The organism is Lysobacter capsici, assembly GCF_018732085.1.
GTDB lineage: Bacteria > Pseudomonadota > Gammaproteobacteria > Xanthomonadales > Xanthomonadaceae > Lysobacter > Lysobacter capsici_A.
In genome coordinates this window covers 4705356-4763026 of record NZ_CP076103.1, presented here as the reverse complement: position 1 = coordinate 4763026, position 57671 = coordinate 4705356, and the positions used below count along the sequence as shown (strand labels likewise).

Below are 57671 nucleotides of genomic sequence, written 5' to 3'. Positions count from 1 at the left end.
TGCAGGCCGGCTGTCCGCCGTGGCAGGGCGCGGCCGAGGTCGGGCTGATCGCCGGCCGCAGCCCGCATGGCCTGGGCCGCTATTTCGGCCGTTTCGACGGCGACAGCGACGGCACCGTGGCGGTGTCGGAGACCCGCCTGCCCGGTTTGACCGCGCACGAGGTGATCGAGGCCAGCCACAGTGGATTGCTATTTTCGGCCCAGGCCGCGCGCATGGCCGAGGCGTTCTTTCGCCGCGGCCGCTTCGGCGACTGAGGCGGGGCGGGCCTGCGCGGCCGGTCGTTCAGTTACGGACCGCGGATACGGGCGCTCGCGCAATGGTCGTTTTTTGCCCCGGGCGGACGCGTTTGGGCGCGGCGGTCAGGGCAATCCGACGCCGGTCGAGCGAAAACCGCATTCCATGCCCCGGCGGACAGGCCCGATCGAGTAAAATCGCCGGCTTGTTCACACGACACGTCCGGTCACGCCATGGGTAGAGGTCCTTCGATCGAAGCACGCAAGAACGCCGAAGACGCGCGTCGCGGCAAGATCTTCACCAAGATCATCCGCGAAATCAGCGTCGCGGCGCGTTCGGGCGGCGGCGATCCCAACAGCAACCCGCGGCTGCGCAGCGCCATCGACAAGGGCCTGTCGGCGAACATGACCAAGGACGTGATCGAGCGCGCGGTCAAGAAAGCCACCGGCGCGCTGGAAGGCGTGGAATACGAGGAAATCCGCTACGAGGGCTACGCCCCGGGCGGCGTGGCGGTGATCGTCGACTGCCTGACCGACAACAAGGTCCGCACCGTCGCCGACGTGCGCCATGCGTTCGGCAAGTTCGGCGGCAACCTCGGCACCGACGGCTCGGTCTCCTTCATGTTCGCCAAGCGCGGCGTGTTGTGGTTCGACGCCGGTTCGGACGAGGAAAAGATCACCGAAGTGGCGATCGAGGCCGGCGCCGACGACGTGGTGGTCTATCCCGAGGACGGTTCGATCGACGTGCTGACCGCGCCCGACGCGTTCGAGGCGGTCAAGGCGGCGATGGAAGCGGCCGGGCTGAGCCCGGGCGAGGCCCAGGTCACCCTGCGCGCCGACAACAACATCGCCGTCGCCGGCGAAACCGGCCAGCAAGTGGTCAAGCTGCTGAACTGGCTGGAAGACATCGACGACGTGCAGAACGTGTATTCGAACGCGGATCTGGCTGAAGACGCATATGTGTGAGGCCGGGAATCGGGAATCTGGAATCGGGAATCGGGTAGGGCAAGAGCCAGTGCCTTCGCTCGTGGATGCCCGACCGATTGCCAGGGTTTCCTGAAGTCTGGCGATGTCGATTCCCGATTCCCCATTCCCGATTCCCGCCGGCGCCACCCGCATCCTCGGCATCGACCCGGGCTCGCAGCGCACCGGCCTGGGCGTGATCGACGTGGGCGGCGACGGGCGCTGCACCTTCGTGCATGCGCGCGCGCTCAAGCTGCTCGACGCCGATGATTTTCCGTCGCGGCTGGGTCTGCTGTGCGAAGGACTGGAAGCGGCGCTGGACGAATTCCAGCCGCAGCAGGTCGCGATCGAAACCGTGTTCATGGACAAGTCCGCCACCTCGGCGCTCAAGCTCGGCCATGCCCGCGGCGCGGCGCTGGCGACGGTGGTGCGGCGGCGGATTCCGATCAGCGAGTACGCGCCGCGGGTGATCAAGCAGTCGCTGGTCGGGCGCGGCGCGGCCGACAAGCAACAGGTCCAGCACATGGTGCGGCTGTTGCTGAATATTCCCGAAGTGAAGCTGCAGGCCGACGCCGCCGACGCGCTTGCGGTCGCGCTGACCCATGCCCACATGAGTGCTACCGCGCGGCGTACCGGCATTTCCACCCTCGACCTGCGCAGGCGCGGGACCTGAGTGAGCGCCGCCTTGCGCCAGCTCGCCGCCGTTGCCGTAACCGTCGCCGCCCAACGCGGCGCGATGGCGTCGTCGCGGCGGGTAGGGACTCGCGGCCGCGGTCGCGTTGTGGCGGATACGGCCGGGCATTTCGCCGCCGGGTATTTCATTTCTTGCGTGCGACGCGCCGACCTGCGGGCCGGCGGGTCGCCGATCCTATTGGGAGTTCGCGCGTGATCGGTCGTCTCAAAGGCATCATCGTGCACAAGCAGCCGCCGTGGCTGGTGGTCGACGTCCATGGCGTGGGCTACGAGCTGGAAGCGCCGATGAGCACGTTCTACGACCTGCCCGAACTCGGCCGCGAGGTGGCCTTGTTCACGCACTACGCGCAGAAGGAAGACAGCGTGTCGCTGTACGGCTTCCTGCGCGAGGCCGAGCGGCGCCTGTTCCGCGATGTGCAGAAGGTCAGCGGCATCGGCGCGAAGATCGCGCTGGCGGTGCTGTCGGGCGTGCCGGTCGAGGAATTCGCGCGCCTGGTCCAGGCCGGCGATGTGACCGCATTGACCCGCATCCCCGGCATCGGCAAGAAGACCGCCGAACGCATGGTGGTCGAACTGCGCGACCGCGCCGCCGATCTGGCCGGCTCCGGCGCCACCTTCACCAGTAGCGGTGTGCCGGCCGATCCGCAGAGCGAAGCCACCGTCGCCTTGCAGCAACTGGGCTACAAACCGGTCGAAGCCGCGCGCATGGCGCGCGAAGCGACCGCCGCCGGCGACGATGCTGCCGCCATCATCCGCAAAGCGCTAAAGTCCGCGCTTCGTTGAGCCAAGGCGGGTCTCCGCCCCGGAACCACGCGAAATGTCTTCTACCGTTCCTTCCAGTGCGAAAAACGCTCACGGCCACAAGGCCGCGAACGGACACGACTCAGGCCATCACGGCTCCAAGAAGGGCCTTCCCGGGCTGGTCGTGGGCGCGATCGGCGTCGTCTTCGGCGACATCGGCACCAGCCCGCTGTACACGCTGAAGGAAGCGTTCTCGCCGCATTTCGGCCTGACCGGCAACCACGACACCGTGCTCGGCATCCTGTCGCTGGTGTTCTGGGCGCTGATGATCGTGGTCACGCTCAAGTACGTGACCATCATCATGCGCGCCGACAACGACGGCGAAGGCGGGATCATGGCGCTGATGACCCTGGCCCAGCGCACCCTGGCCAAGGGCGGGCGCTCGGCCTACGTGGTCGGCATCCTCGGCATCTTCGGCGCGTCGCTGTTCTTCGGCGACAGCGTGATCACCCCGGCGATCTCGGTGCTCGGCGCGGTCGAGGGCCTGGAAGTCGCCGCGCCCGGGCTGCACCGGTTCATCGTGCCGATCACCGTGGTGATCCTGGTGATGGTGTTCCTCGCCCAGCGCTTCGGCACGGAGAAAGTCGGCAAGGTGTTCGGGCCGATCACCATGGTCTGGTTCGTGTCGCTGGCCGCGATCGGCATCCACAACATCATCCAGGGCCCGGAAGTGTTCAAGGCGCTGAACCCGTGGTGGGCGCTGCGCTTCTTCATGGAACACGGCTGGCATTCGGTGCTGATCCTGGGCGCGGTGGTGCTGGCGGTGACCGGCGGCGAAGCGCTGTACGCCGACATGGGCCACTTCGGCGCCAAGCCCATCCGCTACGCTTGGTACACCATGGTGCTGCCGTGCCTGATGCTCAATTACCTGGGCCAGGGCGCGTTCGTGCTGCATCACCCCGAGGCGGTCAAGAACCCGTTCTTCGAAGCGGTGCCGTCGTGGGCACTGTACCCGATGATCGTGCTGGCGACCATGGCCGCGGTGATCGCGTCCCAGGCGGTCATCACCGGCGCGTATTCGGTCGCGCGCCAGGCCATGCAGCTGGGCTACATCCCGCGCATGCAGATCAAGCACACCTCCAGCGACACCATCGGCCAGATCTATGTGCCCTACATCAACTGGGTGCTGGCGATCACGGTGATCGGCGTGGTCCTGGCGTTCCGCAGTTCGACCGCGCTGGCTACCGCGTACGGCATCTCGGTTGCGACCACGATGCTGATCGATACCTTGCTGCTCGCCCTGGTCGCGCGCGCGCTGTGGCCGCGCTGGCGCAAGTGGGTGCTGCCGCTGTGCGTGGTGTTCTTCGTCGTCGACGTGGGTTTCGTGATCGCCAACGGCGCCAAGTTCTTCCAGGGCGCGTGGTTCCCGGTGGTGCTCGGCTTGGTGGTGTTCACCCTGCTGCGCACCTGGCGCCGCGGCCGCGAGCTGCTGCACGAGGAAGTGCGCAAGGAAGGCATCCAGCTCGACAGCTTCCTGCCTGGCCTGATGCTGGCGCCGCCGGCGCGGGTGCCCGGCACCGCGGTGTTCATGACCGCCGACAAGGGCGTGGTGCCGCATGCCTTGCTGCACAACCTCAAGCACAACAAGGTCCTGCACGAACGCAACGTGTTCCTGACCGTGGAAACCCTCGGCGTGCCGTACGCGCCCAAGGACAAGCGGCTCAAGATCGAGGCGATCGGCAACGATTTCTATCGCGTGCTGATCCGCTTCGGCTTCATGGAAGTGCCCGACGTGCCGCTGGCGCTCATGCGCTCGTGCGACGCCGGCGGCATCTATTTCGACCCGATGGACACGACCTATTTCGCCAGCCGCGAAACCGTGGTCGCCAGCCGCCACCGCGGCATGCCGATCTGGCGCGATCGCCTGTTCGCCTTCATGCACCGCAATGCCGCGCCGGCGACCGGGTTCTTCCGGATTCCCGGCAACCGGCTGGTCGAGCTGGGCGCGCAGGTCGAGATCTGAGCGCAGCGCGCAGTCCTCCGGGCGCCGGCTGAAAAGCGGGCGCCCGGGGTCGACCTGCGCCGCATCGGCGTCACCGGCAAACCGCTAAAGTCCCTCCTTCGCCCGCCGGTCCGCCGCGCGGGCCCCTGCCGCCCTACCTCCAGGAAGGCGCATGTCCGCGAACGAGCCGTCCCACCCGCAGGCCGATCACGCTTCCGGCCACGCCAAGACCGGCATGGCCGGCCTGGTCGCCGGCGCGATCGGCGTGGTCTTCGGCGACATCGGCACCAGCCCGCTGTACACGCTGAAAGAAGCGTTCTCGCCGCACTACGGCCTGATCCCCAACGAACACACCGTGCTCGGCATCCTGTCGCTGGTGTTCTGGTCGCTGATGATCGTGGTGACGTTCAAATACGTCGCGGTGATCATGCGCGCCGACAACGACGGCGAGGGCGGGATCATGGCCCTGACCGCGCTGACCCAGCGCACGCTCAAGCACCACCCGCGCGGGGTCTACATCGTCGGCATTCTCGGCATCTTCGGCGCCTCGCTGTTTTTCGGCGACGGCGTGATCACCCCGGCGATCTCGGTGCTGTCGGCGGTCGAAGGCCTGCAGGTGGCGGCGCCGCATCTGGACCATTTCGTCGTGCCGATCACCGTGGCCGTGCTGGTGCTGGTGTTCCTGGCCCAGCGCTTCGGCACCGCGAACGTCGGCAGGGCGTTCGGCCCGGTGATGATCGTGTGGTTCCTGGTGCTCGGCGCGATCGGTGTCTACAACATCGTCGAGGCGCCGCAGGTGATCAAGGCGCTGAACCCGATCTGGGGCGTGCGCTTCTTCATGGAACACAACTGGCATGCGGTGTTCGTGCTCGGCGCGGTGGTACTGGCGGTGACCGGCGGCGAGGCGCTGTACGCCGACATGGGGCATTTCGGCAAATGGCCGATCCGCCTGGCCTGGACCTATTTCGCGCTGCCCGCATTGACCTTGAACTACCTCGGCCAGGGCGCGCTGATGCTCAACAGGCCCAGCGCGGTCGGCAATCCGTTCTTCGAAGCGGTGCCGCAATGGGCGCTGTTTCCGATGATCGGCCTGGCCACGGCGGCGACCGTGATCGCCTCGCAGGCGGTCATAACCGGCGCGTACTCGGTCGCGCGTCAGGCCATGCAACTGGGTTACATCCCGCGCATGCAGATCAAGCACACCTCGCGCGACACCATCGGCCAGATCTATATCCCGGCGGTCAACTGGATGCTGCTGGCGCTGGTGATCGTGTCGGTGGTCGGCTTCGGCAGTTCGACCGCGCTGGCCACCGCCTACGGCGTGTCGGTGACCGGCACCATGCTGATCACCAGCGTGCTGATGATCATCTACCTGCGGGCCAACACCAAGGTGCCGGCGCCGTTGTTCTGGCTGCTCGCGGCGATGTTCGTGCTGGTCGATGTCGCGTTCTTCTACGCCAACATCATCAAGTTCCTGGACGGGGCCTGGTTCCCGCTGCTGCTCGGGGTGATCTTGTTCACGATGATGCGCACCTGGCGCCGTGGCCGCGCGCTGCTGCACGAAGAAGTGCGCAAGGAAGGCATCGCGCTCGACAGCTTCCTGCCCGGCCTGATGCTCGCGCCGCCGGTGCGGGTGCCGGGCACGGCGATCTTCATGACCGCCGACAAGGACGTGGTGCCGCACGGGCTGATGCACAACCTCAAGCACAACAAGGTGCTGCACCAGCGCAACGTGTTCCTGACCGTGCATACGCTCGGCGTGCCGTACGCGCCGCCGGAAAAACGCCTGAAGATCGAGGCGATCGGCAACGATTTCTATCGCGTGCTGATCCGTTTCGGCTTCATGGAAGTGCACGACGTGCCGCTGGCGCTGATGCGTTCGTGCGATGCCGGCGGGGTGTATTTCGACCCGATGGACACGACGTATTTCGCCAGCCGCGAGACCGTCGTCGCCGGCCGCCATCGCGGCATGCCGATCTGGCGCGATCGCCTGTTCGCCTTCATGCATCGCAATGCCGCGCCGGCGACCGGGTTCTTCCATATTCCCGGCAACCGGCTGGTCGAACTGGGCGCGCAGGTGGAGATCTGAGATGAGCGGTGCGTCGTCGTTGCAGTGGATGGTGTACGGCCGCGCGCCGACGCTGGACACCTTCTGGGACGAGGAACTCAACCTGGGTCGGGTGGCGGCCACCGCCGAGGCCATCGCTGAAACGGAAACGCGGCTGGACATCGTCGTGCCGGCCTGGCTGCGCACGCTGTATGCGCGCTACGACGGCGGCGCGGTACGAATGGCGCGGGCCGACTCGATCGAACAACTGGGCCAGTGGCTCAAGGCCGAATGGCTGATTCCGCGCGCGCGCCTGCTGCCGCTGGGCGAGTGGTTTTCCTTCGCGCAATTGCGCGCCCGCGAAGGCTATCGCGACGATGCCTATGCCGCCGTGGTCGCGGACGACCGTCGTTTGATCGCCATCGCGATCGACGAGCGCAACAAGACCCTGTGCCTGGACTATTCGGTCGGCAGCGAGCCGATCATCGTGTTGACCGATCAGCAACGGCGCCTGCGCGAATACGCCGATGCGGCGGCCTGGCTCGCCGATCTGATCGATCTGCAGTACTGGAGCCCGGCGCTGCAGGCGCGGCACGACCCGGCCCAGATCCTGGACTGGCGGCCCGAGCCGCCGAGCCTGGACACGTTCTGGAGCGGCCCGGGCTTTTGGGATGACGCCAGCGGCGCGCCGGCGTCGGAGGACGCGATCGCCGCCGCCGAGCTCCGCCTAGGCGTGCGCCTGCCGGCCTTGCTGCGCGCGCTGTACCGGCGCCAGGACGGCGGCTATACCCGTTTCGAGTGGGCGCCGCTGGGACGCCATCCTTCGCGGCATTTCTACGACTGGGAAAGCGTCGTTCCCGACCGCTACCTCAGCTCGCTCGGCCATCTGCGCACCCTGGCCGATGTGGCGAGCGACTTTCAGGACGGCACCGAACTGTCGAGCTTCGCGCGCATGCACGCGCGCTGCGAGCGCATCGTCGTGCTGGCGATGCACGGCATCCACTGGATGCTGTGCCTGGACTACCGCGAACGCGGGCCGGAGCGCGAACCCGACGTGGTCTACTTCGAATACTTCGACGAGCTGATCCCGCGTTACCGCGCGCGCGATTTCGACCGCTTCTTCGCCGATCTGCGCCAGGGCGAGCTGGACTGAGCCGGGGTTCCGGCGTCGCCGTCGTTCTTTCGAAACGGGGCAGGGAAGGCCGTGCTTCCGCCTTGAACCGGTCCTGCACCGCCGTCCCGCCTTATTCCGCCACGCCCGCGGCGCCATCGGCCCCGCTTCAAAGAGGGCGAATTTCCGACGGCCATGCGAACATAGGGCCATGAACGATCCGCGCATCATCGCCCCAGGCGCCACCCGCGAGGACGACGCCATCGAGGCGTCGATCCGGCCCAAGCGCCTGGACGAATACCTCGGCCAGCAACCGGTGCGCGAGCAGCTCAAGATCTACATCGAAGCGGCCAAGCAGCGCGGCGAGGCGATGGATCACGTGCTGATCTTCGGCCCGCCCGGCCTGGGCAAGACCACGCTGAGCCACGTCATCGCCAACGAACTGGGCGTCAACCTGCGCCAGACCTCCGGCCCGGTGATCGAGAAGGCCGGCGACCTGGCCGCGCTGCTGACCAACCTGCAGCCGCACGACGTGCTGTTCGTCGACGAAATCCACCGCCTCTCGCCAGTGGTCGAGGAAATCCTCTATCCGGCGATGGAGGACTACCAGATCGACATCATGATCGGCGAGGGCCCCGCCGCGCGCTCGATCAAGCTCGACCTGCCGCCGTTCACCCTGATCGGCGCGACCACCCGCGCCGGCCTGCTGACCGCGCCGCTGCGCGACCGGTTCGGCATCACCCAGCGGCTGGAGTTCTACAACGCCGAGGAACTGACCCGGATCGTGCGCCGCTCCTCGCAGATCCTCGGCATCGCCTGCGCGCCCGAAGGCGCGGCGGAAATCGCCCGGCGTTCGCGCGGCACCCCGCGCATCGCCAACCGCCTGCTGCGGCGGGTGCGCGATTACGCCCAGGTCCGCGCCGGCGGTTTCATCGACCGCGACGTCGCCGATGCGGCGATGCTGATGCTCAAGATCGATCCGGAGGGGTTCGACGACCTCGACCGGCGCCTGCTGCGGACCATCATCGAATCCTTCGACGGCGGCCCGGTCGGGGTGGAATCGCTGGCCGCCGCGCTCAGCGAGGAACGCGGCACGCTCGAAGACGTGATCGAGCCGTTCCTGATCCAGCAGGGCTATCTGATCCGCACCGCGCGCGGCCGCATGGCCACGCCCAAGGCCTACCGCCTGATGGGCCTGAAACCGCGCGTGGAAAACGTCAGCCTGTTCGACCAGGAGCCCGAATGACGAGCATTCTGAGGTTGTGGCAAGGAGCAGGCTCTTGACCTGCGATTCCCAATTCCCGATTCCCGATTCCCGGCCCAACACCCAGCTATTCAGTTGGCCGACACGCGTGTATTGGGAAGATACCGACGCGGGCGGTCTGGTCTATCACGCCCAGTACCTGGCGTTCCTGGAGCGCGCGCGGACCGAATGGGTGCGCGCGCTCGGATACGGTCAGGACGGTCTGCGCCGCGATCACGGGCTGTTGTTCGTGGTCGCCGGCATGCAGATCGGCTTCCTCAAGCCGGCGCGACTGGACGATGCGCTGGAGGTCACGGTGGAACTGCGGCGTTGCCGCCGCGCCAGCCTGATCTTCGCGCAGAGCGTGATGCGCGGGCTGGATCGGCTGATCGACGCGGAGGTCCGGGTCGCCGCGGTGGACGCGCAGCATCAGCGCCCCTGCGCGATCCCGCCGGAGCTTTACGCGCAGTTGCTCGCGCGGCAGGTTCCCGGCAGCGGCGCCTGATCGCGCCAGGGTGCGTCGCAGGCGGCTGATGCCGCATTCGCACCGCCCGCACCGCGCATCGGCTTCGCAACCGGCATTTCACGAACATCGCTGTAAATAGACTCACCCGCTGCAACCCCACCACCTCCCGCGGCTCGTTACTCCCCACGGACCGCGCAGCCCCACCACAGGCCCGCGCATCGGGCTACGGAGAACCAAGCATGACGTCATCGCTGATCGCGCTTCTGGCCACCACGGTACAAGCCCTGCCGGAGGAAGCCGTGCAGGCGGTGACCGATGGCGCGCAGGCCGCCGGCCAGGCCTCCACCGAATTCAGCCTGTGGCCGCTGATCACCAACGCCAGCATCCCGGTCAAGTTCATCATGGCCTTGCTGGTGATCGCCTCGATCACCTCGTGGGTGATCATCTTCCGCAAGTGGCGGGTGATCCGGCGCGCGCGCATCGAAGCCGATCATTTCGAAGAGCGCTTCTGGTCCGGCGCCGAGCTGTCCAAGCTGTACGCCGGCACCACCGAGCGCAGCCGCAGCGTCGGCGGGCTGGAAGCGATCTTCGAAGCCGGTTTCCGCGAATTCAACCGCATCCGCCAGCGGCGCGGCGTCGACGCGCGCGCCCAGCTCGAAGGCGCCCAGCGGGCGATGCGCGCGACCGGTTCGCGCGAACTCGACGGCCTGGAACACAACCTCGAACTGCTGGCCAACATCGGCTCGACCTCGCCCTACATCGGCCTGGTCGGCACCGTGTTCGGCATCATGGTGACCATGCATTCGCTGGTGTCGGCGTCCAAGCAGGTCGGCATCGCCGACGTCGCGCCGGGCATTTCCGAGGCGCTGCTGGCGACCGCGATGGGCCTGTTCGTGGCGATCCCGGCGGTGTGGGCCTACAACCGCTACGCCACCAGCGTGGAGCGCCTGGCGGTGCGTTACGACGCGTTCTCCGAAGAGTTCTCCTCGATCCTGCAGCGCCAGACCCATCTGGACGAGTGATGCGGCCCGCGCCGATTCACCCGCGGTGCCGCCCGCACTGCCGCCTGCACCACCCGCGCCCAGCGCGACCGCTGCGTTCCGCTCCGTGCGAACGCAACGCGTAACCGAGGAATTCCGCCATGTCCGGCACCGTCGTCCGCCGCCGCAAACGCAAGCTCAAGTCCGAGATCAACGTCGTTCCGTACATCGACGTGATGCTCGTGCTGTTGATCATCTTCATGGTGACCGCGCCGCTGCTCACCCTGGGCATCGACGTCGATCTGCCCAAGTCCAACGCCAAGTCGATCGAGACCAAGAACGACCCGGTGGTTGTGCAGATCGACGACAAGGGCAACTTCTTCCTCGCGGTCAAGGCCGGCAGCAACGAAGCGGTCAGCCAGGAAACGCTGGCGACCAAGGTCGGCGCGCTGGTCAAGCAGAACGGCAAGGATAAGTTGCAGGTCTACATCGCCGGCGACGGCCGTTCGAACTACCAGCCGATCATGGATGCGATGAACATCCTCAAGGATGCCGGCGTGGAGAAGGTCGGCCTGATGAGCCAGCCCGAGAAGGGCGCGAAGAAATGAGGGAAACCCCCGCCGACACCGTGCAGGCGATCGGGCTGGCCTTGCTGCTGCACGGCCTGCTGATCGCCGCCATTTTCCTGAGCATGCTCTGGAACTGGAACAGCAAGCCGGTGTCCGCGGCGGGCTCGCCGATGTCCTCGGAGCTCACCGAAGTCAGCGACTTGTCGGCGGCGATGCAGCGCACCTTGCGCAATCGCCCCAAGCCGGTCGATCCGCTGCCGCAGCCCGAGCCCGAAGACTCCGCGCCGTTGCCGCAGCCGATCCCCGAACCCAAGCCGCAGGACGCGCCCGCGCCGCAGCAGCAATCGCCGCAGGATTTCATTCCGGTGCCGGATGAAACCAGCCAGGAGGCGGTGGTCGACACGCCCACGCCGAAGGTCAGCGACGAACAGAAACTCCAGGAAGCCAAGGCCAAGCAGGAACAGGTCGATCTGACCGAGCAGAAGCGCCAGGAAGAGGCGCAGCAGCAAAAGCGCCTGGCCGAGCAGCAAGAACGCGACAAGGCGCTGGAGAAGATCCGCGCCGAACGCGCCAAGCTGCAGAAGCAGAGCGAACTGGCCGAACAGAAGCTGCAGCAGCTCGCCGACGCGCGCGCCACCCGCGCCAGCCAGAACGTCGCCGCCGCCACGCCGACGCCGGCGCCGGCCGGCAATCAGGGCGTCGATGCCGGCCTGATGGCGCGTTACCAAGCCGCGATCCAGGAAGCGGTGCTGTCGAAATGGTCGCGCCCCGATACCGTGCCGCTGGGCGCGCGCTGTCGCCTGATCATTCGCCAGTTGCCGGGCGGCCGGGTCAATTCGGCCGAAGTGGTCGAACCGTGCGCCTATGACGAACAAGGCCGGCGTTCGATCGAAGCGGCGGTGCTCAAGGCGCAGCCCTTGCCGTATGCCGGGTTCGAGACGGTGTTCAGCCGCCAGCTCAACATCAACTTCACCGCGCAGGATCGCTGAGCATGCGTTTGTCCGTCGCGGCACGACTTGCAACTGCGTTCGCCTCCCGGGGCCCGCGTCGATCGCTGGCCTTGGGCCTGATCGCGCTGTCGCTTTCGGCGCAGGCCGCCAGCCCGGCGAAGCACTCGTCGGTCGATCAGGCCGCGCGCGATCGGCAAGGGCAGGCGAGCCAAAGCGCGCAGTGGTGCCAGGATCACCCCGAACGCTGCGTCGCACAGAACAACCTGCGTTACGCCGAAGTGCTGCGCGACGCGATCATGGCGAAGTGGAACCCGCCGGCCGGCGTGAGCGCGGACGCGAGTTGCATCCTCGACCTGCGTCAGGCTTCGGGCGGGCGGGTGACCTCGGTGCAGGCGGTCGAGCCCTGCGGCTTCGACGAGCAGGGCCGGCGTTCGATCGAGACGGCGGCCCTCAAGGCGCAGCCCTTGCCCTACGAAGGCTACGAGCAGGTGTTCCGCCCGCAGTTGCGCCTGCAGATCAGCGCGCCGGACCCGGACGACGACGCCAAGCCCAGCCGCTGGCGCCGGCTCCGCGACAAGGTCGACGCGATCCGCGACCGTTGAGCGCGATCGGCCCTGCGCGCCGGAAGTGGATTCAAAACGTCTTTTTAGGCCCGATTTCGTCACCTGATCCAAACATTTACGACCGTTTGGCCGAATGTTCGCGTCCGATACGCAAATTGACCCCGGGTTTTGAGCCCACGTTCACCCTCCAGCGTTAACAATGCCGAACCTGAACAAACCCCCGTTGAACCCCACGGAGTGCCGATGAAACGACCCCTGCGCTGGCTGGCTTGTCTGCTGGCAGTCCTGCTTCCCTTCGCCGCCGCGGCCCAGCAGCAAGGGTTGGAGATCGATGTCGTCGGCGGCAACGCCTCGGCCCTGCCGATCGCCGTCGTACCGATGCCCTACCAGGGCGGCGGCGCCGCGCCGCCCACCGACATCGCCGAAGTGGTGCGCAACGACCTCAACCGGTCCGGCCAGTTCCGCGGCCTGCCGGTCGAGCAGATGACCGCCAAGCCGACCAAGGGCAGCGAGATCAGCTATCCGGATTGGCGCGCGCTCAACCAGGACTATCTGGTGGTCGGCCGCGTGGCCGATGCCGGCGCCGGTACCTATCGGGTCGAGTACGAGCTGTTCGACGTGGCCAAGCAGCAGCGCCTGCTCGGGTTCGCGCTGACCGCGCGGTCCAACGCGATGCGCGACGTGGCCCACCAGATCGCCGATGCGGTCTACGAAAAGATCACCGGCGTGCGCGGCGCGTTCTTCACCCGCATCGCTTACGTCACCGCGACCGGCCTGGGCCGTGGCAGCAATTACGCGCTCATGGTCGCCGACTCCGACGGCTACAACCCGCAGACCGTGGTGCGCTCGCCCGAACCGCTTCTGTCGCCGTCGTGGAGCCCGGACGGCAATCGCCTGGCCTATGTCAGCTTCGAAGGCGGCAATTCGTCGATCTACATCCAGAACATCGGCACCGGCAGCCGCGAGCTGATCGCCAAGTTCCGCGGCATCAACGGCGCCCCGGCGTTCTCGCCGGACGGCCGTCGCCTGGCCCTGACCCTGTCGCGCAGCGGCAATCCGGAGATCTACGTGATGGATCTGGGCAGCAAGGCGCTGACCCAGCTGACCAACCACTTTGGCATCGACACCGAGCCGACCTGGTCGGCCGACGCCAGCAAGATCTACTTCACCTCCGATCGCGGCGGCAAGCCGCAGATCTACCAGGTCTCGGCCAGCGGCGGCGGCGCCACCCGGGTCACCTTCCAGGGCAGCTACAACGCCAGCGCCAGCGTGTCGTTCGACGGCAAGAAGATCGCCACCGCGCAGGGCGCCGGAAACAACTACCGGATCGCGATGATGGACTCCAGCCTGGGTTCGCCGCGCTGGAGCACCTTGTCGCCCGGTTCGCTGGACGAGTCGCCGAGCTTTGCCCCGAATGCCTCCATGATCATTTATGCTGCGCGCGAAGGACGCCGTGGCGTGCTCTATGCCGTTTCCGCCGATGCCCGGGTGCGCCAGCGCCTGGTGCTGGCCGACGGCGACGTGCGCGAACCGGCCTGGGGGCCGTACAGGCTGCCGCGCTAAGGCGCCGGCCACACCCCAACGCGCAGATTCGCGCCACCCAACGCGCCAAACCCCCGAACAACTCCTGCCCCACCTGACGAGGAATACCCCATGAACAACGCTGCCCGCATCCTGCTCGTCGCCGTGCTCTGCACCGCGGCCGTCGCCTGCTCGAAGAAGGTCAAGGAAACCCTCCCGACCGACAACGGCACCGGCCCCACCACCACCCAGCCCGGCGGTGACACCGGTCCGGTCGCTTCCGGCGCCTACGGCCCGAACGATCTGGACACCGACGCCTGCCTGCGTCAGCGCGTGGTCTACTTCGACCTCGATCAGGATTCGCTTAAGCCCGAGTTCCAGGCCATCGTCGGCTGCCACGCCAAGTACCTGCGCGACCGTCCGTCCTCGCGCATGACCCTGGAAGGCAACGCCGACGAACGCGGCAGCCGCGAGTACAACCTCGGCCTGGGCGAGCGCCGCGGCAATGCGGTGTCCTCGGCGGTCCAGGCCAACGGCGGTTCGGGCAGCCAGATCACCGTGACCTCCTACGGCGAAGAGCGTCCGGTCTGCACCGAGTCCAACGAAGATTGCTGGGCCAAGAACCGTCGCGTCGAAATCGTCTACACCGCCAAGTAATACTGGCGCGATGAAGTGACCGCGGCGATGCGAATCGCCGCGGCACGACGAGCCGGGCCACGGTCCGGCAAGCCCGCATGACCGATAGAACAACGAAGGCTGACCCAGCGATGCGTAAATTCGCACTAGCCTTGGCGATCGTGGCGGCCACAACGGCCGCCACGCCCGCATTTGCCCAGCGCGCCAGCCTCGCCGACCGCGTCGCGGTCCTCGAACAACGCGCCTCGGACAACCAGGCCAATCTCGATCTGCTCAATCAGGTCAACCAGCTCAAGAGCGAGCTACAGTCCCTGCGCGCCCAGGTCGAGGAACTGCAGCAACAGCACAAGCAACTGCAAGACAGCAGCAAAGCCGAATATCTGGACACCGACAACCGCTTGAACCGCCTCGAAGGCGGTGCCGGCGCACCGGTGCCCGCGGCCGCGCCGCAACCGCAGGCGTCCGTTCCCGCGCCGCCGCCGCCGGCGGTTCGCGACAGCGCGCCGGTGGTCCACGGCGATGCAGGCCTGATCGCCCAGGGCGGCGACGAACGCGCCGCCTACGACGCCGCGTTCAACGTGCTCAAGTCCGGTCAGTACGCCGAATCGGCGCGATTGTTCCAGGAATTCCTGAGCGTCCATCCGAGCGGCACGTATGCGCCGAATGCGCTGTACTGGCTCGGCGAAAGTTATTACGTCACCCAGAACTACCAGCTCGCGCAGGAACAGTTCCAGACCCTGCTCGATCGCTATCCGACCCACGACAAGGCCGCCGGCGCCCTGCTCAAGGTCGGCCTGGCCCAGTTCGGCCTGAAGCAGGTCGACGCCGCCGAGCGCACGCTGGCCAATGTCGCCAACCGCTATCCCGGCACCGACGCCGCCCGCACAGCCGTCGATCGCCTCAACGCGATCCAGCTGAGCCGGCTGCGCAACTAAGGCACCCCATGAACGCCGTTGTCACCCAGACGGCCGATGCGCCGTCCGAGCGCCTGCGGCTGACCGAAATCTTCCTGTCGCTGCAGGGCGAGTCCAACAGCATCGGCTGGCCGACCGTGTTCGTGCGCCTGACCGGCTGCCCGCTGCGCTGCCAGTACTGCGACACCGCCTACGCCTTCCACGGCGGGCAATGGTGGGACTTCGACGCGATCCTGGCCGAAGTCGCCCAGCACGGCGCGCGCCACGTCTGCGTGACCGGCGGCGAGCCGCTGTCGCAAAAACGCTGCATCCAGTTGCTGGAAAAGCTCTGCGACGCCGGCTACGAGGTATCGCTGGAAACCTCCGGCGCGATCGACATCGGCCCGGTCGACTCGCGCGTATCGCGCATCGTCGACATCAAGACCCCCGATTCCAGGGAAGTCCACCGCAACCTGTGGAGCAACCTGCCGCTGCTGACCGCGCACGACCAGATCAAGTTCGTGATCTGCAGCCGCGAGGACTACGAGTGGTCGAAGGCCATCGTCGCCGAGCACGGCCTGACCGCGATCTGCGACGTGCTGTTCTCGCCGAGCTTCACCCAGATCAAGCCCAGCGACCTGGCCGACTGGATCGTCGCCGATCGGTTGCCGGTGCGGTTCCAGTTGCAATTGCACAAGATTCTTTGGAATGACGAGCCGGGTAGGTGAGGGTAAGGCTGGGAATGGGGAGCGGGAATCGGGAATGGGGAGTCGGGAATCGTAAAAGCGGTTTCGATGCGATTTGATCGAACGCTCTGATTCGTAGCCCGTCCTAACGCCATGTCTTACCTGCCCTAATCTCGTCCCCAGTGACGCGCCACTTCGCCAGTCCCGCGCCACCGCGCTCGTCATTCCCGCGAAGGCGGGAATCCAGTGACTTTAGCGCCATGTGTCGAAAAGACCCCGATATCCCGGTGGTGCCGAACATTCGCCGCTTCCGGGTGAGACCACTGAAGTCTCTGGATTCCCGCCTTCGCGGGAATGACGGTCTGGATGGAACGCGCTGAAGTATTTGGATGTCGGGCTTAGCCGAAGCAGGGCAGAACCCGTTTTCGCCGGAATAACGAGCAAAAACGTCAGCCACCTGGTTTAGCCTTACCCGATTCCCGATTCCCGATTCCCGATTCCCGATTCCCGATTCCCGATTCCCGATTCCCGATTCCCCAATCCCCAATCCCCAATCCCCAATCCCCAATCCAGTGCCCCCGATCCAGAGCCCCACACCCATGAAAAAAGCCGTCGTCCTGGTCTCCGGAGGCATGGACTCCGCTGTCGTCATCGCCATCGCGCGCGAGCAGGGCTTCGCCGTGCATGCGCTGAGCGTGCGCTACGGCCAGCGCCACACCTCCGAGCTCGACGCCGCCGCGCTGGTGGCGCAGTCGCTCGGCGCGGTCGCGCACAAGACCGTCAGCGTCGATCTGCGCAGCATCGGCGGCTCGGCCCTGACCGACGAAACCATCTCGGTGCCGCTCGACAACGACGGCCACGCGATCGGCACCGCCGCGGCCAAGGACGACATCCCGGTCACCTACGTGCCGGCGCGCAACACCATCATGCTGTCGATCGCGCTGGGCTGGGCCGAAGTGCTCGGCGCCAACGACATCTTCTGCGGCGTCAACGCGGTCGACTATTCCGGCTACCCCGACTGCCGCCCCGAATTCGTCGAAGCCTTCGAGCGCCTGGCCAACCTGGCGACCAAGGCTGGCGTGGAAGGCGCCGGCCTGCGCGTGCAGGCCCCGCTGCAATTCATGAGCAAGGCCGACATCGTCCGCGAAGGCGAGCGCCTGGGCGTGGATTTCAGCCAGACCGTCTCGTGCTACCAGGCCGACGCCGCCGGCCGCGCCTGCGGCCACTGCGACGCCTGCCGCTTGCGCGCCGAAGGCTTCAACGCCGCCGGCATCGCCGACCCGACCCGCTACGTCTGATCGGCGCGCATCGGGCCATCTGAACGAGCCCGGTCACCCGGGGCATGACGCCGCGGCGCAGGCTTTGTTAGAATGCCCGACCCCGGCGGAGGTCGGGGCCGAATCATCCAGCATTCGGGCCGTTAGCTCAGTCGGTAGAGCAGAAGACTTTTAATCTTTTGGTCGTAGGTTCGAATCCTACACGGCCCACCAAACAGCAAAGGGGCTTGGCGTTCGCGCCGAGCCCCTTTTCTTTGCCCGACCGTAAATCGCGGAACCGCTGCGATTTGGCCGCTCGAGTCGCTTGTCTGGCGATCGCGATGCGCGATGGCGCCTGCTGTGCCCGTCGCTTCGATCTGGTGTTCTTCGAAGCCATGCTCAAGCCGAACGCCGCGCCATCGGTGCCGCGTTCGACCTCGCCTGCGCGGATCGCCGAACGCGTTCGCGCGCTGATCGACCGCCGATCGCGCGCCGCATCGACGGGCTGGTCCGGCCAGTGTCGGTATCGTGCAAGCAGCCCACGCAAAGGCTTCGGTATAGTGCTCGGCCGCGTCCACCGTCGCTGAAACTGCCGCCTTGCGGCCCGCGCGCCGGACGCTCACTGCAATTCAAGGAACGATATGGCTTCGATTATAGGAATGGCGATCTTTGGCGCCTTTTGCGGACTGGTGCTTCTCAATGTCATGGCGCTGATCGCCAAGAACGGGAAGAGCCAGTTCGACTACGTGGAATTCGCATCGGACAAGGACGTTTACGCGATGGTCGATGCGTGGGCGGCCAGCAACGGTTACGTGCTCAAGCGCAGCGAAGGCGATGCGCGCAAGTATCAGAAGGGTTCGGGTTTCCTGACCGCGCCGATGTTCCTGGAACTCAACCGGGTCGGCGCGAAGTACTCGATCAAGAGTTACGTGCGCATCAACGGTTTCGTCCTGCATGGCGACGTCGGTCTGGCGGGCGATGGTTTCCTGGTGAAGCTGCCGCGCTCGATCGCCAAGAAGGCGCAGAACCAGTTGTTCCAGTCGCTGGAGCTGCAGCCGCTGCAGTGAGCGACGCTTCGATTCGACGGCCGGCGTGAATTGCCGGTGGCGACGCAAACATTAGGCCGGGTGCTCAGCGCCCGGCCTTTGTTTTTTCCGGGCCGGTGTTTAGCGCGTTGTGCACGAAGCGGGTTCACAACCCCATCGCAGCCGCGTCTAAGACAAGCGAAGGACCGGCAACCGTTGCCGGTCGGATGTTTGCGACGGAGGCGAAGGCGATGTTGATCAGAGTCGGGTTGGATCAGTGGATCATGGTCAACGGTGAGCACCGCGACGGCCCTGGCCAACCGGCGCAACTGGTGGGTCTCAACACCGCGGGATTGTCGGGCTGCGTGGCGATCGGCATGGGCTGGGGCCACATGATGTCGCTCGCGCACGTTTACTCCGATTGCACGGCCGCGACCTGGACTCCCGCGGACGGTTCGGCCGGATACCTGCAGGCGCTCGACCAGGCCTTCGCCGGCTCGCATGCGTTGGTGCCGCAAGCCAAACCTCAAGCCGTGCTGTATTGGTCGGAAGGCACGCCGCGCTGGCTGCCGAGGCAGTTGTACAACTGGCTGGACGCGCGCGATATCGAGGTCTACGAGGAAGAGGCGCCGACCTGCCGGATCTGGATCGACGACGGCCGTTTGAAGTGGTCGAAAGACCTCGCCGCGTTACCGGCCGATGTCAACAACTACACCACCTCCGACAACGCGGCCACCACGATTCAGTTCTATAAGGCGTTGTCGGCCAATGCGGCGGCGGCCGCTCCGCCGCAGGGCGAATGACAGCAGGCGACCGGGCCGCAGTCGTGCTTGGCTGATCTCATGACGGCGTGGCGACTGAAGTGTATCGGTTCCATGATCCTGCCGCGGAACCGGTCGCCTATCGCCGCAGCTAGGGATACATCCGCCGCTCCACGACGCGGAAGCTGTCCTTGGCGATGAGGTATCCGTAGCCGCCGCCACGATAGCCGCGCTGCGAAGGAGCGAACTCCACCTGGTAGTGATCGGCGTTCTGGGTGATCGCGATATCGAAGTCGTCGGCTTGCCGCATGGCCGCGTCGTCGGCCGAGTCCGGGCCGGCTTCCAGCGCTAGGCGCTTGACGAATTCGGCGCGCGCCACCGCCAGGGCCCGCACCGTGCCGGGTTCGGCCGAGCGCAACGAGAACGGCGATTCGCCCAGTTCGGTGGCGTGAGCGCCGGCGATCGACATCGCCAAAGCGAATGCGATGAATAGCCGTGGACGCGACATGATTTCCCCTGATCGAAGCGCCGGATGGGAGGGATGGCGGCAATCGCTAATCTACATCGCCGCCGCCGCGCCGCAATCGGCGCTGGCGCCGGGTGTCAGCGCGAAGCCGCGGTAACCTCGCTCGGCGGCGGTGTCAGATGCTCCACCCAGTCGCGCAGAAACCGCCGTTTCTTCACTTCGTCCAGGTACACCAGAAAACCCAGCCCCAGCGAAGTGCGGCGCAAGGCGGCGCTGCGTTGCGACAGGTCGCCGTACAGGCGCGGCGGATCGCGCAGGTCGTCGCGCGCGGGGATCAGCTTGGCTTCGCGCGCGAGCAGCACCTGACCGCGCGGCGACAGCAGGTAATCGAGAAAACGCCGTGCCTCGGCCGGGTTGGATGCAAAGCGTGGGATCAGCGCGGTGCGCGCGACCAGCAGCAGATGATCGCGCGGCAGCACGATCCGCAGCGGCGCGCCGCGTTCGATGCGTTGCAGCGCGTAAGAGCCGAACACGCCGTAAGCGAAACTGATCTCGCCGTCGGAGAGCCGATCGAGCAGGTTGTCCATGCGCTTGAACAGATGCGCGTCGTTCTCGCCCAACGTGGTCAGCATCGGGCCGGCATCGTTGCCGAGCAGCTTGGCCTCCTGGGTGGCGATGAAATAAGCCACGGCGCTGTCGCGCGGGTCCTGCAGGCCGATCCGGCCGCGCAGCGGGCCGTGCTTGTCGCGCAGCAGGCGCTGCAATTGCTCGCGGGTCTGCGGCGCGCGCAGCGGGTCGAGCCGTTCGCGGTTGTAGACCATCACCACCGGCTCGTAGCCGTAGGCGAAGACTTCGTCGCGCCAACGCGCGCTCGCGGGCAGCGCCTGGGCCTGCGGCGAGCGATGCGGCAGCGCGTAGCCGTCGTTGACCAGTTTGACCTGAAGATCGGTGCTGCTGCTGAGCAGCAGGTCGGGGCGTTCCTGCGCCGCGCCGGCGCGCGCGCCGCGCGCGTAGATCTGCGCGGTATCCAGATGCGAATAGCGGACCTCGACCGCGGGATGCAGTCGTTGGTAGTCCTCGATCAAGGCGCGGACCAGGCCGACATTGCTTGAACCGTGCAGTACCAACCGGCCTTGCCGCGCGATGCTCGCGTCGAACACGGTGATGCGTTCGTTCTGCGGCGGCCGCGCCTGGGCCTGGCCCAGGTACAGCGTGCCGATCGCGGCGACCAGATACAGCAGCAGCGAGAAGGCGTAACGCAACAGCTTCATGCGGCGTCCCTTGGCAAATGCAGGCGCACGCTCAGGCCGCCGCTCGCGGACGTGTCCAGGACCACGCGGCCGCCATGGCTCTCGACCACGCGCTTGACGATCGCCAGGCCCAGGCCGGCGCCCTGCGCGCTGGCGTGTTCGCCGCGATCGAAGCGATCGAACGCGCGCTCGCGCTGTTCGAGGTTCATGCCCGGGCCGGCATCGTCGACGCTGAGCACCAGGTCCGCGCCGTCGGCCTGCAGACGCACCAGGATCGGCGCGTGCTCGCCGATGCCGTGCTTGATCGCGTTGTCGATGAGGTTCTTGATCGCTTCGCGCAGCATCAGCGCATCGCCGTGCAGCCGGGTGTCGTCGGCGTCGCAATCGAACCGCACCCGCGGCCGCGGTTCGGCCTGCGGCACCGATTCGCGCAGCGCCTGCCGCGCGATGGTCTGCAGGTCCAGCGGCTTGAAATGATGCAGTTCGGCGCGGTGGGTCACGCTGGCGTGGCTGAGCAACTGATTGAGCAGGCGGCCGAGCTTGTCGGAATGGCGTTCGACCGCGACCAGGCCCTGCCGCCACTGCTGCGGATTGTTCTGATCCAGCGCCAGCTGCGCCTGCGCGCGCAACGAGGCCAGCGGATTGCGCATCTGGTGCGCGGCTTCGGCGATGTAGGCGCGCAGGGCGTCGATATTGGTCGACAGGCGCGACATGAAATGGTTCTGCGCGGCGACCACGTGCGACAGCTCGGTCGGCACCGCGCGGGTGATCGGACGCAGGTCGAACGGGGTGCGCACGCTGAAATCCTGTTCGATCCGCGCCAGCGGTTGCAGCGCGCGATCGATCGCGAGCCGGGCCAGCAGCAGGATCGCCACGGTGAACAAGGCGATCCAGCCGGTTACGTGCCAGACGATGTCGCGCGCGACTTCGTTGCGCGCGCGCCGGGTCTGGCCGATCTGGATCAAGGCCGCTTCCGGTCCGTCGGCGCTGCTCGCGGCGCGGCGCAGCACCGCGAAACGCACCGCTTCGCCGCGGTAGTGCGCATCGAAGAATACGGTCCGATCGGCCGCCAGACTCGGCGGGCGCGGCAGGTCGTCGTAACCGGTCAGGGTGCGCCCGCCGGCCAGAAACACGCGGTAGAACGCGCGGTCGTCCGGCGCGGCCGACAGCAGTTCCAATGCGGCGCACGGGATGTTGGCTTCCCATCGTCCCTCGACCAGGGTGATGCTGTCGGCGATGGTCAGCGCCGAGGCGTTGAGCAAGCGGTCGTAGGACAGATCGGCCGCGCGCCGGCCGTACTGGCGCGCGCCGAAGAACAACAACAGCATGCCGACCAGCGACAGCAGCCCGATCGACAGCAGCAAGGTGCGTCGTATCGACGGGCGTGCGTGTTCGAGCTCAGTCATGCGCCATGCCGCTGCCGTGCGTGGTTTCGGCGAGGTAGCCGGTGCCGCGCACGGTCACGATGCGCAGGAAATCGTGCGGCAGCTTCTTGCGCAGCCGCGCGACGTACAGTTCGACGGTGTTGGAGCCGGCTTCCTCGCTGAGCGCGAACAAGCGGTTGGTGATCTCGTTCTTGCTGACCACCTGGCCGAGCCGGCCGACCAGGATCTCCAGCAAGCTGTACTCGCGATTGGGCAGGTCGATGGTGCGGTTGTGAAAGCGCAGCCGGCGCGCGGCGTTGTCCATGGTCATCGGGCCGATCTGCACCAGCGCCGAGGTCTGCGCCTGCCGGCGCCGGGTCAGGGCGCGGCAGCGCGCGCTGAGTTCGCGGAAATCGAAAGGCTTGCCGATGTAGTCGTCGGCGCCGACATCGAGCGCGCTGATGCGGTCTTCGATATCGGACCGTTCGGTCAGCATCAGCACCGGTGTCGCGTCGCCGCGGCGGCGCAGTTCGGCGAGCAGGCTCAGGCCGTCCATGCGCGGCAGGCCGATGTCGAGCAGCACCAGGTCGTAGCGTTCGTGTTCGAGGAAACGGCAGGCCGACAGGCCGTCGGCTTCATGATCCACCGCATTGCCGGTGCGGCGCAGATGCTGCACCACCGCGTGGGCCAGATCGAGATTGTCCTCGACCAGCAAGATGCGCATGAACGAACTCCTGATGAGTGGCTGGGTGAACGCAAGCGGCGCCGCGCGCGAACGCGCGGACGACGAGCTTGGGCGGCAAGCCGATGCGGCGTGTGCGACGCGCGGCGCGCGGCGTGGACGCGCGCGACAGGTCGGCGACAGGCTATCGGCCTAGACTGGAACGCATGCTCTGGAGGGAGTGTTCGGCAGCGGTTTGATCGGCTTGTCTGATCGGGCTGAGGTCGAAGTCGAAGGCGGCATGCTCCGGGGAGTGAGCATGCCGCCACGACTAACATGCGATTTACAGGCTGTCGATGCGGTGCCGGCGCGGATGTTCGAAAGTGTGAGGCGCTTGGAAGAGCGGCCTGGATTTCGAGGTCATTTTGGCCGTCGTCGGCATCGGCGAACAAAGCAAAGCTGATGGCAGTCGTAAGCAAAACTAAGTAGCGCGCGAAACCTTCGCGTCGCCATCGGCGGTATCCATCCCCGCGTCACTTGCAGGAAGAGACATGCGTCAAACAATCTCGGTCCGTTCGGTTGTGCTCGCTTCGCAAACGCGTCGGGTGTTCGCGACGCTCGTGCTGGCCGCGGCGTTGGCGCCGGCCTGCGCGGTCGCGGCCAACCAGAACAGCGGCTTCTACGTCGATCCCGATTCCAACCCGGCGCTGTGGGTGCGCAATCATCCAGCCGACACCCGCGCGAACGCGATCCGCAGTTCGATCGCGACCCGACCGATGGCGCGCTGGTTCGGCAATTGGAGCGGCAACATCGGCACCGCGGTGACGACCTTCGTCGACGCCGCGCGCGCGGCCGACAAGCTGCCGATCCTGGTCGCCTACAACATTCCCGGGCGCGACTGCGGCAGTCACTCCGGTGGCGGCGCCGGCAGCCCGCAGGCGTATCGCACCTGGATATCGAGTTTCGCCTCGGGCATCGGCAACCGCCGCGCGGTGGTGGTGATCGAACCCGACGCGCTGGCGCAACTCGATTGCCTCGCGGCGGATCAGCGTTCGGTGCGCATCGGCCTGCTGCAGCACGCCGCGCGCGAGTTCAAGGCGCGCGCGCCCAATGCGCTGGTCTATCACGACGGCGGCAACGCCAGCTGGATCGCCGCGGACGAAATGGCGCGGCGCCTGAATTCGGCCGGCGCGCGCGATCTGCGCGGCTTCGCCTTGAACGTGTCGAACTATCACACCACCGCCGATTCCAATGCCTACGGCAAGGCGGTGGCGGCGTCGTTGCAGCGCCAGTTCGGCTACAGCAAAACCTTCGTGGTCGATACCAGCCGCAACGGCAACGGCTCTAACGGCGAGTGGTGCAATCCGGGCGGGCGCAAGCTCGGGGCTGTTTCGCAGAACAGGGGCAGCGGCGCGGAGATGCTGTTGTGGGTCAAGGTGCCCGGCGATTCGGACGGCAAGTGCGGGATCGCGCCGAATACGCCGGCGGGCGAGTTTTCGCCCGATATCGCCACGCGGCTGATCGAGGGGCGTTGAGCCGCGGTTCGCCTCGGACCCATGTTCGATCGGATCGCCTTTTTCGGCGTCGATAGGCTCGTTCGCGTGATGCGCCGGCGCGGACCGTAGTCGCGGCATTGTTGTTTTCTATCGGCCATCGCCATCGGCGCGCTGGTCCGGGCGTTGTTTGCCCAGCGTTTGCCCGGGCCGCGCGATGTTCGATTGCCGGTTTGGTTGTTCGTTCGTTGTCCAGGAGTGATGTCGCATGCGTTCGTTCCCACGCCGCCCGGTCGTGCATCGGCTGTGGCTGGCGATTGTTTGCCAGACCGTGTTCTTCAGCAGCGTCGCCTTGTCGGTCGATCGTGGCGCCTCGCGCGCGACGCACGATGCCGCGCCGGCGATGCACGAGCGCGAGGTCCGATCCGCGCGCCGTTGATCGTTCCCGATGCATCCGCCGCGGCGGCGTCAGCCGCGCTGGCCGCATCCGTGTTTCTCCGCTACGCAGCAGGGTCCGACGCCCCCTCCGACTCACGCCGGTCGCGCGCTCCAGGCGCCGGCGGCTGCGATTCGCGGAGCGTCGCGCAATGCGCTGCATTCGTGGATGCAGCGTGTTGTGCGGCGATTTATTGCTGCCGCCGTGGCCGCGGCGCCGGCCAGCACGGCAACCGCTGTGCGCGGGCGCAGCGGCTTGGCGAGTACAGCCGCCATCGCGGCGGCGTCAATCGGCCTGAAGCCACTGTCGGCGGCGTCGGCAATCGGTACGATCCGGGCTCATGACCCTGCGCCGCTACCTGCAACTGGACGTGTTCGCCCATCGCATCGGCGCGGGCAATCCGCTGGCGGTGGTGTTCGACGCGCAGGACCTCGACACCGCGGCGATGCAGTCGTTCGCAGCCTGGATGCATCTGCCCGAGACGATCTTCCTGCTGCCGCCGCAGGCCGGCGCCGACTATCGCGTGCGCATCTTCACGCCGCGGCAGGAACTCGCGTTCGCCGGCCATCCGAGTCTCGGCGCGGCGTGGGCGGCGATCGATGCGCGGCGGGTGCCGGCCGACAGCGAGTCGCTGCTGCAGGAGTGCGCGGCCGGTCTGCTGCCGGTGCGGATCGTCCACGACGCCACCGGCATGCGGGTCAGCGTGCGCGCGCCGCATGCGCGGCGTTGCGATCACGATCGCGCCACCGCGCAGCGCCTGGACGCGGCGCTCGCCGGTTGGCCGCGCGGCGCGCTGGCGCCTGGCTTGTGGGACAACGGTCCGCGCTGGTGGGTGGTCGAACTGGACGCCGCGCCCGACCAACCCGATCGGCCCGACCCGGTACGCAGCCTGCAGCCCGACCTCAACGCCGTCCTCGCCCTGGCCGGCGACGACGCGCTGGGGCTGGCGGTGTTCGCGCGCAGCCGCGATCCGGGTTACGACTACGTGGTGCGCGCGTTCTGCCCGGGCGACGGGATCGCCGAGGACCCGGTGACCGGCAGCGCGAACGCGGCGATCGCCGCCGCGCTGCTGGAGGCCGGCCGGCTCGCGCCGGGCGATCGCTACAGCGTCAGCCAGGGCCGCGAAGTCGGCCGCGACGGCTGCGTCGAGGTCCGCATCGACGAGGACGGCGAGGTCTGGATCGGCGGGCGGGTCCAGGCGGTGATCCGCGGCACGGTCGAATGGTGAGACGGCCGGCACGTTAGGGATTGCGGCGTGGCACCGAATTTAGATTGCGCGGCGAAAAATTACGCACGTCCCGCGTTTACGTAAAAAACGTAAATTCTTGCGTAGGGGCCATCGACAGGCGGGCCGCGCAGCGCAGGCATTTCAGGTCGATCCTCGCATGCACGGCGATGTGCGCCGTTGCCGGGCCGCCGCCATCGCACAGTCCCTGCCGACTGCACGTTTGGGTGGCTGTTGGAAATTCTTTTTCCACTTCGGTAACTCCTCGCTCGCTCCCGGCGCCCGAGCCTGTCCGTTGTGGTGACGCGGTCGCGTTTCAGCCGCCCCCGGTGAACGAAAATCACGCTTTCTCACGAGAATTACCGGCTATCGGAAATATCGCATTGGCCGCGCGCCTGGACCGGTTTCATCACTTGTCCTAGACCCTAAACAGGAGCAGCCTCACGCCGTACACAGTCAAACAACACTTTGAATGTGTGGTATCGGCGCTCAGCCGGTGTCGCCCCCGCGAACGCAGGCGCAGCGATAAACCCAGGCACGGAGCAGCGCAACGCTGCGTTCGGAGGACGTGATGGACACTCGTGGCATTCGCAAAGCCCTTTCCTACAGCTTGCTGGCGGCGTGCATTCTGACGATCACCGTATCGACGACCGGTTGCTCGGGCTCGGGCGGGGTCAAATCCAACTTCAATCCTAATCCGGGCGGACCCGGTGGCCCCGGCGATCCGGGCGGCCCCGGTGGTCCGGGCGATCCCGGCGGTCCGGGTGGCCCCGGCGGCCCCGGCAATCCGGGCGGCCCCGGCGGTCCGGGTAATCCGGGCGGTCCGGGTGGTCCCGGCAATCCCGGTGGCCCAGGTGGTCCCGGTGGTCCCGGTGGTCCGGGCAATCCGGGCGGACCCGGCGGTCCGGGCAATCCCGGTGGTCCTGGTGGTCCGGGCGGCACCAGCGTGCCTGGCAATGCCTTGGGCGCGATCGTGACCGTGGCCGGTAACTTGGTCACCGGCATCGGCGGCGGGGTCAGCACGCTCGGCGCGCAGATTCCCAATCAGGCCTTGCTCGGCGGCAACAACCCGACCACGCAGGGCCTGGCCAAGGTCGTCGACGACCTGGGCAAGACGGTCAGCGGGCTGGGCCTGTCGACCAGCAGCGGGCTGGGCCAGATCGGCAATATCAGCAATCCGGTCGGCACCACCGTCGGCGGGGTCGACAATCTGGTGGTCAACGTCGGCACCACGGTCGACGACCTGGGCAAGACGGTCGCCACGGTCGGCGCGTTCCAGGGCTCGCCGATCCAGCCGCTCACCAGCGCGGCCGGCGGACTGGTCTCGGGCGTCGGCAACGGGGTCAAGGATGTCGGCGGCAAGCTCGGCGGCGTGCTCGAAGGCTCGGCCGGTCAGTCGCTGACCGGCGCGCTCAGCGCGGTGCTCAAGCCGGTCGCGGGGCTGGGCCAGACCAACGGCGGCGGTACCGGCGGCAGCGGCGGCGGCAATCTGGTCGCCAACGTGTCGCAGGGCGCGGGCGGCGTGGTCGGCGGCGTGGCGTCGGCCGGCGCGGCGCTCGGCGGCGCGCTCAGCGGCGCTCCGGTCCCGGGCGGCGCGGCCGGTCTGGTCGGCGGCGCGGTCACCGGCGTCAGCAACAATCTCGGTACGGTCGGCGCGGGCATCACCGCGGGGCTGGGCAATGCCGGCAGCATCGCCAACCCGGTCGGGGTGACCGCGGCCGGCGTGACCAGCGGCGTCGCCGGTCTCGGCGGCACGGTCGGCGGCGTCGGCGCGGGCGTGGCCAGCGTGGGCGGCTCGACGCCGTTGGCGCCGGTCACCGGCCTGGTCGGCGGTGTCCTGACCGGCGTGGGCGGCGGCGTGACCACGGTCGGCACGGGTGCGACCGCGGCGGTCAACGGACCGCTGCAGCCGGTGACTCAGGGGCTGAGCACGGTCGTCAACGGCGTGGCCGGGGCGACCGGGCTCAACAATGCCAACGGCGGCCTGCTCGGCGGCGTGCTCGGCAACGACAGCAGCAAGGGTGGCCTGCTCGGCACCGGCCTGCTGGGCAAAAAGGGCGGTAAGCCCTGATCGGATGTGACCTGGCGCGCGGGAACGGCATCGCGCCGTTCCCGTCGCGCGCCCAGGTCGTAGAGTCGAACCCAGGCTCGCGGATGCGTTTTCGGCCTCGGCCGCGCGCATCCGGGGCCGCAACCGAAACCGGAGTCCAGACCAGGCACTCAACCCGGACACACCGTTCGCCCGAGTCAGACCAAAACAACAACGACAACCGGCCCGGCGCAGCAAGGGCGAAAGCCACCGCCGAGGCACAAGGGGCTCCGCATGGATACAGGGCTTTGGGGGAAGCGCTATCCACTGGCGCTGGCGATCACCGCGATGCTCGCGGCGACCACGGCGCATTCTCAGACCCAGCCACGATTGCCGACCACCGGCAATCCGTTGCAAACCCTGCCGCAGGTGCCGCTGCCCAAGGCCGAGCCGAAGGTCAGCACCACCGTCGCGCCGCAGCAGAATCCGGAAATGGCCGCGTTGCTCGCGGTGCCGCTGACGCCGATCCGGTTCGAAGTGTCCGGGGTCAAGTCGGTGCCGTTCGAACAGGTCACCGGTTTGTTCATTCCCTTGATCGGCCGGCAGATCACCGTCGCCGACCTGCTCGGCGCCGCCGAGACCTGCACCAAGCTGTATCGCGAACGCGGCTACGCGCTGTCGTTCTGCTACGTGCCGACCCAGGACTTCGCCGACGGCACCGTGCGCGTGGTCGCGGTCGAGGGCTATGTCGCCCAGGTCCGCGTCGGCGGCAAGCCCGGCAAGATGGAACGCAAGATCCGCGCGATCGCCCAGCACATCATCGACGACCGGCCGCTGCGCCAGAGCACCTTCGAACGCTATTCGCAGATCCTGGGCTTCCTGCCGGGCGCGAAGATGACCATCAACGTGCCGGCGCCGACCACCACCGACGGCGCGACCTCGCTCGACCTCAACGTCGGCGGCAAGCGCTACGACGCCAGCTGGGCGCTGGAATTCAACCATCCCGGCACCCAGGGCCTGGCGACGCTCAACCTCAATGCGCTGACTTCGCTGGCCGAGCAATGGAGTCTGGCCGCGCTGTACCCGGACGGCCGCAGCAACGAACGCTTCTACAGCGCCGGGTATTCGCAGCTGATCGGTAGCGACGGCTGGATCGGCCGGGTCGACGGTTCGCGCTATCGCGGCGTGCCGGTCACCCAGACGCCGCTGCCGGCGTTCCTCGATCACCGGGTCGAACAGGACCGCGTGTCGATCAGCGCGCGTTATCCGCTGCTGTTGCGCAACGAGCGATCGCTGTTCGTCTCGGCCGGCGTGTACGCCGCCGATCAGTCCGACCGCTACTTCAATACGATCAACGGCGCCTTGCTCGAACAGCGCTCCAAGACCCGGGTGGTGACCGCGGGCCTGGATTACGCCGAGGCCAAGAAGAATCACGCGCGGCAAGCGAGTGTTTCGATCGCGCGCGGGCTCGACGCCTGGGGCGCGTCGGCCGACACGGTCACCAACATCGACGGCATCGACGTGGCCGGCGCGAGCGACGTGTCGTTCACCCGCTACAACCTGGGCTACGCGCAGAGCCGCACCTGGAAGGAACAACGTTACGCCGCGGTGCTGCGCGCGACCGCGCAGTACAGCCGCCAGCGTCTGCCGTCGTCGGAGCAGATCAGTTTCGGCGGCACCCGCTTCGGCCTGGCCTACGACCCGGGCGAAACCTCCGGCGACAAGGGCTGGGGCGCGGCGCTGGAGCTGAGCCGCAACTTCCGTCCGAACACCCAATGGCTCAAGTCGGTGACCCCGTACCTGGCCGTGCAGCACGCACGCGTCTCGCTGACCCAGGGCCGCCCGCCGATCGACGACCTGGGCAGCGTCGCGCTGGGCCTGCGCTTGTCCGACAACAAGCATTTCAACATCGACTTCGCCTATGCCAAGCCGACCGCGGATATTCCGCTGGAGACCGACGACCGCAAGGCGCGGTGGAATTTGAATTTTTCGTATCAGGTGCAGTAGGGCGGTTATTGCAGCCGTTGCAGCCGTTGTGTCCGTCGCCGTTGGTGGTGGTTGCGACGTAACCGTTATGTCGCGGTCGCGACTTGCGGCGCTCCTACAGCCCGAAACGAATCTGCGGCCGCTCACTGTAGGAGCGGCGCGAGCCGCGACCGCGTCATCGCATTTGCGTCGTGGCCGAGAGGTCGCGGTCGCGACTTGCGGTGCTCCTACAGCGTGAAACGAATCTGTGGTCGCTCCCTGTAGGAGCGGCGCGAGCCGCGACCGCGTCATCGCGCTTGCGTCGTGGTCAAGAGGTCGCGGTCGCGACTTGCGGCGCTCCTACAGCTTGAAACGAATCTGCGGCCGCTCACTGTAGGAGCGGCGCGAGCCGCGACCGCGCTACCGCGCTTGCGTTGTGGCTGTGATGTCGCTGTCGCGACTTGCGTCGCTCCTACAGCTAGGAACGAAGCTGCGGTCACCCCCTGTAGGAGCGGCGCGAGCCGCGACCGCGTCATCGCGCTTGCGTCGTGGCCAAGAGGTCGCGGTCGCGACTTGCGTCGCTCCTACAGTCGCTTCTGCGCGGCTACTCGGTGGCGCTTTCGAACCGCGATTTCAGCCGTGATCGAGCAAATGCTGCAACACCGCCTCGCCATAACGATCGAGCTTGCTCACGCCGATGCCGGGAATGCGGCCGAGATCGTCGAGATCATCGGGAGCATTTTCGGCGATCGCGCGCAAGGTGCTGTCGTGGAAGATCACGTACGCTGGCACGTTCTGTTCGCGCGCGGTGGTCGAGCGCCATTCGCGCAGGGCGTTGAAGCGCAGCAGCGAAGCCGGGTCCATGTCGATCATCGGCGCCGCGCTCGCGCCGCCGCGGGTCTTGCGGGTGCTCGCGCGCGCGGCCTTGGGCGCTTCGGTGCGAAAGCGCAGTTCGCGTTCGCCGCGCAGCACCGGTGCGCTGTCGGCGGTCAGGCGCAGCGCGCCGTGGCGTTCGATGTCGGCTTCCAGCAGGCCGGCGGCGACCAGTTGCCGGAACACGCTGCTCCACTGTTTGACGTCCAGGTCGCTGCCGATGCCGAAGGTGCTCAGCGCTTCGTGACCGAAACGGGTGACTTTCTCGGTCGCGGTGCCGCGCAGCACGTCGATCACGTGGCCGGCGCCGAAGCGCTGGCCGGTGCGGTACACGCACGACAGCGCCTTGCGCGCGGCGGTGGTGCCGTCCCAACTTTGCGGCGGCTCCATGCAGTTGTCGCAATTGCCGCAGTTGCCGGGGTGCGGCTCGCCGAACCATCCGAGCAGCGCCTTGCGCCGGCATTCGGTGGATTCGCAGAAGCCCAGCAGGGAATCGAGCTTGCGCAGCTCAAGACGCTTGCGTTCTTCGCCGGCTTCGCCTTGCTGGATCAGCTGGCGCAGGTTGACCACATCGCCCAGGCCGTAGCACAGCCAGGCTTCGGCCGGTTCGCCGTCGCGGCCGGCGCGTCCGGTCTCCTGGTAATAGCCTTCGATCGACTTGGGCAGGTCGATGTGGGCGACGAAACGCACGTCGGGCTTGTCGATGCCCATGCCGAAGGCGATCGTCGCGACCATCACCACCCCGTCTTCCTGCAGGAAGCGGCGCTGGTTGGCGGCGCGCACGCCGGCGTCGATGCCGGCGTGGTAGGGCAGGGCCTTGATCCCGGCGGCGGCCAGCTGCTCGGCCACCGATTCCACCCGCTTGCGCGAGAACGCATAGACGATGCCGCTTTCGTCGCGATGCCCGGCGAGGAAATCGAGCAGCTGACGGGTGCCGTTGTCCTTGTGCACCACGCGATAGCGCACGTTGGGGCGATCGAACGAGCTGACGAAGCGGCGCGCGTCTTCCAGAGTCAGCCGTTCGGCGATCTCGCGCTGGGTCGGCTCGTCGGCGGTGGCGGTCAGGGCGATGCGCGGGATGTCGGGCCAGCGCTCGTGCAGGATCGTCAGTTCGCGGTATTCGGGGCGGAAGTCGTGGCCCCATTGCGATACGCAGTGCGCTTCGTCGATCGCGAACAGGGCGATCTTGGCGCGGTCGATCAGGTTCAGGCAGCGGCCGCTGAGCAGGCGTTCGGGCGCGACGTAAAGCAGATCGAGCTCGCCGGCCAGCAACTGGCGCTCGACCTCGGCCGCGTCCTCGCTGCTCAGGGTGGAATTGAGATAGGCCGCGCGCACGCCGAGCTGGCGCATCGCCTCGACCTGGTCCTGCATCAGCGCGATCAGCGGCGAGACCACCAGACCGCAGCCTTCGCGGATCAGCGAGGGAATCTGGTAGCACAGCGACTTGCCGCCGCCGGTGGGCATCAGCACCAGGGCGTCGCCGCCGTCGATCACGTGCTGGACGATCTGCGCCTGTTCGCCGCGGAACGCGGTATGGCCGAAAACGCGGTGCAGTAACTCGAGTGCGGGGGAAGGCATGGGGCTAGTTTAACCGGGCCGGTTCGCGGGCCGGTCGGAAACTGGCGGCGCGGGTGGTCGGCGATGTCGGTGTCGGCGGATCAGGGCTTGGCTTGCGCTGGGGTCGGGGATGTGGCGGGTTGGGGCTGGTTGGGGATCGTCGCGTCGGAGCGGAGAACATCGGGGCTAAAGCCCCTCCCACAGAGACCTCGGAACCGCGGCCACTTTTGCGGCCAGGCTGCTTTTGTGGGAGGGGCTTGAGCCCCGACGCTTTTCGGCCGGATCGCCCGGCTTTCCGAGCGCCACCCGCAAACCCCGCCCTCGGCCGCCCGCAGACTCCAGCCAACCCCGCAAACGCAACGGGCGCGGCCATCGCCGCGCCCGCCGGGTACCGCTGGATCGCGATTACTGCAGCAGCGAACGCAGCATCCACGCATACTTCTCGTGGGTCTGCAGGCGCTGGGTCAGCAGGTCCTCGGTCGGCGCGTCATCGACGTCGTCGGCCTGGTCGAGTACCTTGCGCGCAGTGCGGCACACCGCTTCGTTGCCGACCACCAGCTGGCGGACCATTTCGCGCCAATCGGCGGCCTCGGTCAGGCCGGCTTCTTCCGGGATCGAGCTGAGCTTGACGAATTCGGCGTACGAGCCCGGCGCGTTGAAGCCCAGCGCGCGGATCCGCTCGGCGATGTCGTCCAGCGCGGTCCACTGCTCGGTGTACTGGGTTTCGAACATGACGTGCAGGGCGTTGAACATCGGCCCGGTCACGTTCCAATGGAAATTGTGGGTCTTCAGGTACAAGGTGTAGCTGTCGGCGAGAAAACGCGACAGACCTTCGGCGATCTTCTTGCGATCGCCCGGCGAAATCCCAATATCGATCGAGGGCGCGCTGCTGCCGGCGGCGGGCGATGCGGCCGGGCTGGCCGACGACAACGGGGATGCGGACTTCTTGGACGAGGATTTGTCCGGTTTTCCGGGCTTGCTGACCTTGGCCATGGGGGACTCCTTATTCCAGTGCGGATGGTGAGGCGGGACGGTGGCAAAACGCTTCGGCGCGCGCGCCGAAGCGCAATACGTTTCGACGCGGGCCCCGGATTTCAAGCGTGTCGCGGGCGGGCCGGCATCGAATCGAAAGGGTTCCGACGCTCGCGTCGGACACTGCGGCGACAATAGGCGCTGTCGATCGCGATGTGAAATGGTTTGTTCCTAGCGCTGCGATGCAAACGATCTATCGATGAACACCAGCAATTCCAAACATCAGTCTAGCCACGCGGATGCTAGCGCCGCGTTACGGCAGGCGCGCAACGCGATCGACGGCGGATTGAGCCGCGACCGCGGCCGCCTGCACGGCCTGTGGTCGCGCTGGAGCGGCAAGCCGGCCGACGCGCAGGCGCAGGCGGCGTTCGCGCAGGCCTTGGCGGCCTCGGTCGCGCAGCGCGCAGCGCGCGCGGCGTCGCTGCCGCAGGTGCCCGCCGACCCGGCGCTGCCGATCGCGGCCGAGGCCGAGCGCATCGTCGAGCTGATCCGCAAGCACCCGGTGGTGGTGATCGCCGGCGAAACCGGTTCGGGCAAGACCACCCAGTTGCCCAAGCTGTGCCTGGCCGCCGGCCGCGGCGCCGCCGGCATGATCGGCTGCACCCAGCCGCGCCGCATCGCCGCGCGCGCGGTCGCCCGGCGCGTGGCCGAGGAGCTCGATACCCCGCTCGGCGAGTTGGTCGGCTATCAGGTCCGCTTCAACGACAACGTCGGCGAGCGCACCGCGGTCAAGTTCATGACCGACGGCATCCTGCTGGCCGAAATCCAGTCCGACCGCTGGCTGTCGGCCTACGACACGATCCTGATCGACGAGGCGCACGAACGCAGCCTCAACATCGACTTCCTGCTGGGCTATCTCAAGCAGCTGCTGAAAAAACGCAGCGACCTGAAGATCATCGTCACCTCGGCGACCATCGACACCGAGCGCTTTGCCGCGCATTTCGACGGCGCGCCGGTGGTCAGTGTCGAGGGCCGCGGCTATCCGGTGAACGTTCGCTATCGTCCTTTGGACGATGCGGGAATCGGGAATGGGGACTCGGGAGTCGCAGGAGCGGATCGTCCCGTCGCGGGCGATGCCTCGCGTGCTCCGAAACGAATCCCGAATCCCGAATCCCGGATCTCGGCCATGAGCGTCAACGACGGCATCGTCGCCGCCTGCGACGAAATCACCCGCGAAGATCCGCGAGGCGACGTGCTGATCTTCCTGTCGGGCGAGCGCGAGATCCGCGACGCGCACCAGGCGCTGGAGCGGCGCAAGTACCGCGAAACCGAGGTGTTGCCGCTGTACGCGCGGCTGTCGGTGCGCGATCAGGACCGGGTGTTCAATCCCGGCCCCAAGCGCCGCATCGTGCTGGCGACCAACGTCGCCGAAACCTCGCTGACCGTGCCGCGCATCCGCTACGTGGTCGACCCCGGCCTAGCCCGGGTCAAGCGCTACAGCCCGCGCGGCAAGCTCGACCGGCTGCACATCGAACCGGTCTCGCAGGCCAGCGCCGACCAACGCAAGGGCCGCTGCGGGCGCATCAGCGAGGGCACCTGCTATCGCCTCTACAGCGAGCCGGATTTCGAATCGCGGCCGCGCTACACCGATCCGGAAATCCGCCGCGCCGCCCTGGCCGGGGTGATCCTGCGCATGCTGTCGCTGGGTCTGGGCAGCGTCGACGGCGGCGGTCACAAACGCCGCGGCCCGCGCGGCGCGGCGGCGGCCGCCGAACAGGACGCAGCGACCGCGCACGGCGCGTCGGCGCGGATCATCGAGGATTTCCCGTTCCTCGATCCGCCCGACAGCCGCGCGATCGCCGACGGCTGGCAGCAACTGGCCGAACTGGGCGCGGTCGACGAACAACGCCGGCTCACCGCGATCGGCCGGACCATGGCGCGCATGCCGGTGGACGTGAAGCTCGCGCGCATGCTGGTCGCGGCCAACGCCCACGGCTGCCTGCGCGAGATGATCGCGATCGCCGCCTTCCTCGGCATCCAGGACCCGCGCGAGCGCCCGGCCGACCAGCGCGGCGCGGCCGATGCGGCGCATGCGCTGTTCGCCGATCCGCGTTCGGAATTCGTCGGCATCCTCAAGCTGTGGGACGCCTACCAGACCGCGCACGAAGACCTCACCCAATCCAAGCTGCGCGGCTGGTGCGAGAAGCATTTCCTCGGCTTCCTGCGCATGCGCGAATGGCGCGAGTTGCATCGACAGTTGAAACTGCTGTGTGAGGAGCTGGGATTCGGGATTCGGGATTCGGGATTGGCCGAGCGCGAGACCTCGATGAACGCCGAGTCTTACGCGACCTTGCATCGTGCGCTGATCGCGGGCTTGCCGACCCAGATCGGTTTTCGCGGCGACAAGGGGCAGTACGATGGCCCGCGCGGGCGCAAGTACCAGTTGTTCCCGGGGTCGCCGTTGGCCAAGAAGCCGCCGCCGTGGCTGCTGTCGGCGACCTTGCTCGACACCGAGCGGGTGTGGTCGATGACCAACGCCACGATCGAGCCGGACTGGGCGATCCAGGAACTGCCGCATCTGCTCGCGCGCCGCCATCACGATCCGCGCTGGGCGCGTTCGCAGGGCCGCGTGGTCGGCAGCGAACAGATCAGCCTGTTCGGTCTGGTGCTGGCGCCGAAGCGGCCGATCCACTACGGCGCGCTGTATCCGGAAGAGAGCCGGATCATTTTCGCCCGCGATGCCCTGGTGACCGGCGAGATCAACACCCGCGCCGCGTTCGTCGCGCGCAACCTCGCCACCTTGGCCAAGGCGCACGAGGAAGAAGCCAAGCAGCGCCGCGCCGGCCTGGTCGTGGACGAGGAATGGATGGCGCAGTGGTACCTCGACCGCTTGCCGGCGCAGATCCACAACGTGCAGGCGATGGACGCGTGGTACGCCAAGCTGCCGGCCGACGAGAAGCGCGCGCTGGAATGGTCCAACAACGATCTGATGGTCGGCGGCGAGACCGAGGCGTCGCGGTTCCCGCCGTACCTGCAACTGGGCAACGCGCGGCTGGCGGTGCGCTATCGCTTCGAACCCGGCGCGGTCGACGACGGCATGACCGTGGCGGTGCCGCTGCATCTGCTCAACGCGCTCGATCCGGCGCAGCTGTCGTGGCTGGCGCCGGGCTTCGTCGCTGACAAGGCCGCCGCGCTGATCAAGTCGTTGCCCAAGACCTTGCGCCGCAACTTCGTGCCGGCGCCGGATTTCGCCAAGGCCTTCCATGAGGCGCATCGCCAGGCCGAGGCCGACGATCTGGTCGGCGTGCTGGCGCGGTTCCTGCGCAAGCTCACCGGCACCGAAGTGGCCGCGACCGATTTCGATCCGACCACGATCGAGCCGCATCTGCGCATCAACCTGCGCCTGCTCGACGCGGCCGATCCGCGCGGCGGCAAGGACGCCGAGCGCAAGGTGCTGGCCGAGTCGCGCGATCTCGACGAGCTGCGCCAGCGCTTCGGCGAGCGCGCCGCGCGCGCGTTCGCCGCGCAGGCCGCCGATGGCCTGGGCCAGCAGGGCTTGACCGTGTTTCCCGATCAGCCGATCCCGATGTCGGTGCCCGGCGCGGCCGGCGTGCCGGCGTTTCCGGCCTTGCACGACGACGGCGACACGGTATCGCTGCGCGTCCACGCCGAGCGCGAGGCCGCGTTGCGCGCGCATCCGGGCGGGGTGCGCCGGCTGCTCGCGATCGCGATGGCCGAGAAGCTCAAGCAGGCGCGCAAGCAGATGCCGATCCAGGCCAAGACCGGGCTGCTGTATGCGGCGATCGAGTCGGCCGCGCCGCGCAAGGACCGCGTGTCGCCCACGCGCGCGGCGCAGGACCGCGCTTCGCACGATCGGCCGCGCGACAGCGACCGCCTGCGCGAGGACCTGGTCGACGGCGCGTTGCAGTCGCTGCTCGGCGACGACGCCGACCTGGTCGCGGTGCGCGATCCGGCCGGTTTCGAACTGCGCCGCGAGACCGTCGCGCGCAAGCTGTTTCCCGAGGCGATGGAACGCCTGCGCCAGGCCGAGACGATTCTCGGCGCCGTTGCCGAGGCGCGCGCGCGGTTGGAGTCGTCGTTGATGGGCTGGGCCAGCGGCAACCTCGACGACATGCGCGCGCAGTTGGCGCGGCTGACGCCGCCGGGGTTCCTGCGCGATGTCGCGACTTCGGCGCTGGCCGAGTACCCGCGTTATCTCAAGGCCCTGTCGGTGCGCAGCGAGCGCGCGTTGCGCGATCCGGTGCGCGATCAGGCGCGGATGCTGGAGCTCAAGCCGTTCGTCGATGCGTTCGATGCGGCGCAGGCGGCTGGGCTGGCCGAGGATGCGGGGTGGCAGGCGTTGCGCTGGGAGATCGAGGAACTGCGGGTGTCGTTGTTTGCGCAGGAACTGGGTGTGCGTGGTGGGGTGTCGCCCAAGAAGCTGGCGCAGCGGTTGGCTTCGTTGCGGGGTTGAAATGTGCGCGGCGGATTGGACCGATGCGGCGTGCGCCTTGTGCGGCGGACTAGGTGGCCGCGACGTGCATCTGATCGGTTCTGGCTTAGTGCCGCCGTTGTTGATGTGGCGCGGTCGCGGCTTGCGCCGCTCCTACAGGTAGGCCATTCGGCTTTCGCTTTGGCTTGAGCCTCAATCCGCGCAGTTCATCCAGCGCTGCGACGCTTGTAACTCGCGAGAACAATAGCACACCCGGAGGGCGGCACACATGGATGTGCGCCGTGCGCCACCGAGACAGGATGTCTCGTGTGGCGCATGCCTGCGCAAGCACCGCACGCGCGGGCCCTTGATTCAAAGAAAAGCGTTTTTCTTTGGTTACCTTTCTTTTGTCGCTTTTGACAAAAGAAAGTAACTCGGCCGCTTGCGGACGAAAGCTGTAGATCTTGCCTTTGGCTTCAAAGCTCTAAAGCTCTAAAGCTCTAAAGCTTTAGAAGCTGCAAGCAGGATCAAAAGCTTCCGCCACTAAAGCGGCGGGTAACTTTCTTTTGTCCAGAGCCACAAAAGAAAGTCACCAAAGAAAAAGGCGTTCCTGTTTCGAATCAAGAGCCGCACGATCGTTGCCTGCGCAGGCATGCGCCACACGGGACATCCATGTCCCGGTGGCGCACGGCGTGCATCCTGCACGCCGCCCTCCGGGTGTGCTTTTGTCAACGCGAGTTCTCTGCCTCGCAGCGCTGGATGAACTGCGCGAATTGGTGCCCAAGCCAAAGCGAGAGCCGAATGGCCTCCCTGTAGGAGCGGCGCAAGCCGCGACCGCGAACCACCAGCCGCGCCGAGCGCCCGCTGAGAAGCCGAGAACCAAGCGCGCGTATTGCGAGCGCCATCCCCACAAACGCAAACGCCGGCTATGCGCCGGCGTTTGCGATCAACTGCTTGTGTGATGCCTCGCGCGACCGACACCGCGGCCGCCGATAGAAAGCGAAACCTCAGCCCCCGTCGACCCGCTTGACCTTGGCCTTCGGAATCTGCCCGTCCACTTCGAGATACCACGCGCCCATCATGCCGGGCTTGATGGTGACCTTCGGCGACATCACCGGCTTGCCGATGAACAACGAGCCGTCGATCACCCGCCAGCGCTGGCCGTTGTCGAGCACGATCACGCTGCCGCCGGAGAAGCCGCGGAATTCGCCCTGGATGGTGGAGTGGATCGGATCGGCGGCGACCTTGGAAAACGGGTCGTTGCGTTCGGCCTGGAGCTTGCGCTCGGCTTCGGCGACCGCCTTGGTCTGATCCTGGCTCAGCAGTTCGTTCAACAGCGTCAGCTGCTGCGCCGACAGCGTCGACAGGCCGGTGGCCTGCATCTGTTCGGCGCTGAAGCGCTGCTCGACGGGCACGTAATGACGTTCGGCCGCGCTCGCGCCGGCGGAAACGGCGAACAGCACGGCAAGGCTCAGTGGGGCGAACGCACGCATGAGAACACTCCGAAAAATAGGACGCGAAAGGGGAATCGGTCGTCGCCGCGCAGCTTACTTGGTCCGCGAGACCTTGGCGCGGGTGTTGTAGCCCTGCACCGCCATGTACCACACGTTGCCGATCACGCTCGGGGTGATGCGCACCTGCGGCGCATCCAGATGCACGCCGGGCAGGTCGGCGTTGTCGTCCTGGCGCCATTCCTGGCCGTTGTCGAGGACGTAGGTCTGGCCGCGCGAGAAGCCGTTGAACGGGCCGGTCATGCGCGCCACCACCGCCTCGCGCGAACCCGAGCCGAGAAAGCCGCGGTTCTCGTGCTTGACCTGGGCGCGGGTTTCTTCCTTGGCCTTGACCACGGCCTTGCTGGTTTCAGTGTCGAGGGTGCGGTTGAGCCAGGCGTTCAGGTTGCTCAGCTGTTCGGGGCTGAGCTGGTCCAGGCCGGCGGCCTTGAACTGTTCGGCGCTCATCTGTTGTTCGATCTTCGACTGCGCCAGCGCGGCCGGCGCGGCCAGCGCCAGGGCGATCGCGGCGGCGACGGCGAGCGCGCGGCGCGGCGTGGAAAGGAGAATCGCGGACATCGTGCTGTTCCTCGGGGCGGATGCTCGCTAGTGTAGACGCTCGCACTTCCCGCTTCGATCCGTCCCCACGCAGTGAACGTTCCCGCCGCTCAGTCCCGCCCCGATCCGACCCACGTCCTGGCCCAGCCCGCGGCGGCGGCCCTGGCCGCACCGCTGCGCAAGGCCTTGCTGGAGGCGGCGCAGGCGCCGCAGGCCGGGGCGAATGCGCTGGACGCGCCGGAGGTGGTCGCCGCGACCCTGGACGCGCTGGCCCTGCTCGACGCCGACAGCGACACCGTCGCCGCGGCGATCCTGCACGCCTATCCGGGCTGGGCGAGCGCGATGGGCGCGGGCTTCGAGCGCGATTACCCGGTGGTCGCGGCCTTGCTCGACGGCCAGCGCGCCGCCGGCCAGGTGTGGGCGCTGCACGCCGAACAGGGCCGGCATTCGGGCACCGAAGGGCTGCGCCGGCTGCTGCTGGCGATCGTGCGCGACCTGCGGGTGGTGCCGATCCTGCTCGCGCGCCAGCTCGCGCGCATGCGCCACGCCGATCACCTGCCGGCGGACACGCGCCGCGAACTCGCCGCGCTGACCCGCGACATCCACGCGCCGCTCGCCAACCGGCTCGGCATCTGGCAGCTCAAGTGGGAGCTCGAAGACCTCGCGTTCCGTTACCTGGAGCCGCAGACCTATCAGAAGATCGCGCGCCTGCTCGACGAAAAGCGCGGCGATCGCGAGCGCTACATCGAACAGGTCAAGCGCACCCTGCGCGAGGCGATGAGCGCGCAAGGGGTCAAGGCCGAGGTCGCCGGCCGCCCGAAGCACATCTACAGCATCTGGAAGAAGATGCAGCGCAAGGACGCGCCGATCAGCGAGCTGTACGACCTGCGCGCGGTGCGGGTGATGGTCGACGATCTGGGCGCGTGCTACGCCGCGCTCGGCGTGGTGCATGCGACCTGGACGCCGGTGCCGAGCGAGTTCGACGACTACATCGCCCGGCCCAAGCGCAACGACTACCGCTCGCTGCACACCGCGGTGATCGGGCCGGAAGGCAAGACCCTGGAAGTGCAGATCCGCACCCACGAGATGCACCGCCAGGCCGAACTGGGCGTGGCCGCACACTGGAAATACAAGGAAGCCGGCAGCCACAGCGCCGACGCCGCGTTCGATCGCAAGATCGCCTGGATGCGCCGATTGCTCGATGCCAAGGGCGACGGCGGTCAGGGCGGCGACGAGGCGCTGGCGAGCGAGCTCGATACCGAACTGGTCGAGGACCGGGTCTACGTGCTCACTCCCAAGGGCGAGGTGATCGATCTGCCGACCGGCGCCACGCCGCTGGATTTCGCCTACCACGTGCATACGGAGGTCGGTCATCGCTGCCGCGGCGCCAAGGTCGACGGACGCATCGTGCCGCTCGATCACAAGCTGCGCAGCGGCGACCGGGTCGAGATCCTGACCGCGAAAACCGGCGAGCCGCGGCGCGACTGGCTGGTGCTGGCGAACGGCTTTTTGGCCAGCAATCGTTCGCGTGAAAAGGTCCGCAACTGGTTCCACAAGCTCGATCGCTCGCGCAACGAAACCGCCGGCCGCGAACTGCTCGACAAGGAACTGCGCCGGCTCGGCCTGCTCGGCGCCGACCTCGCGCCGGCGCGTGAACGTTTCATGCTGGCCAGCGATGGCGATCTGTATGTGCAGGTCGCGCTCGGCGACCTCGGTCCGCACCAGATCGGCCGCGCGCTGCTCGAACACGAACGCGCGCAGTCGGCGCCGCCGCCGGTCGCGAGTGCGAGCGGCACCACCGTGCTCACGCCGCCGGCGCCGCGCAAGCTGCCGGGCAAGTCCACCGATTTCACCGTCGAAGGCGTCGGCAATCTGCTGGTGCAGCTGGCGCGCTGCTGCCAGCCGCTGCCGGGCGAACCCATCGTCGGGTATCTGACCCGCGGCCGCGGCGTCAGCGTGCATCGTCCCGGTTGCCAGGCGTTCGAACGGCTGGCCGCGGCCACGCCGCAGCGGGTGCTGCCGGTGGAGTGGGGCCGCAAGGGCAGCGGTTACGAAGTCGATATCGAAGTGCTGGCGCTGGACCGCAAGTGGCTGCTCAAGGAAGTCACCAACGTGATCGCCCAGGCCAACGCGCACGTGCTGAGCATCCGCAGCGATGTCGAACGCAACGGCGCGCAGGTGCGTTTGCGCCTGCGCCTGCGGGTGGCCGACTACGGCCAGTTGTCGACCTTGCTCGGCAAGCTGTCGTCGTTGCCGGCTGTGGAGTACGCGCAGCGGCAGTGAGGTGTTGGGGTCGTAGTGGATGGGGAAGCGCACGGTTACGGTAACGGCCGCAGCAGCAGCAGCAACAGCAACAGCAACAGCAAATCCCCCCTTGCCCCCCTTTTTCAAAGGGGGGTAACAGCAACGGCAGCGGTGATTGAGTTTGTGGTCGCGATGGCTGCGGCGACAGCTTCGCCGTGGCCATTGCCGTCGCCGTTGCCATTGCTGTTGTCACAGCCACTTGTACTGCCGATGCCAACGCCAATGCCAATGCCAATGCCAATGCCAATGCCATTGCCATTGCCGTTGCTGTTGCCGTTGCTGTTGCTGTTCCCCCCTTTGAAAAAGGGGGGGCAGGGGGGATTTGCTGTTGCTTCTGCTTGTAGCCGAACCTCCCCCCACCGCGCCAAAAACACCCCTGTTCGACCAACCAACCCCCCACCCTTAAAAAATACAACTCGTAACAACCACAAAAAACGGATCACCCAATCCGCGAAATTCCGCACCCAATTTCCACTTCTGCTCGCCGCATCGCAAAACCGCACATTCCCCGCCAAAACACCTAAACCCGCGCACCGTCAGCGCGGATGAGTTCTTCGACAGGTCCGACCAATCCGGGCCGTAACCATGCTCGAGGACACGACGATGGCGGCAGTGATTTCCGGCAGCGGGCTGGGACTGTTCAACAGTTCCTTCAGCCAGATCGGCAAGGGCCTGGGCGCCAGCGCGCGTTACGGCCAGGGGCAGGACAGCCAGTACGTCAACATCGCCACCGGCAACCTGCTGCTGCAGAGTTTCGACGACCAGGTCGTGATGCGCGGCATGACCGTCGGCTTCAGCCGCACCTACAACAGCCGCGGCACCTTCGCCGGCGCCGGCAGCGACGGCTGGCTGACCGGGTTCGAGCGGCGGATCGAATTGATCGGCACGCTCAATCAGGCCGGCAGCGTGATGCGCCGGCATAGCGGCGACGGTTCGTATCAGGACTTCGCCTTCGTGGCCAACGATCTGTATCGCTCCACCGTCGGCGACGGCGCGCACGACAGCCTGCGCCGCGACGGCAAGGCGATGCAGTGGCTCTACGAGGAAGGCGATACGCGGCTGGAGGAAACCTATTCCGACCTCGGCAGCGGCGGCCGCCTGACCCGCATCCGCGATCTCAAGAGCGATCCGCTGCAGCCGACCACCTGGAACCTGAGCTACGACCCGCAAGGCCGCGTGACCGAAGTCGCGGCCAACGACGGCAACGGCAACCTCAGCCGGATGCAGTTCACCTACAGCGGCGCCAACCTCGCCAGCGTCACCAGTTATGCCGGCAGCCAAGCGGTCGGCCGGGTCTGGTACGGCTACGACACGGCCGGGCGCTTGAGCACGGTGACCCACGACCTCACCCCGGGCAAGGCCAGCGACGACGATTGGAGCGCGACTGCCGGCAGCAACGACGGCCATCTGTTCCGCACCGTGTATAGCTATGTCGATGCGAGCAGCTTGCAGATCGCATCGGTGCAGCACAGCGACGGCGTTGTGGTCAGCTACACCTACGATGCGCTCGGCCGGGTGCGCACGCTGACCCGCGGCGATCTCAACGACAACGACGCCGACGGCCAGGGCCAGACCCTGAGCTTCGCCTACGACAGCGAGACCCGCTCGACCCGGGTCAGCGATTCGACCGGGCGCACCTGGGTCTATTACTACGACGAAAGCAATCAACTGATCGCCGCCGAACAGCCGTCCGCCGGCGGCTGGCAGGAGACCTACACCTACGAGTACGACCCCGACGGCAATCTCACCGCCGCGATGATCGACGGCGTGGCCGGCCGGGTCTATCGCTATGACGACAACGGCAATGCGATCGAGCAGCGCGAATTCATTTCCTCCGGGCTGCGGGTGATCACCCGCGTCACCGAGCGGACCTTCAACGCCGCCAACCAAGTCACCAGCGAAACCGTCTACGAAGTCGACGAGGGCGACATTCTCGGCCGTGCCGGCGCGGGCGCCGTCGCCGACAGCGCAACCGGCAAGAGCCTGCCGCCGCCGGCGAACGCGCTGATCACCCGTTATATCTACGACGCGGCCAATCGCCTGCGCTTCGTGGTCAACGCCGCCGGCGAAGTCAGCGAGAGCGAATACGCCAGCGCCGGTTTCGGTGTCGGTCGCCTGCTCAAGTCGCGCCAGTACCTGGACGCGACCTACACCGGCGTCTACACCCTGGCCGCGCTGGAAGCCTGGGCCGGCGCCGCGCCGCGCAAGGCCAACAGCAGCCTGACCCAGTACAGCTACGACGCCTTCGGCAGCGTGGCCTGGCGCCGCTACGCCGGGGTCGACGCCGTCGGCAACGGCATCGTTACCGATGCCGATCTTGTCGAAGGCTATCGCTACGACGAGCGCGGCCGCGTGCTCGAACGCAGCGCGTCCAACGGCGCGGACCTGCGCCGCACCGTCTACGTCTACGACGGCATGGGCCGCTTGTTGACCGAGAAGGTGTTCGACCGCAACGCCGTGGCATTGCAGTCGCGCAGTTGGGCCTACACCGATTCGCAGCGGCTGGCGATCGCGATCGTCGAAGGCGGCGCGGTCGGCGACGGCGACCTCAGCAACGATCGGGTCCGGATCGAACAACGCGACGCCGCCGGGCAGGTGGTGCTGGTCAGCGAACGCGCGCTCGGCGGTGCGACCACCACGCGCGAAACCCGCAACCTCTACGACCGCGCCGGATTGTTGCGCGCGGTGCAGGACGCCAACGGCGGGCGCAGCTATCTGTTCTACGACGTCGAACGGCAACTGGTCGGCGAGGTCGACGCGACCGGCGCCCTGGTCGAATACGTCCGCGACACCTTCGGCCGCATCGTCCAGACCGTGCGTTACGCGACCGCGCTCGACACCCGCACCTGGATGCCGGCGCCGCCGGCCTCGCCGAATCTGGCCCAGGTACCGACCGACATCGCCCTGGTGCGGCCGACCGCCACGGCGCAGGACCGCACCGTCGCCACGTTCTACGACCTGCTCGGCCGCAAGACCGTCGAAACCGACGGCGAAGGCCGTGTCACCTATTTCAGCTACGACCTCAACGACCGCCTGATCCGCACCCGGCAGTTGCCGCGCGCCAACGCGCCGCAGAACGAAGAGCGGATCACGCGCTATTTCTTCGATGCCATGGGACGCGAACTCGGCCGCCTCGACGCCGAGGGCTATCTGCTCGAACACAACTACGACCTCGCCGGCAATCGCACCCGCAGCGTCGCCTACGCCACCGCCGTGGCCGCCAATCTGCGCGAAGCCACGCTGGGCCAGATGCGCCCGGCCTCCACCGCGCAGGACCGGGCCACGCTGTGGTTCTTCGATGGACGCGGCAACACTCTGGCGATGCTCGACGCCGAAGGCTATCTGACCCAGTACCTGCGCAACGAACGCCTGGCCCAGGACACCACCCGCGCGTTCGAAACCCGGTTGACCGGCCTGACCGGCACGGAAACCCTGGCGACCTTGCTCAGCCGCGTGCAGGCCGGAGGCGTGCGCGAAACCCGTCGCGGCTACGACGCACTGGGCCGCCTGAGCGTGCAGACCGATCCGCAGGGCACGGTCGCCCGCAACACTTACGACGCGCAAGGCAATCTCGTCCGCACCGAACTCGCGGCCGACACCAGCGAAGTGCGCGAGGGCCGGCTGCGCTACAACGTGTTCGGCGAACTGATCGGCGAACTCGACGGCGAAGGCACGAACCGTCTGCGCCCGGACATGACCCAGGCGCAGATCGACGCGGTGTTCGCCCAGTACGGCACCCGTCACGGTTACGACGGCCTGGGACGGCGCATCGAAAGCATCGATGCCGACGGTCACAAGACCTGGTACTTCTACGACGCCGACGGCCGCCCGACCTACACCGTGCGCGGGCTGCCGGGCACGACCGGCGTGCTCAACGCGCGCGGCGAAGTCAGCCAGGTCCGCTACAGCGCGTTCGGCGATGCGATCGAAACCACCGCGTATACCGGCGTGCTGACCATCGCCGTGCCCGGCGACCGCGACAGCGTCGCCACCGCGCTGACCACCCTGGCCTATACCGCCGCCAGCGACAGCCGCCGCACGTATGCTTACAACCGCCGCGGCCAATTGACCGGCGCGACCGACGCCGAATCGGCGAGCACCCGCTACAGCTACGACGGCTACGGCGACCGCGTGCGCGAAGAGCGCCTGATCGGCGCCAATGTCGCGCTGCGCATCGACTCGGTCTACGACAGGCGCGGCTTGCTGACCAGCCGCGACGACGCGGTCGGCAGCGCGGTGGCGCGGCACCTGTCGTGGGCCTACGACGCGTTCGGCCAGACCGTGCAGAGCACCGATGCGCGCGGCGCGATCGTGCGCTTCGGTTACGACCGGCGCGGCCGCCAGATCACCCGCACCCAGACCGTGTCCGGTCGCGACGAGATCGTCGCGACCGCCTACGACGCCTTTGACCGCGTGCTCAGCGAACTCGACGCCAGCGGCCGCCGCACCCGCTACATCTACGACACCGCCGCACGCAGCATGCAGGTGATCAGCGACGAAAACGTCAGCGTCACCACGGTCTACAACCGCTTCGGCCAGCAGCAGACCGTGACCCAGGCGCTGCCGGGCGGCCGCAGCGCGATCAGCGAGTTCCAGTACGACCGCAACGGCCGGCTGCTGTCGGCGATGGACACGCTGCGCAACGAGTCGCGCAGCGAGTACGACACGCGCGGCCTGTTGATCGCCAGCACCGACGCCAGCGGGCGCCGGGTCGAGATGCGCTACGACCCGGTCGGGCGCCTGCTGCGCCGGATCGAAGATCCCGCCGGGCTGAACCTGGTCACCCAATACGAATACGACGGCCAGGGCCGGCAGATCCGGGTGACCGACGCCAGCGGCAAGGTCACCCGCCATCGCTACGACCGCGAAGGCCGCCTGCTCGAAACCGCGCGCGACCCCGATGGCATCAATCAGCGCACCAATTACGCCTACAACGCGCTCGGCCGCCAGATCAGCGTCACCGAAGGCGAGGGCACCGCCACGCCGCGCAAGATCGGCTACGAGTACGACGCGCTCGGCCGGCGCACGCGCGAAATCCTCGATCCCGGTGGTCTGGGGCTGACGACCGACTACGTCTACGACGCCAACGACAACCTGATCCGGCGCTACGTCGCCGATACGGTCTTCACCTATCGCAGCTACTACGATCAGGCCAATCGCCCGATCTACAGCGTCGATCCCAACGGCGCGGTGACCCGACACTGGTACGACGCCGCCGGCCGTGAAGTGGCCACGCGCGCGTACTTGAACCCGATCGCCGTCTCCAGCCTGAGCGATGCGACCAGCATCGCCCAACTCGACGCGCTGGTCGCCGCCAGCGCCGGCGATCAGGGCGGTTTCCAGGTCTACGACCGCGACGGCCGCGTGCGCTTCGTGATCGACCTGCAGAGCCGGGTCAGCGAACGCCGCTACGACGCGGCCGGCCGCCTGGCCGCCGAGCTTCGCTACGCCGGCACGCTCGCGCTGAGCGCGCAACTGCTCGACCGCTTGCGCCTGGGCACGGCCACGGCTGCCGAGATCGCCGGCCTGACCGGCGCGTTGCCGGGCAGCGACACGCGCGTGGTCCGCCACGTCTACGACGACGCCGGCCGCGAGCGCTACACCCTGGTCCAGGACGGCGCGGCCACGCTCACCGTCAGCGAGCGCCGCTACGACGAAAGCGGCCGCGTGCTCGCCGAACTCAGCTACGGCGCGCGTATCGCGATCGGCACCGGCGACGACGTGTTCGCGGTCGGCAACGCGCTGGCCGCGGCCGGCGGCGCCGACAACTCGCGCCGCAGCCACTACGTCTACGATCGCGCCGGCCGCCTGCGCTACAGCGTCGACGACGCCGGCGCGGTGACCGGCAACGAATACGACGAGGCCGGCCGCCTGACCGTGGTGCGCCGCTACGACGGTTTGATCGGCGCGAACACGCAGATGATCGAGACGGCGGTCGCGGCCGCGGTATCGGCGATGGGCGATCGTTTCAGCGCGACCCGCTACGACGCCGCCGGCCGGGTCGAGCGGGTCGGCAACGGCGTTGCCGAGGAGCGCTATTTCTACGACGGTTCCGGCCTGCTCGAGCGGATGATCGACAAGAACCACTACGAGTGGCGCTACGGCTACGACGCGGCCGGACGCCGCATCACCGAGACCAGCCCGCCGGTGCAGGTGGCGACCATCGATGCCGGCGGCGCGATCGTCAAGGCCACCCGCAAGATCGTGACCCGCACGATCTACGACGCGCTGGGCCAGGTCGTGTTGCGAAGCGAAGACGACGGCCAGCCGAACGCGCGCGTCACCGAGTACCAGTACGACAACGCCGGCCGCCAGACCCTGACCCGGTTCGCCGATGCCGGCGTGATCGACCCGGCCAGCGGCGCGCTGAGTTTCCAGGGAACGCGTCCGACCACCCAGGTGAGCTACGACGCGCTCGGCCGCGCGGTGGTGCAGAAGGACGTGCTCGGCCGCTACAGCTACAAGGTCTACGACGAGCGCGGGCAGTTGCTGCAGGACATCGACGCCGACGGCTTCGTCACCCGCTACGACTACAACGCCTTCGGCGAACGCACCGAACTCAAGCGCAGCGCGAGCAAGTTCAACTTCGCCCTGATCGGGCCATGGACCCCGGGCAGCGCGATCAGCCGCGCCCAGGCCGACGCCGGCACGGTCGTCGACACCGCCCGCGACCGGGTCGTGCGCAGCGTCTACGACAAGCGCGGGCTGCTGGAGCGGGTCGAGCAGGGCGCGCTGGAGTATTTCCGCGACGATGGCGTGAGCGCGCAGGGCCAGCCGACCACCCAGTTCGAATACGACGCCTACGGCCGCAAGGTCAGGGAATCGGTGTTGCTGCAAGGCAGCCGCACCGATGCCAACGCGCGCTGGGCCGACAGCTATTTCTATTACGACGACCTCGACCGGCTGGTGCTCAGCGTCGATGCCGAAGGCTACCTCACCCGCAACGAGTACTACCCGACCGGCGAGCTCAGGCAAACCACGCAGTACGCGCGCGCGATCGCCACCGCCGGGCTCGGCGCGGCGACGCCGCCGGCGTTGCCGGCGGCGTTGCCGGCGGCCGGCGACGAGGTCGTCGGCTTCGATCGCGTCACCCGTTTCGAATACGACGCGCTCGGCCGCAAGTTCCGCGAATACACGCGGCGCCACTACGCCGACAGCGCCGGCAGCTCGGGTGTGCGCGAGGTGCTGTCGCAATACGACTACGACGATAACGACCGCCTGACCCGGCTGACCACCGACGGCGTCGCCACCTCCACCGCCTACGACGCCCTGGGCCAAGTGACCAGCGTGACCGAGGCCGCGCGCCGGGTGCTGGCGCCACCATCGACCGTCGATCCATTGTTGCTGGCGGGCCACGACCTGACCTCGGACCTGCTGTATCAATGGCGTTCGCCGTATACCGAGATGCTCTACGACGCGTTCGGCAACGTGATCCAGACCCGCCGCTACGCCAACGGAAATGTCAGCGGCGGCACTGCGGTCGCCGACGATGCCCGCGATCAGGTCGAGAAAGTGCGCTACGACGGCCAGGGCCGCGCGGTGACGGTATTCGCCGCCGATGGGTCGCGCACCTTCATCGGCTACGACGCGCTCGACCGCATCACCGATCGCTGGAGTTTGCTGACCACCGCCAGCGAGCCCGGCGGCGCGCTGCGGCAGCACGAGAGATATACCTACGACCCGCTGATCGGCGACAACGCCAGCCGGCGCGTGCGCACCCAGCGCATGCGCGAACGCCTCGACAACTCGTTCACTTACACCGATGTCGACGAGGTCGCGACCTTCAACGCCTTCGGCGAGATCACCGCCAAGACCCATGGCGGCGCCACCGGCGTGCTGACGTACGAATACGATCTGGCCGGGCGCCTGGTCGGCGACAACGAAAGCGGCGGCGTGCGCCGCTACGGTTACAACCTCGCCGGGCAGCGCTCGCGCGAATGGCAATCGGTGCTCGGCGCGAACGGCGCGGTGGAAACCGCGTTGACCCGGCACAGCCTGGATCGGCTCGGCCGCATCACCGCCAGCGAACTGCCCGCGTACACCGCCGACACCCAACTGCCCAAGCCGGCCACCACCCGCGTGCTCGACCGCTGGGGCAACGCGCTGCAGATCATCGATACCCGCGGTTTCCGCACCGACTACCGTTACAACGAAGCCAATCAAGTCACCCGCGACGAGCGGCCCCTGGTCGAAGTGGTCGGCGAGAACGGCGCCGCCACCTGGACGCGGCCGGTCAACCAGTGGTTCTACGACGCGCTCGGCCGCCTGGTCGCGACCCGCGACGCAAACGGCAACACCCGGGCCAACGAATACGACACCGCCGGCCGCCTTGTCGCGTCCAGCGACGCGCTGAACCAGAAGACCCGCTTCGGCTTCGACGCGCTGGGCAATCAGCGCCTGGTGCAGAACCCGCTCGGCTACCTCACCTTCAAGGACTACGACACCCAGGGCAGGGTGGTCGCGATCGGCGACTACCTGCCCAACGCCGCCGGCCTGCGCGACCGCAATGTCCAGCAGCGCTACACGCTCAACCAGCACGGCGACCGCATCGAGCTGTTCGACGCCTACAACAACCGCATCGGCTACGAGTACGACAGCCGCGGCCAGCTGCTGCGCAGCCAGAGCGCGACCGGCGCGGTCGCCAGCTACAAGTACGACAGCCAGGGCCGCAAGACCTACGAGCACAACGGCGTCGACTCGATGACCTGGGCCTACGACGTGCAAGGCCGTTTGCGCGACCACGTCAATCTCGCCGGCCGCAGCCAGCACAACAGCTACGACGACATCACCGGCCAGCTGACCCGCGAAGACCACAGCGGCGGCGCATCGCTGAACGTCGGCAACGCGCTGCGCACCACCACCTACTATCCGAACGGCCGGATCAAGGCGATCTACGAACAGGGCAGCGCCACGCCGGTCTATCGCTACGAGTACGACGCGGCCGGCAACCGCACCGTCGAGGAGGTCGACACCCGCGACGATTCCGGCCGCGTGGTGCATACCCTGACCCGCACCTTGTACGACAGCCACAACCGCATCCAGCGCGTGTCCACCGACGAGTTGAACGCGAGCGGCGGCGTGCTCAAGCGCATCTTCGACATGAGCTACCGCTACGACGCGGTCGGTAATCGCCGTCAGGTCAGCGCCAGTTCCGGTTACGGCCCGGACGTGAACGGCGTGACGCGCGACAACACCCGGCCCACGGTGGTGCAGCCGCCGCCGTCGCGCTCGCTGCGCAGCGGCCGCAGCGCGGAATTCTCGTTGTTGTTCAGCGACGTGTTCCGCGACGCCGAAAACAACCCGATGACCCTCACCGTCCGCGCCGGCAACAACCAGGCCTGGCCCTCGTGGCTGCAAGTCGGCGCGCCCGACGCGAACGGGCACGTGCGTTTCATCGCCAATCCGCCGGCGGGGATGGCGCAATCGATCGAAGTGATCCTGACCGCGACCGAGAACGGCGCGGGCGGCCTGAGCAACGCGGCTTCGTTCTTCCTGACGGTGGGGCCGAACCAGGCGCCGGCCGTGATCGACGCCAGCGTGCCGGAATTGCGGATCAAGACCGGGCAGGCCTTGAACCGCGACCTGTGGGTCGGCGACTACTTCCGCGACACCGATGTCGGCGACGTGCTGCGCTTGCAGCTCGACAGCGTCAGTCCCGCGGCGCCGTGGCTGACGATCGGCGCCGACGGCGGCAGCTTGCAGTTGCGCGGCACGCCGACGGCCGCCGGCGACTACAGCTTGCGCCTGCGCGCGACCGACGCCGACGGACTGAGCGCGTACAAGACCCTGCGCATCCGCGTCGTCGCCAGCACCGCGCCGACCGGCACCGCGCAACTGCCGCCGCGCTCGGCCACGATCGGCCGCGATTTCAGCTGGAGCGCGCCGCTGGCCTCGGTGTTCGGCGATGCCGACGGCGATCGCCTGACCATCAACGCCATCGGCCTGCCGAACTGGCTGTCGTTCCAGCAAACCAACGAACAGGGGCAGCCGTTGCTGCGCCTGGCCGGCGTCGTGCCCGCGGACATGACGCCCGACCGCATGTTCGACATCACCTTCAGCGCGACCGACGAGTCCGGCGCGGTCGCCTATTCGCGGCTGAAGATCACCGCCCGCGCGTTCAACAGCGACCCGTATCTGTCGGCGCCGATCGACGACGGACAGATGATCCTGTTCCGCGACGGCAGCAACAGCCTGCCGCCGCTGCCCGCGTTCAACGACGGCGACGGCGATCCGCTCGCCGTGCGGGTGACCGGACTCCCGCCCGGACTGAGCTTCGATCCGGTCACGCGCCGGATCACCGGCGCCACCGACCAACTGGGCGACCTGTGGCTCGACTACATCGGCGACGACGGTCGCGGCGGCCGCGAGGTCGTGAGTTTCCGCATCCGGGTGCAGGACAACGCGCCGCCGGTATTGCCGACGCTGACCCCGCCGGCCGCGAACCAGAACGCGGCCTACGTCTATCAAATGCCCGAAGCCTTCGACGTGCATGCGCCGCTGAGCTATGCGGTGAATTCGGCGACCTTGCCGCCCGGCATTGCGTTCAACCCGATCAGCCGCGAGTTCGCCGGCACGCCGACCGCATCGGGCGATTACCACGTGGTCGTGTCGGTGTCCGATCGTTACGGCGCGACCACGACCGCTTCGATGGCGCTGCGGGTCAACGCGCCGCAGCCCAATCGTCCGCCGCAGGCCGCGCCCGGCCCGCACGCACTGCAGTTCTACAAGGATTCGATCCCGCCGATGGGATCGCAAGAGACCCTGCCGACGGACCTGTTCGTCGATCCCGACGGCAATCCGATGAGTTACTCGATCAGCGGCAATCTCGCCGGCCTGGGCTATGCGTTCGATCCGCAACGCGGCCACGTGTTCACCGCGACCCGGGGCGCCAGCGTCGGCACGCGCAACCTCACCTTGACCGCGAACGACGGGCTCGGCGGCGTGGCCAATGTGACGGTCAGGATCGATATCGAGTCCGGACCACCGCAGCTCGTCGCCGAGCCCGCGTCGGATTCGGACGGCTTCAGCTTCGACATGAGCGCGCTCGCGCAGCCCCAGGGCGGCAAGGGCGAGGAGGGCGGGAGCGGAATCGAACCGGGCCTGGACGAAATCGCCGCGACGGTGCCGGTCGAGACCCGCCAATACTGGTTCACCTACGACGCCGAGAACCGGCTCAAGATCAACAACGGCAAACTCAACAACGGGCAGATCCAGCTCGATGCCGTCGAGCCCGAATCCTACGAACTCAAGTACGACGCCGCCGGCAACATCGTCGCGCGTTTCAGACTGCAGCGGAATCCGAACGGTTCGACCCTGTCGCCGGTGCTGAGCATCGAGCGCTCCGGCTACGACTTGCGCGGCAACCGCACGATCGAGTTCCACAGCGAGATCGTCGACAACGGCATGAGCGCGTTCGAAGGCGTGCGCAAGCGTTTCAGCTACGACGCCAACAACCGCCTGCTGGAGATGCGCGAGTACTACCAGGCATCGGCGAGCTATTCCTATCTTCTCCCCGGCGGCGAACGCGAGACGGTCGGCTACGGCGGTTGGCTGTCGGGCGCGGAACTCTATCTGTACGACGCCGATGGCCGCTTGATGAGCCTGGACACCAAGGGGCGCCCGAGTGATATCCGCTGGGTGGTCGCCGCGCAGCACGACTCCGCGCCCGAGTTCGTCGACCTGGGCCGGCTGCAGAGCAAGACCTACGTCGATTACCGCATCAATACCGGGCGCGTCGCCGGCCCCGGCATTCCGCCGGCCGACACCCGCGCGACCGGTTACGACGCCGCCGGCCGGTTGATGAGCTATCACTACAGCGCCACTGCGAATACGAGCGCGCAGCAGACGTACACGTATTCCTACTACGGCTGGGACGGCTATCAGGAAAAAACCGTCACCGGTACGCGGCCCGGGCAGCAGGCGACCGTCAACACCCTGAGTTACGACGCGTTCGGACGGCTGCGTTCGCAGCGCGAAAACATCCCGGGCGTGGCCGACGACCGCATGCGCTACTACAGCTACAACGGCGACGGCAGCGTGCTGACGCGCCGCGAAGGCGTGATGCACAACGGACTGTTCACGCAAGACGGCGCCGGCGCGCCCGGCAACTACTATTTCGTCCACGGCGGCGGGCAGCAGCAGGCGCAGTTGCGCGAAGGCAAGCAGATCACCGGCGGCGGCAGCAGCTTCTACAGCCGTCAGATCCAGAGCCTGGGCGGGCTGGGCTACTACGACGCGGGCGGCAACACCTTGGTCGTGCAGGCGGGCGACACCCTGCGCAAGCTCGCCGCGCGCGTCTACGGCACCGAGCAATTGTGGTATCTGCTCGCCGACGCCAACGGCCTGGGCGATCCCGACCAGGAACTGGTGGCCGGCACCCAGCTGATCGCGCCGAACACCACCGTCGCCAGCAACGACGCCTCCACGTTCAGGCCTTACGATCCGGCGCAGGCGATCGGTTCGACGACGCCGAACATACCGATCATCCCGCCGCCGCCGAAGCAGCATTGCAATGCGGTGGCGATGGTGCTGATGGTGGTGGTCGCGGTGGTGGTGTCGGTGGTGACGTATGGGGCGATGACCGGTGTCGCGAGCAGTTGGCTCGGCGCGACTGGCAGCGCGATGCTCGCCGGCGCGACCGCGGGCGCCGCCGGCAGCGCGGCCAGTCAGGCCGTCGGCAGCGCGATGGGCGTCAGCAGCTTCAGCTGGCGCAACGTCGCCGCCGGCGCGGTGACCGGGGCGATCACCGGCGGGCTGGCCCAGCAGTTCGGTTCGGTCGGTGATCTGCTCAAGAGCGGCGAGTACCTCAAGGCCGCCGGCGTGGCGGCGGGATCGGCGGCCGCCGGTTATGTCGGGCAGAAGGCCGCGGGCCTGGAGGCCGGTTTCAGTTGGCGAAGCGTGGCGACCGGCGCGGTGAGCAGCCTGATATCCGCGGGCGCCAACCAGGCGCTGGGCTTGCAGAGCGAGGGGCTGTTCACCCAGTTCGCGGCCGGCGCGGTCGAGGGCGTGGTCAGCCTGCATGTGCGTCGCGGCTTCGGCATCGATGCGCAGGTCGATTACGGCGCCATCGCCCTGGATGCGTTCGGCAATGCCTTGGGCCAGTCCATCGCGCGCGCGTTCAAGCGCGGCAAAGCGGCCAGCCGCGACGCCGATGGCGCCGGCTCCGGCCGCGACGCGACCGGCCGCGCCGAACGCGGCGCAAGCGAGCGCGCGCAGCGCGGCTACGGCGAGGCCGAGACCTTCGCCTACGGCCAGATGCCGGGCCAGGCCCTGGATATCAGCTACGTGCCGGGCTTCGAGCCCAAGGAATATTCCCTGCGCGATACCTTGCGTTCGCGCTTCAGCCGCCTGCAGGCCGATCGGCCGTATTTCTCGCAGCAAGGCTGGAACCTCGCCGACGTTCACAACGATCTCATCGACAACGCCTACGCCGTCATCGATGCCCTGGATTTCATCCTGGACCGCTCGGCCACCGACTTGACGCCGATGCTGTCCTTGCTGAGCGCGATCGAAGTCGGCGACAGCGAACATCCGCTGCTGAAAGCCGCGCGCGTGGATCCCGAGGATCTGCGCCAGAGCAGCGTCGAGGAGATTCGCCGCAGGCTGGGCTCGGGCATGCTGGAGACCCTGAGAAACACCGAGCGCGTGCTCGAACGCCGGCTCGACAGCAATACCGGCCTGTACAACACCCTGGCCGCCGGCGCGCAGGACCTGGGCAGCACCTCGCTGCCGGCCGATCTCGCGTCGATGCTTCCGTTGGTGGGCAATGTCGTGTCCGCCGGCCAAGTCATGGCCATCGAGATGGACAAGGACTACATGCGCGACATGGCCGACATGGGCCTGATGTCGCCGCGCCATTACCGGCTGACCCTGGACAATGCCGAGCGCGAACAGGTTTCCGCCGGCGTCGGTATCGCCCTGAGCGGAATCGGCGGCAAGGCGGGCAAGCTGATCCAGGCGCTGTTCCTGTTCTCGACCTCGGGCGAGGCCGAGGCCGGAAACTCCGAGGCCAGCATCCGGCGCCATATCCGCTCGCTGGTCCGGCGTTCGGAGAACCTGACCCGCTACAGCACGGCCGAGCTCCGTAGCGCCTTCGACCTGGGCTCGTTCGAACGCGGCGTGCTGATCGAGGACTACATCTTCGCTGAGGTCCCCGGGCGGCTGCGCCTGGGCAACTTCAAGACCATCGACGGGTTCGATGCCGCCACCGGGCACGCGGTCAGCGTCAAGAGCGTGGATCTGGACGCGGGCAGTTACGCCAGCCTCGGCAGCCTGAAGAGCTTGCTGAAATCCCAGGTCGACGATCTGGCCGGCTTCACCTCGCACACGCAGAACATCCGCGCCGCGGGCGAGGTGCGCACGGTCACCATCAACCCCGGCGACATCAAGTCGCGCGAGCTGGTGGTGGCGTACCAGTCCTCCGCCGGCACGGCGGGGCACCTGCAGACCCTGGACGATATGGCGGCTTATGCCTTGACCAAGGGCGTGCAGTTGTACCTGTTCCCGGTGCGCTGAGCCTGCGGTCGGGCACTGGGCGGGCGAAGCTTGGGTAACCGTCCCGCGGCGAGCGGGGCGGTCGGCGCTTGCGGCGATCGGCGCGGGGGTGCGTCCCGCGCGCCGGGCCGGTCGCGGCGACGCTGTGCGCGTCGCTGTCGATGGCGAGCCCAATGTCGCCGCCGTCATCATCGCGGGCTTATCCTGTCGCGGTGACTCACGACCCGTCTCCCGTATCGGCTGCATCCGGCGCGAACGCCCCAGGCGGGCGCCGGGTCGAGCCTTCGATGGGCGAATGGCGCGACCTGGATTTCCGGTCGCCGGCCGGCCGCGGACGTGAATGGCGGCAGGCCGTGCGCGGTCGCTTCAAATGGCCGCTGATCGTCGCGGCGATCGCGCTGCTGGGGCTCGCGCTCGCCGTGCTGCGCACGCCGTTGTCGGACTGGCTGTGGCCCGAAACCCGGCTGCAGGCCCTGCGCGAACAGGCCGCCCAGGCGCTCAACGAAGGCAAGCTGACTGCCCCCGACGGCCACGGCGCGCGCGAGCTGTACGAGGCGGCGCTGGCGCTGGACCCCGATCGCAGCGATGCGCGTCAGGGGCTGGCCGAGGTCGGCGCGATGGCGCTGGTGCAGGCGCGCCAGGCGATCGACGGCGGCCATTTCGATTTCGCCCGCGAACGGCTCGACCTCGCGCGCGAGCTGGCGACGCCGCGCGATCGGGTCGAGGCGCTGGCGCGGCGGCTGCGCGAGCGCGAAGCGGCGCAT

The 57671-nt window shown here is 67.7% G+C and carries 39 protein-coding genes and 1 tRNA gene (2 of these 40 cut by a window edge); 32 read left to right on the top strand and 8 right to left on the bottom strand.

What is annotated here, in order from left to right; genetic code table 11:
• The 22 genes from KME82_RS19820 to KME82_RS19715 form a co-directional block, all read left to right on the top strand.
• Positions 1-254, top strand: partial view of an alpha/beta fold hydrolase gene (locus KME82_RS19820; RefSeq protein WP_215495533.1) — the 3' portion only. Its footprint begins 373 nt before the window's first position; only the last 254 of its 627 coding nucleotides appear in the window; the start codon falls outside the window, past its left edge; its stop codon occupies positions 252-254.
• Between the two features lie 213 nt (positions 255-467).
• On the top strand, positions 468-1199 hold the full coding sequence (locus KME82_RS19815) for a YebC/PmpR family DNA-binding transcriptional regulator (RefSeq protein WP_056105699.1): 732 nt from the start codon (positions 468-470) through the stop codon (positions 1197-1199).
• Positions 1200-1302: 103 nt separating this feature from the next.
• Positions 1303-1869, top strand: coding sequence for a crossover junction endodeoxyribonuclease RuvC (gene ruvC, locus KME82_RS19810; protein WP_215495532.1), 567 nt, complete (start codon positions 1303-1305; stop codon positions 1867-1869).
• A gap of 212 nt (positions 1870-2081) precedes the next feature.
• On the top strand, positions 2082-2672 hold the full coding sequence (gene ruvA / locus KME82_RS19805) for a Holliday junction branch migration protein RuvA (protein ID WP_215495531.1): 591 nt from the start codon (positions 2082-2084) through the stop codon (positions 2670-2672).
• A 34-nt stretch (positions 2673-2706) separates the two neighbouring features.
• On the top strand, positions 2707-4653 hold the full coding sequence (locus KME82_RS19800) for a potassium transporter Kup (RefSeq protein WP_215495530.1): 1947 nt from the start codon (positions 2707-2709) through the stop codon (positions 4651-4653).
• A 214-nt stretch (positions 4654-4867) separates the two neighbouring features.
• Positions 4868-6721, top strand: coding sequence for a potassium transporter Kup (locus KME82_RS19795; RefSeq protein ID WP_252255841.1), 1854 nt, complete (start codon positions 4868-4870; stop codon positions 6719-6721).
• Between the two features lies 1 nt (position 6722).
• Entirely contained in the window at positions 6723-7832 is a 1110-nt protein-coding gene (locus KME82_RS19790; protein WP_252255434.1) for an SMI1/KNR4 family protein, read from the top strand.
• A 169-nt stretch (positions 7833-8001) separates the two neighbouring features.
• Positions 8002-9036, top strand: coding sequence for a Holliday junction branch migration DNA helicase RuvB (ruvB, locus tag KME82_RS19785; RefSeq protein WP_036107728.1), 1035 nt, complete (start codon positions 8002-8004; stop codon positions 9034-9036).
• Positions 9037-9070: 34 nt separating this feature from the next.
• Positions 9071-9538 (top strand): tol-pal system-associated acyl-CoA thioesterase, encoded by a 468-nt coding sequence (ybgC, locus tag KME82_RS19780; protein WP_215495528.1) that lies wholly within the window; start codon positions 9071-9073, stop codon positions 9536-9538.
• Between the two features lie 200 nt (positions 9539-9738).
• Positions 9739-10521, top strand: coding sequence for a protein TolQ (gene tolQ / locus KME82_RS19775; RefSeq protein WP_215495527.1), 783 nt, complete (start codon positions 9739-9741; stop codon positions 10519-10521).
• A gap of 119 nt (positions 10522-10640) precedes the next feature.
• Positions 10641-11087, top strand: a complete 447-nt coding sequence (gene tolR / locus KME82_RS19770; RefSeq protein WP_215495526.1) for a protein TolR — start codon at positions 10641-10643, stop codon at positions 11085-11087.
• Complete coding sequence (locus KME82_RS19765) at positions 11084-12037, top strand: TonB C-terminal domain-containing protein (protein ID WP_215495525.1); 954 nt, start codon at positions 11084-11086, stop codon at positions 12035-12037. The genes tolR and KME82_RS19765 overlap by 4 nt, the downstream gene beginning before the upstream one ends.
• Before the next feature lie 2 nt (positions 12038-12039).
• Positions 12040-12600 (top strand): TonB C-terminal domain-containing protein, encoded by a 561-nt coding sequence (locus tag KME82_RS19760; protein WP_215499222.1) that lies wholly within the window; start codon positions 12040-12042, stop codon positions 12598-12600.
• Between the two features lie 204 nt (positions 12601-12804).
• Positions 12805-14124, top strand: coding sequence for a Tol-Pal system beta propeller repeat protein TolB (gene tolB / locus KME82_RS19755; RefSeq protein ID WP_215495524.1), 1320 nt, complete (start codon positions 12805-12807; stop codon positions 14122-14124).
• Between the two features lie 90 nt (positions 14125-14214).
• Complete coding sequence (pal, locus tag KME82_RS19750) at positions 14215-14739, top strand: peptidoglycan-associated lipoprotein Pal (protein WP_215495523.1); 525 nt, start codon at positions 14215-14217, stop codon at positions 14737-14739.
• A gap of 110 nt (positions 14740-14849) precedes the next feature.
• On the top strand, positions 14850-15653 hold the full coding sequence (ybgF, locus tag KME82_RS19745) for a tol-pal system protein YbgF (RefSeq protein ID WP_215495522.1): 804 nt from the start codon (positions 14850-14852) through the stop codon (positions 15651-15653).
• Between the two features lie 8 nt (positions 15654-15661).
• Entirely contained in the window at positions 15662-16339 is a 678-nt protein-coding gene (queE, locus tag KME82_RS19740; protein WP_215495521.1) for a 7-carboxy-7-deazaguanine synthase QueE, read from the top strand.
• A 557-nt stretch (positions 16340-16896) separates the two neighbouring features.
• Positions 16897-17595 carry a 7-cyano-7-deazaguanine synthase QueC gene (gene queC / locus KME82_RS19735; RefSeq protein WP_215495520.1) on the top strand — a complete coding sequence of 233 codons (699 nt, stop codon included), beginning with the start codon at positions 16897-16899 and terminating at the stop codon, positions 17593-17595.
• 116 nt (positions 17596-17711) lie between these two features.
• Positions 17712-17787 (top strand) — tRNA-Lys (locus KME82_RS19730).
• A gap of 107 nt (positions 17788-17894) precedes the next feature.
• Positions 17895-18140 carry a hypothetical protein gene (locus KME82_RS19725; RefSeq protein WP_215495519.1) on the top strand — a complete coding sequence of 82 codons (246 nt, stop codon included), beginning with the start codon at positions 17895-17897 and terminating at the stop codon, positions 18138-18140.
• Positions 18141-18257: 117 nt separating this feature from the next.
• The gene (locus KME82_RS19720) at positions 18258-18620 is read left to right on the top strand and encodes a hypothetical protein (protein WP_215495518.1); all 363 of its coding nucleotides are present in this window, start codon (positions 18258-18260) and stop codon (positions 18618-18620) included.
• A gap of 209 nt (positions 18621-18829) precedes the next feature.
• A complete protein-coding gene (locus tag KME82_RS19715; protein ID WP_215495517.1) occupies positions 18830-19381 on the top strand; it encodes a hypothetical protein in 552 nt (183 codons plus the stop codon).
• Positions 19382-19490: 109 nt separating this feature from the next.
• On the opposite strand, the gene KME82_RS19710 is transcribed toward KME82_RS19715, so the two are convergent.
• The 4 genes from KME82_RS19710 to KME82_RS19695 form a co-directional block, all read right to left on the bottom strand.
• Positions 19491-19847, bottom strand: coding sequence for a hypothetical protein (locus KME82_RS19710; RefSeq protein ID WP_215495516.1), 357 nt, complete (start codon positions 19845-19847; stop codon positions 19491-19493).
• Positions 19848-19942: 95 nt separating this feature from the next.
• The gene (locus tag KME82_RS19705) at positions 19943-21076 is read right to left on the bottom strand and encodes an ABC transporter substrate-binding protein (RefSeq protein WP_215495515.1); all 1134 of its coding nucleotides are present in this window, start codon (positions 21074-21076) and stop codon (positions 19943-19945) included.
• Complete coding sequence (locus tag KME82_RS19700; protein ID WP_215495514.1) at positions 21073-22461, bottom strand: sensor histidine kinase; 1389 nt, start codon at positions 22459-22461, stop codon at positions 21073-21075. The genes KME82_RS19705 and KME82_RS19700 overlap by 4 nt, the downstream gene beginning before the upstream one ends.
• Positions 22454-23143: a response regulator transcription factor gene (locus tag KME82_RS19695; protein ID WP_215495513.1), complete on the bottom strand. Its 690-nt coding sequence runs from the start codon at positions 23141-23143 to the stop codon at positions 22454-22456. The genes KME82_RS19700 and KME82_RS19695 overlap by 8 nt, the downstream gene beginning before the upstream one ends.
• A gap of 488 nt (positions 23144-23631) precedes the next feature.
• Here KME82_RS19695 and KME82_RS19690 point away from each other — a divergent pair, with 488 nt between their 5' ends.
• The 5 genes from KME82_RS19690 to KME82_RS19670 all read left to right on the top strand — a co-directional run bounded on the left by KME82_RS19690 (position 23632) and on the right by KME82_RS19670 (position 30270).
• Positions 23632-24615, top strand: a complete 984-nt coding sequence (locus KME82_RS19690) for a glycoside hydrolase family 6 protein (RefSeq protein WP_215495512.1) — start codon at positions 23632-23634, stop codon at positions 24613-24615.
• 226 nt (positions 24616-24841) lie between these two features.
• On the top strand, positions 24842-25012 hold the full coding sequence (locus tag KME82_RS19685; RefSeq protein WP_215495511.1) for a hypothetical protein: 171 nt from the start codon (positions 24842-24844) through the stop codon (positions 25010-25012).
• Between the two features lie 337 nt (positions 25013-25349).
• Entirely contained in the window at positions 25350-26237 is an 888-nt protein-coding gene (locus KME82_RS19680; RefSeq protein ID WP_215495510.1) for a PhzF family phenazine biosynthesis protein, read from the top strand.
• A gap of 568 nt (positions 26238-26805) precedes the next feature.
• A complete protein-coding gene (locus KME82_RS19675; protein WP_215495509.1) occupies positions 26806-28305 on the top strand; it encodes a collagen-like triple helix repeat-containing protein in 1500 nt (499 codons plus the stop codon).
• Between the two features lie 252 nt (positions 28306-28557).
• Positions 28558-30270 (top strand): ShlB/FhaC/HecB family hemolysin secretion/activation protein, encoded by a 1713-nt coding sequence (locus KME82_RS19670; protein ID WP_215495508.1) that lies wholly within the window; start codon positions 28558-28560, stop codon positions 30268-30270.
• 591 nt (positions 30271-30861) lie between these two features.
• Here KME82_RS19670 and recQ read toward each other — a convergent pair.
• Positions 30862-32679 carry a DNA helicase RecQ gene (gene recQ / locus KME82_RS19665; protein WP_215495507.1) on the bottom strand — a complete coding sequence of 606 codons (1818 nt, stop codon included), beginning with the start codon at positions 32677-32679 and terminating at the stop codon, positions 30862-30864.
• Between the two features lie 384 nt (positions 32680-33063).
• Positions 33064-33651, bottom strand: coding sequence for a Dps family protein (locus KME82_RS19660; protein ID WP_215495506.1), 588 nt, complete (start codon positions 33649-33651; stop codon positions 33064-33066).
• 238 nt (positions 33652-33889) lie between these two features.
• Here KME82_RS19660 and KME82_RS19655 point away from each other — a divergent pair, with 238 nt between their 5' ends.
• The gene (locus KME82_RS19655; protein WP_215495505.1) at positions 33890-38104 is read left to right on the top strand and encodes a DUF3418 domain-containing protein; all 4215 of its coding nucleotides are present in this window, start codon (positions 33890-33892) and stop codon (positions 38102-38104) included.
• A gap of 965 nt (positions 38105-39069) precedes the next feature.
• Here KME82_RS19655 and KME82_RS19650 read toward each other — a convergent pair.
• Together KME82_RS19650 and KME82_RS19645 are read right to left on the bottom strand one after the other, a co-directional pair.
• Positions 39070-39555 carry a hypothetical protein gene (locus KME82_RS19650; RefSeq protein WP_215495504.1) on the bottom strand — a complete coding sequence of 162 codons (486 nt, stop codon included), beginning with the start codon at positions 39553-39555 and terminating at the stop codon, positions 39070-39072.
• A gap of 54 nt (positions 39556-39609) precedes the next feature.
• A complete protein-coding gene (locus KME82_RS19645) occupies positions 39610-40131 on the bottom strand; it encodes a hypothetical protein (RefSeq protein WP_215495503.1) in 522 nt (173 codons plus the stop codon).
• 72 nt (positions 40132-40203) lie between these two features.
• Between KME82_RS19645 and KME82_RS19640 the strand changes: the two genes are divergently transcribed.
• The 4 genes from KME82_RS19640 to KME82_RS19625 all read left to right on the top strand — a co-directional run.
• Complete coding sequence (locus tag KME82_RS19640) at positions 40204-42393, top strand: RelA/SpoT family protein (RefSeq protein ID WP_252255432.1); 2190 nt, start codon at positions 40204-40206, stop codon at positions 42391-42393.
• A gap of 176 nt (positions 42394-42569) precedes the next feature.
• Positions 42570-42758: a hypothetical protein gene (locus KME82_RS19635; RefSeq protein ID WP_215495502.1), complete on the top strand. Its 189-nt coding sequence runs from the start codon at positions 42570-42572 to the stop codon at positions 42756-42758.
• A gap of 259 nt (positions 42759-43017) precedes the next feature.
• Complete coding sequence (locus tag KME82_RS19630; RefSeq protein WP_215495501.1) at positions 43018-56928, top strand: putative Ig domain-containing protein; 13911 nt, start codon at positions 43018-43020, stop codon at positions 56926-56928.
• A 266-nt stretch (positions 56929-57194) separates the two neighbouring features.
• Positions 57195-57671, top strand: the beginning of a protein-coding gene (locus KME82_RS19625) for a hypothetical protein (protein WP_252255430.1). Its footprint extends 1053 nt past the window's final position; 477 of the gene's 1530 nt are visible here — the first part of the coding sequence; its start codon is at positions 57195-57197; its stop codon lies off the right edge, out of view.

Excerpts from the sequence above, each read along its gene's own strand:
- KME82_RS19815 (WP_056105699.1), top strand. The coding sequence starts at position 468 with ATGGGTAGAGGTCCTTCGATCGAAGCACGCAAGAACGCCGAAGACGCG.
- KME82_RS19765 (WP_215495525.1), top strand. The coding sequence starts at position 11,084 with ATGAGGGAAACCCCCGCCGACACCGTGCAGGCGATCGGGCTGGCCTTG.
- KME82_RS19680 (WP_215495510.1), top strand. The coding sequence starts at position 25,350 with ATGACCCTGCGCCGCTACCTGCAACTGGACGTGTTCGCCCATCGCATC.
- ybgF (WP_215495522.1), top strand. The coding sequence starts at position 14,850 with ATGCGTAAATTCGCACTAGCCTTGGCGATCGTGGCGGCCACAACGGCC.
- KME82_RS19700 (WP_215495514.1), bottom strand. The coding sequence starts at position 22,461 with ATGACTGAGCTCGAACACGCACGCCCGTCGATACGACGCACCTTGCTG.
- KME82_RS19695 (WP_215495513.1), bottom strand. The coding sequence starts at position 23,143 with ATGCGCATCTTGCTGGTCGAGGACAATCTCGATCTGGCCCACGCGGTG.
- KME82_RS19645 (WP_215495503.1), bottom strand. The coding sequence starts at position 40,131 with ATGTCCGCGATTCTCCTTTCCACGCCGCGCCGCGCGCTCGCCGTCGCC.
- KME82_RS19800 (WP_215495530.1), top strand. The coding sequence starts at position 2,707 with ATGTCTTCTACCGTTCCTTCCAGTGCGAAAAACGCTCACGGCCACAAG.
- KME82_RS19705 (WP_215495515.1), bottom strand. The coding sequence starts at position 21,076 with ATGAAGCTGTTGCGTTACGCCTTCTCGCTGCTGCTGTATCTGGTCGCC.
- tolB (WP_215495524.1), top strand. The coding sequence starts at position 12,805 with ATGAAACGACCCCTGCGCTGGCTGGCTTGTCTGCTGGCAGTCCTGCTT.
- queC (WP_215495520.1), top strand. The coding sequence starts at position 16,897 with ATGAAAAAAGCCGTCGTCCTGGTCTCCGGAGGCATGGACTCCGCTGTC.
- KME82_RS19725 (WP_215495519.1), top strand. The coding sequence starts at position 17,895 with ATGCGCGATGGCGCCTGCTGTGCCCGTCGCTTCGATCTGGTGTTCTTC.
- KME82_RS19630 (WP_215495501.1), top strand. The coding sequence starts at position 43,018 with ATGGCGGCAGTGATTTCCGGCAGCGGGCTGGGACTGTTCAACAGTTCC.
- tolQ (WP_215495527.1), top strand. The coding sequence starts at position 9,739 with ATGACGTCATCGCTGATCGCGCTTCTGGCCACCACGGTACAAGCCCTG.
- KME82_RS19690 (WP_215495512.1), top strand. The coding sequence starts at position 23,632 with ATGCGTCAAACAATCTCGGTCCGTTCGGTTGTGCTCGCTTCGCAAACG.
- KME82_RS19655 (WP_215495505.1), top strand. The coding sequence starts at position 33,890 with ATGAACACCAGCAATTCCAAACATCAGTCTAGCCACGCGGATGCTAGC.
- KME82_RS19685 (WP_215495511.1), top strand. The coding sequence starts at position 24,842 with ATGCGTTCGTTCCCACGCCGCCCGGTCGTGCATCGGCTGTGGCTGGCG.
- KME82_RS19795 (WP_252255841.1), top strand. The coding sequence starts at position 4,868 with ATGGCCGGCCTGGTCGCCGGCGCGATCGGCGTGGTCTTCGGCGACATC.
- KME82_RS19720 (WP_215495518.1), top strand. The coding sequence starts at position 18,258 with ATGGCGCTGATCGCCAAGAACGGGAAGAGCCAGTTCGACTACGTGGAA.
- KME82_RS19650 (WP_215495504.1), bottom strand. The coding sequence starts at position 39,555 with ATGCGTGCGTTCGCCCCACTGAGCCTTGCCGTGCTGTTCGCCGTTTCC.
- KME82_RS19790 (WP_252255434.1), top strand. The coding sequence starts at position 6,723 with ATGAGCGGTGCGTCGTCGTTGCAGTGGATGGTGTACGGCCGCGCGCCG.
- KME82_RS19760 (WP_215499222.1), top strand. The coding sequence starts at position 12,040 with ATGCGTTTGTCCGTCGCGGCACGACTTGCAACTGCGTTCGCCTCCCGG.
- tolR (WP_215495526.1), top strand. The coding sequence starts at position 10,641 with ATGTCCGGCACCGTCGTCCGCCGCCGCAAACGCAAGCTCAAGTCCGAG.
- KME82_RS19660 (WP_215495506.1), bottom strand. The coding sequence starts at position 33,651 with ATGGCCAAGGTCAGCAAGCCCGGAAAACCGGACAAATCCTCGTCCAAG.
- ruvB (WP_036107728.1), top strand. The coding sequence starts at position 8,002 with ATGAACGATCCGCGCATCATCGCCCCAGGCGCCACCCGCGAGGACGAC.
- pal (WP_215495523.1), top strand. The coding sequence starts at position 14,215 with ATGAACAACGCTGCCCGCATCCTGCTCGTCGCCGTGCTCTGCACCGCG.
- ruvC (WP_215495532.1), top strand. The coding sequence starts at position 1,303 with ATGTCGATTCCCGATTCCCCATTCCCGATTCCCGCCGGCGCCACCCGC.
- queE (WP_215495521.1), top strand. The coding sequence starts at position 15,662 with ATGAACGCCGTTGTCACCCAGACGGCCGATGCGCCGTCCGAGCGCCTG.
- KME82_RS19670 (WP_215495508.1), top strand. The coding sequence starts at position 28,558 with ATGGATACAGGGCTTTGGGGGAAGCGCTATCCACTGGCGCTGGCGATC.
- KME82_RS19675 (WP_215495509.1), top strand. The coding sequence starts at position 26,806 with ATGGACACTCGTGGCATTCGCAAAGCCCTTTCCTACAGCTTGCTGGCG.
- recQ (WP_215495507.1), bottom strand. The coding sequence starts at position 32,679 with ATGCCTTCCCCCGCACTCGAGTTACTGCACCGCGTTTTCGGCCATACC.
- KME82_RS19715 (WP_215495517.1), top strand. The coding sequence starts at position 18,830 with ATGTTGATCAGAGTCGGGTTGGATCAGTGGATCATGGTCAACGGTGAG.
- KME82_RS19710 (WP_215495516.1), bottom strand. The coding sequence starts at position 19,847 with ATGTCGCGTCCACGGCTATTCATCGCATTCGCTTTGGCGATGTCGATC.